General features: G+C 49.5%; 52 protein-coding genes and 2 tRNA genes (2 of these 54 only partly in view). 31 read left to right on the forward strand and 23 right to left on the reverse strand.

The window, feature by feature from the left end; translation table 11 throughout:
- The 5 genes from GU926_RS05850 to GU926_RS05870 form a co-directional block, all read right to left on the reverse strand.
- A protein-coding gene (locus GU926_RS05850) for a response regulator (protein WP_160689924.1) crosses the window boundary here: on the reverse strand, positions 1 to 184 show its 5' end (the start). It extends 266 nt beyond the left edge of the window; only the first 184 of its 450 coding nucleotides appear in the window; it begins with the start codon at positions 182 to 184; its stop codon lies off the left edge, out of view.
- Between the two features lie 11 nt (positions 185 to 195).
- Positions 196 to 1,740, reverse strand: coding sequence for a PAS domain-containing sensor histidine kinase (locus tag GU926_RS05855; protein WP_160689926.1), 1,545 nt, complete (start codon positions 1,738 to 1,740; stop codon positions 196 to 198).
- A gap of 207 nt (positions 1,741 to 1,947) precedes the next feature.
- Complete coding sequence (locus tag GU926_RS05860) at positions 1,948 to 2,358, reverse strand: hypothetical protein (RefSeq protein ID WP_160689928.1); 411 nt, start codon at positions 2,356 to 2,358, stop codon at positions 1,948 to 1,950.
- A gap of 248 nt (positions 2,359 to 2,606) precedes the next feature.
- A tRNA-Lys gene (locus tag GU926_RS05865) sits at positions 2,607 to 2,679 on the reverse strand.
- Positions 2,680 to 2,746: 67 nt separating this feature from the next.
- Positions 2,747 to 2,819 (reverse strand) — tRNA-Lys (locus GU926_RS05870).
- Positions 2,820 to 2,956: 137 nt separating this feature from the next.
- On the opposite strand from GU926_RS05870, the gene GU926_RS05875 reads away from it, so the two are divergent.
- Positions 2,957 to 3,652 carry an SH3 domain-containing protein gene (locus tag GU926_RS05875; RefSeq protein WP_232058446.1) on the forward strand — a complete coding sequence of 232 codons (696 nt, stop codon included), beginning with the start codon at positions 2,957 to 2,959 and terminating at the stop codon, positions 3,650 to 3,652.
- A 399-nt stretch (positions 3,653 to 4,051) separates the two neighbouring features.
- Here GU926_RS05875 and GU926_RS05880 read toward each other — a convergent pair whose 3' ends face one another.
- Complete coding sequence (locus GU926_RS05880; RefSeq protein ID WP_160689932.1) at positions 4,052 to 4,858, reverse strand: SDR family oxidoreductase; 807 nt, start codon at positions 4,856 to 4,858, stop codon at positions 4,052 to 4,054.
- Between the two features lie 446 nt (positions 4,859 to 5,304).
- Between GU926_RS05880 and rlmD the strand changes: the two genes are divergently transcribed.
- Together rlmD and GU926_RS05890 are read left to right on the forward strand one after the other, a co-directional pair.
- On the forward strand, positions 5,305 to 6,723 hold the full coding sequence (rlmD, locus tag GU926_RS05885; protein ID WP_160689934.1) for a 23S rRNA (uracil(1939)-C(5))-methyltransferase RlmD: 1,419 nt from the start codon (positions 5,305 to 5,307) through the stop codon (positions 6,721 to 6,723).
- A gap of 111 nt (positions 6,724 to 6,834) precedes the next feature.
- Complete coding sequence (locus GU926_RS05890) at positions 6,835 to 7,203, forward strand: hypothetical protein (RefSeq protein ID WP_160694628.1); 369 nt, start codon at positions 6,835 to 6,837, stop codon at positions 7,201 to 7,203.
- 78 nt (positions 7,204 to 7,281) lie between these two features.
- Here GU926_RS05890 and GU926_RS05895 read toward each other — a convergent pair whose 3' ends face one another.
- The 3 genes from GU926_RS05895 to thiL are packed head-to-tail and all read right to left on the reverse strand — an operon-like array spanning position 7,282 to position 9,074.
- A complete protein-coding gene (locus GU926_RS05895; RefSeq protein ID WP_160689936.1) occupies positions 7,282 to 7,776 on the reverse strand; it encodes a DUF4265 domain-containing protein in 495 nt (164 codons plus the stop codon).
- Between the two features lie 11 nt (positions 7,777 to 7,787).
- Positions 7,788 to 8,042 (reverse strand): hypothetical protein, encoded by a 255-nt coding sequence (locus tag GU926_RS05900; RefSeq protein WP_160689938.1) that lies wholly within the window; start codon positions 8,040 to 8,042, stop codon positions 7,788 to 7,790.
- A 3-nt stretch (positions 8,043 to 8,045) separates the two neighbouring features.
- Positions 8,046 to 9,074 (reverse strand): thiamine-phosphate kinase, encoded by a 1,029-nt coding sequence (gene thiL, locus GU926_RS05905; protein WP_160689940.1) that lies wholly within the window; start codon positions 9,072 to 9,074, stop codon positions 8,046 to 8,048.
- 214 nt (positions 9,075 to 9,288) lie between these two features.
- On the opposite strand from thiL, the gene GU926_RS05910 reads away from it, so the two are divergent.
- From GU926_RS05910 to GU926_RS05935, 6 genes are all read left to right on the forward strand, one after another.
- Entirely contained in the window at positions 9,289 to 9,876 is a 588-nt protein-coding gene (locus tag GU926_RS05910; RefSeq protein ID WP_160689942.1) for a TetR/AcrR family transcriptional regulator, read from the forward strand.
- 24 nt (positions 9,877 to 9,900) lie between these two features.
- Positions 9,901 to 10,884 (forward strand): 1,2-phenylacetyl-CoA epoxidase subunit PaaA, encoded by a 984-nt coding sequence (gene paaA, locus GU926_RS05915; protein ID WP_160689944.1) that lies wholly within the window; start codon positions 9,901 to 9,903, stop codon positions 10,882 to 10,884.
- A 107-nt stretch (positions 10,885 to 10,991) separates the two neighbouring features.
- On the forward strand, positions 10,992 to 11,621 hold the full coding sequence (locus GU926_RS05920; RefSeq protein ID WP_160689946.1) for a phenylacetic acid degradation b: 630 nt from the start codon (positions 10,992 to 10,994) through the stop codon (positions 11,619 to 11,621).
- 3 nt (positions 11,622 to 11,624) lie between these two features.
- Positions 11,625 to 12,380, forward strand: a complete 756-nt coding sequence (gene paaC / locus GU926_RS05925; RefSeq protein WP_160689948.1) for a 1,2-phenylacetyl-CoA epoxidase subunit PaaC — start codon at positions 11,625 to 11,627, stop codon at positions 12,378 to 12,380.
- A gap of 569 nt (positions 12,381 to 12,949) precedes the next feature.
- Positions 12,950 to 13,432, forward strand: a complete 483-nt coding sequence (gene paaD / locus GU926_RS05930; RefSeq protein ID WP_160689950.1) for a 1,2-phenylacetyl-CoA epoxidase subunit PaaD — start codon at positions 12,950 to 12,952, stop codon at positions 13,430 to 13,432.
- 8 nt (positions 13,433 to 13,440) lie between these two features.
- Positions 13,441 to 14,073 (forward strand): hypothetical protein, encoded by a 633-nt coding sequence (locus tag GU926_RS05935; protein WP_160689952.1) that lies wholly within the window; start codon positions 13,441 to 13,443, stop codon positions 14,071 to 14,073.
- 89 nt (positions 14,074 to 14,162) lie between these two features.
- On the opposite strand, the gene GU926_RS05940 is transcribed toward GU926_RS05935, so the two are convergent.
- On the reverse strand, positions 14,163 to 15,896 hold the full coding sequence (locus GU926_RS05940) for a M3 family oligoendopeptidase (protein WP_160689954.1): 1,734 nt from the start codon (positions 15,894 to 15,896) through the stop codon (positions 14,163 to 14,165).
- Positions 15,897 to 15,914: 18 nt separating this feature from the next.
- Positions 15,915 to 16,994, reverse strand: coding sequence for a ferredoxin--NADP reductase (locus GU926_RS05945; RefSeq protein ID WP_160689958.1), 1,080 nt, complete (start codon positions 16,992 to 16,994; stop codon positions 15,915 to 15,917).
- A 223-nt stretch (positions 16,995 to 17,217) separates the two neighbouring features.
- Between GU926_RS05945 and GU926_RS05950 the strand changes: the two genes are divergently transcribed.
- Positions 17,218 to 17,916: a peptidoglycan DD-metalloendopeptidase family protein gene (locus GU926_RS05950; RefSeq protein ID WP_160689960.1), complete on the forward strand. Its 699-nt coding sequence runs from the start codon at positions 17,218 to 17,220 to the stop codon at positions 17,914 to 17,916.
- Positions 17,917 to 17,961: 45 nt separating this feature from the next.
- Entirely contained in the window at positions 17,962 to 18,753 is a 792-nt protein-coding gene (locus GU926_RS05955; RefSeq protein WP_160689962.1) for a mechanosensitive ion channel family protein, read from the forward strand.
- A gap of 234 nt (positions 18,754 to 18,987) precedes the next feature.
- On the opposite strand, the gene GU926_RS05960 is transcribed toward GU926_RS05955, so the two are convergent.
- A complete protein-coding gene (locus GU926_RS05960) occupies positions 18,988 to 20,202 on the reverse strand; it encodes an ABC transporter permease (protein WP_160689964.1) in 1,215 nt (404 codons plus the stop codon).
- Between the two features lie 209 nt (positions 20,203 to 20,411).
- On the opposite strand from GU926_RS05960, the gene GU926_RS05965 reads away from it, so the two are divergent.
- The 3 genes from GU926_RS05965 to GU926_RS05975 are packed head-to-tail and all read left to right on the forward strand — an operon-like array spanning position 20,412 to position 23,111.
- A complete protein-coding gene (locus GU926_RS05965; protein ID WP_232058447.1) occupies positions 20,412 to 21,668 on the forward strand; it encodes an exo-beta-N-acetylmuramidase NamZ family protein in 1,257 nt (418 codons plus the stop codon).
- Position 21,669: 1 nt separating this feature from the next.
- The gene (fmt, locus tag GU926_RS05970) at positions 21,670 to 22,608 is read left to right on the forward strand and encodes a methionyl-tRNA formyltransferase (RefSeq protein ID WP_160689966.1); all 939 of its coding nucleotides are present in this window, start codon (positions 21,670 to 21,672) and stop codon (positions 22,606 to 22,608) included.
- Positions 22,605 to 23,111 (forward strand): dihydrofolate reductase, encoded by a 507-nt coding sequence (locus GU926_RS05975; RefSeq protein WP_160689968.1) that lies wholly within the window; start codon positions 22,605 to 22,607, stop codon positions 23,109 to 23,111. Before fmt ends, GU926_RS05975 begins: the two co-directional genes overlap by 4 nt.
- Before the next feature lie 296 nt (positions 23,112 to 23,407).
- On the opposite strand, the gene porU2 is transcribed toward GU926_RS05975, so the two are convergent.
- Entirely contained in the window at positions 23,408 to 28,402 is a 4,995-nt protein-coding gene (gene porU2 / locus GU926_RS05980; RefSeq protein WP_449406802.1) for a putative type IX secretion system sortase PorU2, read from the reverse strand.
- 19 nt (positions 28,403 to 28,421) lie between these two features.
- A complete protein-coding gene (locus GU926_RS05985; RefSeq protein WP_160689972.1) occupies positions 28,422 to 29,501 on the reverse strand; it encodes a putative type IX sorting system protein PorV2 in 1,080 nt (359 codons plus the stop codon).
- A gap of 289 nt (positions 29,502 to 29,790) precedes the next feature.
- Here GU926_RS05985 and GU926_RS05990 point away from each other — a divergent pair, with 289 nt between their 5' ends.
- The 4 genes from GU926_RS05990 (at position 29,791) to GU926_RS06005 (ending at position 34,300) form a co-directional block, all read left to right on the forward strand.
- On the forward strand, positions 29,791 to 30,129 hold the full coding sequence (locus GU926_RS05990; RefSeq protein ID WP_160689974.1) for a PadR family transcriptional regulator: 339 nt from the start codon (positions 29,791 to 29,793) through the stop codon (positions 30,127 to 30,129).
- A 2-nt stretch (positions 30,130 to 30,131) separates the two neighbouring features.
- On the forward strand, positions 30,132 to 32,624 hold the full coding sequence (locus tag GU926_RS05995; RefSeq protein WP_160689976.1) for a GIN domain-containing protein: 2,493 nt from the start codon (positions 30,132 to 30,134) through the stop codon (positions 32,622 to 32,624).
- Between the two features lie 347 nt (positions 32,625 to 32,971).
- Complete coding sequence (locus GU926_RS06000) at positions 32,972 to 33,796, forward strand: TraB/GumN family protein (protein ID WP_160689978.1); 825 nt, start codon at positions 32,972 to 32,974, stop codon at positions 33,794 to 33,796.
- Positions 33,797 to 33,937: 141 nt separating this feature from the next.
- Positions 33,938 to 34,300, forward strand: a complete 363-nt coding sequence (locus GU926_RS06005; RefSeq protein WP_160689980.1) for a hypothetical protein — start codon at positions 33,938 to 33,940, stop codon at positions 34,298 to 34,300.
- Positions 34,301 to 34,418: 118 nt separating this feature from the next.
- On the opposite strand, the gene GU926_RS06010 is transcribed toward GU926_RS06005, so the two are convergent.
- Both GU926_RS06010 and mce read right to left on the reverse strand, forming a co-directional pair.
- Positions 34,419 to 35,849 carry a CCA tRNA nucleotidyltransferase gene (locus GU926_RS06010; protein WP_160689982.1) on the reverse strand — a complete coding sequence of 477 codons (1,431 nt, stop codon included), beginning with the start codon at positions 35,847 to 35,849 and terminating at the stop codon, positions 34,419 to 34,421.
- A gap of 755 nt (positions 35,850 to 36,604) precedes the next feature.
- Positions 36,605 to 37,003: a methylmalonyl-CoA epimerase gene (mce, locus tag GU926_RS06015; protein WP_160689984.1), complete on the reverse strand. Its 399-nt coding sequence runs from the start codon at positions 37,001 to 37,003 to the stop codon at positions 36,605 to 36,607.
- 122 nt (positions 37,004 to 37,125) lie between these two features.
- On the opposite strand from mce, the gene GU926_RS06020 reads away from it, so the two are divergent.
- The 8 genes from GU926_RS06020 to GU926_RS06055 all read left to right on the forward strand — a co-directional run bounded on the left by GU926_RS06020 (position 37,126) and on the right by GU926_RS06055 (position 44,042).
- Positions 37,126 to 38,340, forward strand: coding sequence for an IscS subfamily cysteine desulfurase (locus tag GU926_RS06020; RefSeq protein ID WP_317165641.1), 1,215 nt, complete (start codon positions 37,126 to 37,128; stop codon positions 38,338 to 38,340).
- 122 nt (positions 38,341 to 38,462) lie between these two features.
- Positions 38,463 to 38,876 carry a Fe-S cluster assembly scaffold IscU gene (gene iscU / locus GU926_RS06025; protein ID WP_066504592.1) on the forward strand — a complete coding sequence of 138 codons (414 nt, stop codon included), beginning with the start codon at positions 38,463 to 38,465 and terminating at the stop codon, positions 38,874 to 38,876.
- A 24-nt stretch (positions 38,877 to 38,900) separates the two neighbouring features.
- Positions 38,901 to 39,308 carry a hypothetical protein gene (locus tag GU926_RS06030; RefSeq protein WP_160689986.1) on the forward strand — a complete coding sequence of 136 codons (408 nt, stop codon included), beginning with the start codon at positions 38,901 to 38,903 and terminating at the stop codon, positions 39,306 to 39,308.
- Between the two features lie 22 nt (positions 39,309 to 39,330).
- The gene (locus tag GU926_RS06035; RefSeq protein WP_066504595.1) at positions 39,331 to 39,657 is read left to right on the forward strand and encodes a HesB/IscA family protein; all 327 of its coding nucleotides are present in this window, start codon (positions 39,331 to 39,333) and stop codon (positions 39,655 to 39,657) included.
- A 489-nt stretch (positions 39,658 to 40,146) separates the two neighbouring features.
- Positions 40,147 to 41,082 (forward strand): pyridoxal-phosphate dependent enzyme, encoded by a 936-nt coding sequence (locus GU926_RS06040; protein ID WP_160689988.1) that lies wholly within the window; start codon positions 40,147 to 40,149, stop codon positions 41,080 to 41,082.
- Between the two features lie 195 nt (positions 41,083 to 41,277).
- Positions 41,278 to 42,336: an NAD(P)-dependent alcohol dehydrogenase gene (locus GU926_RS06045; RefSeq protein ID WP_160689990.1), complete on the forward strand. Its 1,059-nt coding sequence runs from the start codon at positions 41,278 to 41,280 to the stop codon at positions 42,334 to 42,336.
- A 303-nt stretch (positions 42,337 to 42,639) separates the two neighbouring features.
- The gene (locus GU926_RS06050; RefSeq protein WP_160689992.1) at positions 42,640 to 43,485 is read left to right on the forward strand and encodes a transporter; all 846 of its coding nucleotides are present in this window, start codon (positions 42,640 to 42,642) and stop codon (positions 43,483 to 43,485) included.
- Positions 43,486 to 43,511: 26 nt separating this feature from the next.
- Positions 43,512 to 44,042 carry a GNAT family N-acetyltransferase gene (locus tag GU926_RS06055; protein WP_160689994.1) on the forward strand — a complete coding sequence of 177 codons (531 nt, stop codon included), beginning with the start codon at positions 43,512 to 43,514 and terminating at the stop codon, positions 44,040 to 44,042.
- A 57-nt stretch (positions 44,043 to 44,099) separates the two neighbouring features.
- On the opposite strand, the gene GU926_RS06060 is transcribed toward GU926_RS06055, so the two are convergent.
- Both GU926_RS06060 and GU926_RS06065 read right to left on the reverse strand, forming a co-directional pair.
- Positions 44,100 to 44,567: a YybH family protein gene (locus GU926_RS06060; RefSeq protein ID WP_160689996.1), complete on the reverse strand. Its 468-nt coding sequence runs from the start codon at positions 44,565 to 44,567 to the stop codon at positions 44,100 to 44,102.
- Positions 44,568 to 44,697: 130 nt separating this feature from the next.
- A complete protein-coding gene (locus GU926_RS06065; protein WP_160689998.1) occupies positions 44,698 to 45,225 on the reverse strand; it encodes a glycine zipper domain-containing protein in 528 nt (175 codons plus the stop codon).
- 445 nt (positions 45,226 to 45,670) lie between these two features.
- Here GU926_RS06065 and GU926_RS06070 point away from each other — a divergent pair, with 445 nt between their 5' ends.
- From GU926_RS06070 to GU926_RS06090, 5 genes are all read left to right on the forward strand, one after another.
- Positions 45,671 to 45,982, forward strand: a complete 312-nt coding sequence (locus GU926_RS06070; RefSeq protein ID WP_160690000.1) for a putative quinol monooxygenase — start codon at positions 45,671 to 45,673, stop codon at positions 45,980 to 45,982.
- A 33-nt stretch (positions 45,983 to 46,015) separates the two neighbouring features.
- A complete protein-coding gene (locus GU926_RS06075) occupies positions 46,016 to 47,341 on the forward strand; it encodes a hypothetical protein (RefSeq protein WP_232058448.1) in 1,326 nt (441 codons plus the stop codon).
- Positions 47,342 to 47,794: 453 nt separating this feature from the next.
- Positions 47,795 to 48,748: a hypothetical protein gene (locus GU926_RS06080; RefSeq protein ID WP_160690002.1), complete on the forward strand. Its 954-nt coding sequence runs from the start codon at positions 47,795 to 47,797 to the stop codon at positions 48,746 to 48,748.
- 238 nt (positions 48,749 to 48,986) lie between these two features.
- On the forward strand, positions 48,987 to 52,658 hold the full coding sequence (locus tag GU926_RS06085) for an AAA family ATPase (protein WP_160690004.1): 3,672 nt from the start codon (positions 48,987 to 48,989) through the stop codon (positions 52,656 to 52,658).
- Between the two features lie 268 nt (positions 52,659 to 52,926).
- Positions 52,927 to 53,673 carry a thermonuclease family protein gene (locus tag GU926_RS06090; RefSeq protein WP_160690006.1) on the forward strand — a complete coding sequence of 249 codons (747 nt, stop codon included), beginning with the start codon at positions 52,927 to 52,929 and terminating at the stop codon, positions 53,671 to 53,673.
- Between the two features lie 140 nt (positions 53,674 to 53,813).
- On the opposite strand, the gene GU926_RS06095 is transcribed toward GU926_RS06090, so the two are convergent.
- From GU926_RS06095 to GU926_RS06115, 5 genes are all read right to left on the reverse strand, one after another.
- Positions 53,814 to 54,731 (reverse strand): EamA family transporter, encoded by a 918-nt coding sequence (locus GU926_RS06095; RefSeq protein ID WP_160690008.1) that lies wholly within the window; start codon positions 54,729 to 54,731, stop codon positions 53,814 to 53,816.
- An 8-nt stretch (positions 54,732 to 54,739) separates the two neighbouring features.
- Positions 54,740 to 55,582: a universal stress protein gene (locus GU926_RS06100; RefSeq protein ID WP_160690010.1), complete on the reverse strand. Its 843-nt coding sequence runs from the start codon at positions 55,580 to 55,582 to the stop codon at positions 54,740 to 54,742.
- A gap of 106 nt (positions 55,583 to 55,688) precedes the next feature.
- Positions 55,689 to 56,075, reverse strand: a complete 387-nt coding sequence (locus tag GU926_RS06105; protein ID WP_160690012.1) for a hypothetical protein — start codon at positions 56,073 to 56,075, stop codon at positions 55,689 to 55,691.
- Between the two features lie 118 nt (positions 56,076 to 56,193).
- Positions 56,194 to 57,261 carry a DUF6687 family protein gene (locus GU926_RS06110; protein ID WP_160690014.1) on the reverse strand — a complete coding sequence of 356 codons (1,068 nt, stop codon included), beginning with the start codon at positions 57,259 to 57,261 and terminating at the stop codon, positions 56,194 to 56,196.
- Positions 57,262 to 57,393: 132 nt separating this feature from the next.
- Positions 57,394 to 57,671, reverse strand: partial view of an HNH endonuclease gene (locus GU926_RS06115; RefSeq protein WP_160690016.1) — the 3' portion only. Its footprint extends 40 nt past the window's final position; the window shows 278 of its 318 coding nt (coding positions 41-318); its start codon lies off the right edge, out of view; the stop codon is at positions 57,394 to 57,396.

Here is a 57,671-nt window from a genome sequence, read left to right on the forward strand (position 1 = left end):
GATATTCAGATTTATCTGAGAACCTACCGCGGTTGTGCAGATACTCCATCAGTTCTTCGCCGTTCTCCACAAACTGGATGTTGTTCATGAGGCGGCTCTCCTCCAGGGCCTCTTTGACCAGCATGCGGTCTTCGGCGTCATCTTCGGCAATTAGAATAACTATGGGTCTTTTACTATGCGACATACTATGCGGGTTTATTCCTGTAAGTTCTTTTTGGCCAGCGTGATAATAAACTGGGTTCCTTTGCCGGGCTGGCTGCGGGCCGTAATGTCACCACCGTGCTTGATGGCAATCTTGCGGCAAATGGCAAGTCCCACGCCGGAGCCTTCGTATTTCTGGCCCTCCAAACGCTGAAAGATATTAAAAATCCGGTCAAGGTACTTCTCTTCAAAGCCAATGCCGTTGTCTTCCACTACAATCTTCACCACTTCGTCACCCGGGGTGGCCGTTAAATGCGCCCAGCGCTGAAAGTCAGTTGATGAGATTCTGATGTGAGGTCTCTCATTGTCCTTCCTAAACTTGATGGCATTGCTGATGAGGTTCTGGAAGAGCTGGCGCATTTGCGTAGGTTCTGCCTCAATGATGGGCAAAGGATAGCGCTCAATCTCGGCACCCGTGCGTTCAATGGTGATTTCCAGGTCAGAGAGCACTTCGGTGAGGATGGCATCCAGGCTTACTTTCTCAAATCCTTTGGACTTGGTGGTCACCCTGGAGAAGGTGAGCAGGTCATTGATGAGGTTCTGCATGCGTACCGCCGCATTGAGCATACGGTCTACATAGTCCTGGCCTTGCTCACTCAGGTTGCCTTTCTCCTTAGACTTGAGCCTGTCACCGAAGGCCTGAATCTTGCGCAACGGCTCCTGCAGGTCATGCGACGATACATACGCAAAGTCCTGTAGCTCCCGATTGCTGCGCTCCAGTTCTGCGGCATAGCGGCGCAGGCGCTCTTCGCTTATCTTCTGCTGCGTAATGTCATGGATAAAACCGGTGTACACCTTGCGGTCTGCCAGTTGCACCTCACTGATGCTCAAAAACAGCGGAAACACGGTGCCGTCCTTCTTCAAACCAGACACTTCACGGCCAATGCCAATAATCTTGCGCTTACCGGTTCTTTGGTAATTGTCCATGTAGCCGTCATGGGCGCTATGGTCTGGCTCTGGCATGAGCAGGCTTATGTTATGCCCCAGAATTTCTGATTCATGGTAGCCAAACAGACGGGCCGCCGCAGGGTTTACCATTTCAATGATGCCGCGCGTGTCTATGGTGATGATGCCGTCTACCGCCGTCTGAATGATGGATTGGATCTTATGCTCACTTTCCAGCTGGGCAACTTCGGCTTTCTTCTGCCGGGAGATGTCATGGATGATGCCGGTATAAATGACGCTATCCTGCAACTTGACCTCACTAATGCTGAGCAGAAACGGAAAAACGGTACCGTCCTTCTTCAGGCCCTTCACCTCTCTGCCAATGCCTATGATCTTGCGTTGACCCGTGCGCTGGTAGTTCTCTATGTACTGATCATGGGCGCTGTGGTCTGGCTCAGGCATGAGCATGCTGATGTTGTTGCCAATCATCTCCTCTGGCTGGTACCCGAAGATGGCAGACACCGCGGGGTTCACAGATTCAATGCGACCACGGGTGTCTATGGTGATGATGCCGTCAATGGCGGCGTCTATGATGGCCTGCAACCGGGCCTGGTCATCAGGGTTATGAGAGGGAGTCAAATGCGTTTCTTCCAAAGCGATCAATTTCTATAAATGTAGAAACTATGCGGCAAGGTATCAAGAAGCATTGACCTTTGCCACCAGTCTTGGGTATACGAGTAGTTTACCTCAAAGCGTTTTTGGCCTGAATTCTTGAAAAGAGGCCAAAAACGGAACATGCGCGCCTCTAAGAGATCATCACCAAATTGGAATTATGAATTGGCACAAGACACCGGGAATGCCTTAGGCTACCTTGCCTTCAAACAGAAAATGACGGGAGTTGAGGAATTTCCACCTATAAGGCTCAAACCCAAAACTATGATAACCGGCTGCCTGTAGCGCAGGCGCAATCTTCTTGAAGTTTAAGAAATTAAACTGCCTTAGCTCTAATTTCTTGCCGTTCTCCAGGTACAGAATGACTACCAAAAACCGCCAGCCACCCGATGGAAAGTGTGATATGCTGAATCCTCTTACCTGGCGGCTATAATACGTTTTCTCTGTAAAGGTCAGGTAATTATACACCGTAATGCCCTGCTCACCAATGGTGTATGTTTTAAACTCGCTTACTGCCTTAGAAAGCAATATGCCCGCCATGGTGCCACCCATCAACAAATAGGCCACTGAGAGGAATACGCTAGCGGGGGAAGGCGCCATCTCTCCCGCGTGCAAGTCTCTGGCAATCCTGTACCCTATGTAAAATGCTCCAACAAATGCGGCAAGGCCTAGAGCTGCTCTAATAAGCGAGTACAATGGATTAAGAAAGGTCCTGAAAGTGCCCATTGCCTTAAATTAACCGAAAGGAACTGGGAGAAGCAAATGCGTGAGGTGAGACCAGCCGGGCATGGGAATAAAACAAAAAAGCCTCTCCACGTTTCCGAAGAGAGGCTTTTTCCAACTAACCGTGATCCCGCTGGGATTCGAACCCAGGACCCATACATTAAAAGTGTATTGCTCTACCAGCTGAGCTACAGAATCAGAAAAAATAAAAGGTGGTAAAAAAACCTTTCCGGGTTTAAAACCGGAAAGGCTTTGTGTAATCATGTGATCCCGCTGGGATTCGAACCCAGGACCCATACATTAAAAGTGTATTGCTCTACCAGCTGAGCTACAGAATCTTTTACTACCTTTGCTTACCAGGGCGTTCCCCCGTATTGCGATGCAAAAGTAAAAGCCCTTTCTCAAAATGCCAAACTTTTCCCGTAAATTCTATAGTGTTTTTTGTGTGGCGTGGCTGTGCCTTTCTCAATTGGTTATGGCTCAATCTACTACAGAAAAACTAACCCGGGCAGATTCTTTATACAACCAGCACCAATATACCCAGGCGTTCACCATTTACGAGCAATTGCTCACCAAGCAGCGGGTGTACACGCCGCAGATGCTCTTGAAAATGGCCTACGTCCAGGAGGGCCTGCAACGCTACACGCAGTCTATGTACTACCTGCAGCTTTACTACAGCAAGCACCCCAGCCGCTCCATTTTAAAAAAGATGGAAGAAGTGGGCCTGCAACAGCACCTGCAAGGCTACGAGTACACCGACTGGGACTTCTTCAAAACCCAGTTTCACAAATACTATGACAAGATCCTGGAACTGCTGCTCATTGGCGCTGTGGTTTTCCTGACCATTCTGGTGCGGCGCTGGGTGAAGAAGAAACCCATTGCCAAGCAAACCCAAGGCACCTTTCTGGTATATGTGGCCTTTCTCTTCTTTTACGCCAATTTCCTCACCCTTGGACAACAGGGCCTCATCCTGAATGCCAACGTCCCCATCATGACGGCACCTTCGGCGGGGGCTGGTTTGGTGACCACGGCCGGCGTGGGTCACCGCGTGAACATTGTAGGCGAGCAGGACATCTGGTACCGCATTGAGTGGAAAGACCAGACGGCGTACATCAGAAAAAACAACCTGCTCTTATTGCCGCAGCCATTGAGCGTGCAGAAGTTGTTCTAAAGTTTGAATTGCCATTTTTGGTCTGATTTCTGGAAAACATCCCAAAAACGATACTCACTCACTCACTCACTCACTCACTCACTCACTCACTCACTCACTGCCAGGCTTCTCTTCCCCCTTTTTGTCATCCTGAAAGGATCTCGTGGGCAAAATAGACAGGCCTTAGCTATAAAACAAACTCCCATTCATCGGCAATCTTCTGCCTTGGCTGCAATCGCGTTACACTAAGTAGGCGCCATTACAGCTTGCCACCAAGATCCTTTCAGGATGACAAATGGGAAATGGTGCTAAAAAGGAAAGTGACTATCGGATTGGTATTGATATAAATAAAAAATCCGTTTTTGGCCTGCTTCCTGGAAAACAGGCCAAAAACGGATTTAAATCTTTTTGCCGAGCCTACTATTTAAATGGCGAGTTGGGCTCTTTCTTCATTTGGTTGTACACCAACTTGTCTGTCAAACCCGGTAAGAATTTACTTAACAGTACGGCCAGCCTGCCTTGCGTAGTCATGACAATGTCGCGCAGGCGTTTACGGGTGGCGTACAGAATACGGTCGGCTACTTCCTCAGAGGTCATCATCTTTCCCTCATCCCGCGGTGATTCTCCCTGCTGACTACCATCGGCGGCTAGGGCGGTGTTTCTAATGTTAGACGCCGTGAAGCCGGGGCAGGCCACCATCACGTGAATGCCTTGGTGCAAGGTTTCGGTGCGCAGGGCACCCAGGAAGCCCTGCATGGCAAACTTAGACGCAGAATAACCCGTGCGGCCCGGCAAACCTTGGTAGCCCGCAATGGACGAAACACCTATGATAGAGCCTTTGCTTTCCAGAATGTACGGCAGCGCGAACTTGGTACAGTAAACGGTCCCCCAGAAGTTGATGTCCATGAGTTGCCGAATCACGTCCAGCTCCACATCCTGGAGCAAGGCCCGCATGCTAATACCAGCGTTGTTGAGCATCACGTCAATCCTCCCAAACTTAGCCACCGTCTGCTCAATCAAAAGGCAGCAGTCTTCTTCCTGGCTTACATCGCCGGGAACGGCCAAGTACTCAATATTGGCTGCGGCCAGTTCCTGCCCTACCTCGTTTAGTTTCTGGGCGTTTCTGCCGTTGATGACTATTTTTCCGCCGGCTCTTCCAAAGGCCAGCGCGCAAGCCCGTCCAATGCCCGAAGATCCGCCGGTGATGATGATGACTTTGTTTTTCATGCTTTTGCTAAGTTGGCGATAAGCGCCTCTACAAAACTACAAGAACTTTTGGCAATGGCCGAAGTCAGTAAATTGTAAAAAGAGCCGCTTTTTGCCTGTTTTCCAGAAAATAACCTAAGAACGAATATTGCCTTTTTACAAGGCCTTGAGCTAAAGGCGTCTCTAATTGCAAATACTCCCCTTGAGGGGAGCGAAGAGGGGTGTTTACATCAGTGTTAGAACCCCTCCTAAAGAAAGCAATGCGCAGGAGACAAGGCAGTGACATTGTCTCTACATTCCTGTTATGCCATTTTCAATATAGTCAACTCCCTCATCTTAACCTTCTCCCTCTAGGGGGAAAGGTCTGCGCTTGTTTGTTTTTGGCCTGATCTCCAGAAAACAGCCTAAAAACGGACTTTTGAAATTGAGAAGGCCATCCCCACATTTCTTCGTATTTTTGCGGCATCGTGAGAAAATTCAAGAAGAAAAAACATAAGTATAACATCATTCCAGAGTTGCGCGTGGAAGAGATGGCCGCCGAAGGCAAGTGTCTGGCCCGGCATGACAACATGGTGGTGTTCATTTCGGGCGTTGCACCTGGAGATGTGGTGGACGTGCGCGTGACCAAGGAACGCAAGAATTACCTGGAGGCCACCCCTATTCATTTCCATGCTTACTCAGAACAGCGTATTGAGCCGTTCTGTGAGCATTTTGGGGTGTGCGGCGGCTGTAAATGGCAACACATTGCCTATGACACCCAGCTGTTCTACAAGCAGAAGCAGGTGAATGACAACATTGAGCGCATCGGCAAGATTACCGGCTATGAGATGTTGCCTATTCTGCCTTCGGACCGCGTGAGCTTCTACCGTAATAAGTTGGAGTTTACCTTCTCAGGCAATTCCTGGCTGACCCAAGAGCAGATTAACAGCGGCCAGGAGTTTGAGCGGAGAGCGCTGGGTTTCCACGTGCCGTTGCGCTTTGACAAGATTGTAGACATTCAGCACTGCTATCTGCAACCGGCGCCGTCTAATGAGATTAGACTGGCCGTGAAGCAGTATGCGCTAGAGAACGACCTGCCGTTTTTTGATTTGGTCAAGCAGGAAGGCTTCCTGCGGAACCTCATCATCAGGACGGCCAACACCGGTGACTTGATGGTGATTGTGCAGGTCTTCCAGGACAAGATGGAATGGTTGCAACCGCTGTTGGACTTCTTGTTGCAGGCTTTTCCGCAGATTACGTCTTTGCAGTACGTGGTCAACAACAAGGGCAATGAGACGTTTCATGACCTGGACGTGATTTGCTACCACGGCGACCCGTACATTCATGAGCAGATGGAAGGCTTGCGCTTCAGAGTCGGGCCGAAGTCTTTTTACCAGACCAACTCTGAGCAGGCTTATAACTTGTATAAACTGACCCGAGAGTTTGCCCTTTTAAGTGGCACTGAGACGGTGTATGACTTGTACACGGGCGCAGGTACCATCGCGAACTTCGTGGCCCGTTCTGCGGCGCAGGTGATAGGCATTGAGTATGTGGCCAGCGCTATTGAAGACGCCAAAATCAACTCGCAGATAAACGACATCACCAACACGCATTTCTATGCCGGTGACATGAAGGACGTCTTGAACCACGACCTGTTTGCCAAGCACGGCCGTCCTGACGTCATCATCACTGACCCGCCGCGTGCCGGTATGCACCCAGACGTGGTAGCCAAGTTGATAGAGGTGAAAGCCAACCGCATTGTCTACGTGAGCTGTAACCCGTCTACCCAGGCTCGCGACTTGGAGATGCTGTCAGAGGCCTATGACGTGGTAAAGGTGCAACCCGTAGATATGTTCCCGCAGACCTACCACGTTGAGAGCGTGGCCTTGCTGTCTTTGAAGAGCTAAAAATCAATTATTCGTTTTCGGCTTAGTTTGACCAAAACAGGCCGAAAACGGAAATACTTTGTAAACCATTTGGCACAAGCATCGTGCTACTTGATATACGTTATTACTATCATGCAGAACGACCCAGAATTAAACGGCAAATACTTAGGCACCATCACACAAGACTTTGTGCAGGTGTCTGATACCTTGAAGGAAGCTTCTTACCAGATTAGAAAGCGCGACATCTCCAAGTACCCCATCTTTGTGTTCTCCAGAGAGGTGACAAAGATTGGCGGCTTGCTGATTGAAGCTTCTGAACGCAATTTGCAGTGGAACGTGAATGCCTCCTATTTGGAGGACTTTATCAACCGTAAACTGGTAGCCGAAGACATGATTGAGGACTTCCAGCAAGCCTACCGCGATGCAGACGAATATTGTTGTCTGTTTGTGGTAGACCGCGAGTTCATGAACTTCGTGTTTGTGCCGTATCCAGAGGATTAAGGATTACTTCAATTCATAAAACAAGAAGGGCGAATCTTAAAAGATTCGCCCTTCTTGTTTTTAGTTACTTTGGTTTTATTAGGCCTCCATTATATCTTCGTCATCTTCTGGCACGTCATCAAAGCTTCCCTCTACTCTTGCTTCGCAAGTTTCAAATCCTATAAAATACTGTTCTTGGTAGGACTCCAACTTATCAAAAACAGCTTGATAATCACCTTCGGGTTTCATGTCCAGTGCCACATATATATCATCTGCCCGTTCATAAGAAACATGATGTTCAAAGAAAGATTCAAGTATTACTTCTTGTTGTTCCCTGCTTACTTGGCTCTTGAAACATATCCTAAATGTTCTACGTCCGCTTGGCTTTATCAACTCCCTGATTTCTGGTTTAAGCTCCTCAGAGTCAGAAGTAGCCCTAACAATATCTTTAAAGTTTAAACCATATGCATAAAAAGGGACATTCTCAATTTGAAACAAGTCATTCCCAAGCGGTTCAGCCCACATTGATTCTCCACCAACAACCCAATGATTAGGCAGGTCAATATGTATTTTCTCTAAACCTTCCTCGTTCATAATAACTGAACCTATCTAATGTACAGGTAGCTAATCACTCCCATAAACAACAGAAACGAAGCTACCCCGCCCCATCTTATTCCCCAGCCCAGCGCCTTCATATATTCACTGGTGGCTCGCTTTTGCAACAGTTTGCCTATCACATACGCACTTACCAACAGAAGGATGAGTATCCAGGAATGGTTAATCAATTGAAACAGCAACGTAGCCAAGCCCAGCAAAACAACGGTGCCTACCAGGCCTAAGAGTTGAAAAAGTAGCTTCACTTTTTAGGCAAAATGATTCCAGCCTTGAGCTTTAATGGCATGGGCGTTGCCGCTTGGCGTCACCAGGTTCACCCCTTCAGCGGCGTCTGTGATTTTACCGATGATGGTGATGTCTGGGTGATTTTTGAGCTTATCGTAGTCAGAGAGTTTGGCCGTGAAGAGTAGTTCATAGTCTTCGCCTCCGTTCATGATACAGGTCACCGGGTCAATCTTGAATTCCTCGGCGGTGTCTAGGGTTTGTTGGTCTACCGGAAGTTTGTCCTGGAAAACGGCAGCTCCTACCCTACTCTGCGAACAGATGTGTAATAACTCAGAACCCAATCCGTCAGAAATGTCAATCATAGAAGTTGGGTGCACGCCCAGTTCCTTCAGCTCATGAATCACGTCCATACGAGCCTCGGGGCGCAATTGACGACCTACCACATAGTCTTTGCCTTCCAGTTCTGGTTGAGTTTCTGGGTCGGCTAAAAACGCTTGTTTCTCGCGCTCCAGTAGTTGCAGGCCTAAGTAAGCGCCGCCTAAGTCGCCGGTTACGCAGATAAGGTCATTTACTTGGGCAGTACTGCGCAGAACGGCTTTGCCTTTTTCTACTTCGCCTAGGGCCGTTACGCTTATCACCAGACCAGAACGGGACGAGGTAGTGTCTCCGCCTACCAGGTCTACTTTGTAGTTTTCGCAGGCCAAGCGCATGCCTTCATACAGTTCTTCCATAGCCTCTACCGTATAGCGCGCGCTAATGGCCAGACTCACCACAATTTGGGTAGGAATGGCGTTCATGGCGGCTATATCAGAGACGTTTACGGCTACGGCTTTGTACCCCAAGTGCTTGAGCGGGCAGAAGGTCAGGTCAAAGTGCACGTTCTCAATGAGCATATCAGTGGTCACTACCATTTGCTTTTGGCCGGGCTCAATGATGGCGGCATCATCGCCAATGCCTAAAACGGTAGATGGGTTTTGCAACTCAACGTGCTCTTGCAGTCTTCTAATCAGGCCGAACTCGCCGAGGCTATCTAAGGAGGTATATTCAGACATAGTGTGTATTTTCTAGGTATTTATACGATTCGCGCCCGCTCGCCAAATCTGGCTTTGAGGCGTTTTTAGGCTATTTTAATAGAAACAGCCCGAAAACGCAAAGATAGCTTTTTTGTTGGGGCTTGCCATTTCACAGGTAAAGGCTGTATATTAAACTTTTATTTGCTAACGAGCGTTAGCTTTTATAGATTTGATGCTCATCACCACCAGTACTATGTCGCGTAAAGAACAAATAGACCAAGTTGCCACATCGCTTTTCAGAAGCAGAGGTTTTGCCGCCACCACCATGCGTGACCTGGCGCTGGAACTGGGCATTGAAGCCGGTAGTTTGTATTCGCACATCAAGTCTAAAGAAGATATCCTGCAACGCGTGTGCTTTAAAATGGCAGATGCGTTTGTAGCCGCGTTTGAACAGGTACAGAACAAGGCAGTGCCGGCTTCTGAGAAATTACAGCTGGCCGTAGCCGCCCACGTGCGGGTCCTGACCCAAAACCCAGAGGCGGCGGGCGTGTTCTTAAATGAGTGGAAGCACCTGAGCGAGCCTACTTTGAGCAAATTCAGCCAGATGCGCCACCGCTATGAAGAAGGCTTCAGGGAGATTGTGAGAGAGGGCATCGCCAATGGCGAGTTCAGAGTCACCGATGAGAAATTTGTGGTACTGACTTTGCTCTCTAGTTTGAACTGGCTCCACACCTGGTACAAGCCAGAAGGAAAAATGAACCCCGACCAGATAGCCGATTACTTGTCTAATCTGCTCTTAAACGGATTACTGAACACAGAATTACACGCGCAAAACGCATAAGGCAATACTCTAAATAAGAATATTATGTACGGAGGAGGAAACGTTTTTGAGGCCACCAAGTTTGATGACCTTCAGCAGGAAGACCCGGTGTTGTTGGCAGAGTTTGAAGCCCGCATAGCCCGTGGAGAGAAAATTGAGCCCAACGACTGGATGCCCCAATTATACCGCAAGCAATTAGTGCGTATGATTGAACAGCACGCCCACTCTGAGATTATCGGCGCTTTGCCAGAAGGTACCTGGATTACCCGTGCCCCGGGCTTCAGACGCAAGCTGGCCCAGATGGCCAAGGTGCAGGACGAAGTAGGCCACGCTCAATTACTTTACAGCGCCGCTGAAACCCTTGGCAAGACCCGTGAGCAGATGCTAACCGACCTTATCAACGGCAAAAGCAAATACTCCAACGTGTTCAACTACCCTGCCTTTACTTGGGCAGACTCCAATATCATTTCCTGGCTGATTGACGCGGGTGCCATTGTCAACCAGATGGCCAACGCCAAAGGAAGCTACGGACCGTATTGCCGTGCCCTGGACAGAATCTGCGCCGAGGAAGCCTTCCACTTGAAATACGGTCATGATGCCGTAGTGCATATGGCCACAGGCTCACCGGTACAGCGCCAGATGATTCAGGAAGCTTTGAACCGCTGGTGGCCGCCAATCATGACGTTCTTCGGGCCGAGTGACAAGATGAGTACCCACACCGAGACTTTGATGCGCTGGAAAGTAAAAATGGCTTCTAATGATGCCTGCCGTCAGCAGTTCCTGGACATGTATGTGCCTAAGATTTGGGAATTGGGCTTAACGGTTCCAGATGCCAAATTGCGTAAAAACGAAGAAGGTGTTTGGGAATACACTGAGCCAGACTGGGACGAATTCAAACGCGTGATTAACGGAGACGGCCCTTGCAACGCAGAGCGACTTGCCGTACGCCGTTCCGCCGAAGAACGCGGTGCCTGGGTAAGACGCGCGCTTTTGTCGCCGAAGGCTTCTTACGTTAGACCATTAGCATAAACCACAAGGTGCTAGCCCAAAAGGCTAGCACCTTTCTCATAACCAAGTCCTCCTAATAGAGGACATCCTAACTTAGCCTCCAGACCTGAGGCTTAGCACCAAAGAATATGTCTCAAGACACAGAACACATCCACTCGCTTGACCCACGCGTCACTCGCCTGCACATTGAGGCCGAGGCTGAACAAGAGCAGAAACCGCAACTAGACCAACTGGAAACCTATGAGGTCTTCCATCAGCAGAAAGAAGGCAAAGCTTTTTCCTATGTCGGTCCGGTACACGGTGCCAATGAAGAGATTGCCTTCTTGTTCGGGAAAGAGCAATACAGCCGTCGCGCGGCCTGCACCGGCATGTGGATTGTGAAAACCCAACGCGTGTTTGTGACACCTTACGTAGATGACAACACGTCTTTCTATGACACCTTGCAGGAACTGGCCGTTACGCCAGAAGAAACTGAGCAGACCTATGAAATTTTCCATTTGAAGAAGCGTGGCAAAGCGCACGTGCATGCTGGCACCGTGACTGCCCGTTCTTATGAGCAGGCCTTGCAAGTGGCTAAGCAGACCTTGAATACGCCACCGGTGGTGAACGTGTGGGTGGTGGCCAGCCAGGATGTTCTGCGCGAAGAGCAAGAGAAAGACATCTGGCTCACTACGCCAGAGAAGAAGTACCGCGAAGCCACTGCGTACCGCGTGCAAGATAAGATTGACCGTTTCAAAGCCGAAAGACAAGCCCAATAAGCCATGCAGGACCTAGCCATCAAAGACCTTTTATACAAGCTAGCCGATGACCAGTTGATTCTGGGACACCGCAATTCTGAGTGGACCGGCATGGGGCCCATGCTGGAAGAAGACATCGCCTTTTCCTCCATGGCCCAGGACAAACTTGGCCACAGCCTGGCCTTCTATTCTCTATTACATGAACTAGGCGAAGGCGAACCAGACACCGTCGCCTTCATGCGCAACGCAGACCAGTTCCACAACTGCCAACTCACAGAACTGCCCATTGGTGAGTATGATTTCAGCTTGATTAGACACTTCTTGTTTGACAACGCTGAGTCCTTGCGCTTTGAGTCCTTGAGCCAATCCAGCCATGAGGGCATCGCCAGAATTGCCACCAAGCTCAAAGGCGAAGTAAAGTACCACGTGTTGCACGGCAATACCATGGTCAAGCAACTAGGCTCCGCCACCGAGGAAAGCATCTCACGCTTACAACAGGCTTTAGACTACGCTTTGCCTTATGCACTAGGCATCTTTGAGCCGTCCAAGTATGAGCAGGAACTGATTGACGCCGGCGTGTATGTAGGCGAAACTTCTATCCAAGCAGAATGGGAAAACCGAATTTCGGCTGTTTTGGCCAAAACAAGCCTAAAACTACCTGACTTGGCTAGCCTCACGCCCGTGTACGGTGGCCGTTACGGACAGCACACAGAACATCTTCAACCTCTCTTAGATGAAATGGCCGAAGTCTTCAAACTAGACCCAACCGCTGAGTGGTAGATTTTATTGTTAGTTGCTGATTGTTGAATGTTCACACAGCACACATCATGAAATATTGAGAAGTCGTTTTTGGCCTACTTTTGTGAAAACAAGCCAAAAACGACTTTTTGCTTATTATTAAAACAGTCAATCACCTTGCACTGTATTTATTTGATTAATTGCTTGGGATAATAGACCTAGGTGTTGTTTGGAAAAATTAAAATGGAAAACCTGATTGTAGAATGTTGTATATGTGGCAATGCGATGCCATATGAGGTTTCCATTCTGGTATCATTAAGTTTACCTACCAACGTGAGAGAAGCTCAAGGTTTGTTTGCGCACAAAGACTGTTTAAATAAAACTTTGCATAACAGTATCCCCAGACTCTTCGACGAACTTAAAGGATTATAAAAAAATCAACAGGGCGCTAATTCTGTAAAAATTGGAATCACTTTTAAAGATTTCTATTCTGACATTCAGAATTTAGGTTCAAAAACTCCATTTCTTCAGCATCATTTCAGCCTCATTATTGTTATTCAAGTATCCTGAGAATCAAGAACAACAATCAAGAATTAACAATCCACAATCATATGCAGACCGTTGAGCAAATCCGTGAGTTTTTAGAGGAGGTGAAAGACCCTGAGATTCCTGTGTTGTCTTTGAACGACTTGGGCGTGATTACCGGGATTGAGCTCAACCCAGACGGTTTTGTAACGGTTCGCATGACTCCTACGTTTGCAGGGTGTCCGGCCATGGACTACATGCGGGCAGAAGTAGAGCAGTCGTTGCGCAAGCATGGCATTAAGGCCTTTGAAGTGGTGATGAGTTTTGACGAGCCCTGGAACTCCAACAAGCTCTCAGAGAAAGGAAGACAGGCATTGAAGGATTTCGGGTTGGCGCCGCCGCAACCGTACCAGGGCATTCTGGATTTGGAGATTCTGGAGTACGCCACGTGTCCCAACTGTCAAAGCCAAAACACTGAGATGCGCACGCCGTTCGGCCCTACCCTTTGCCGGTCCATGCATTACTGTAATGATTGCCGACAGATGTTTGAGCAGTTTAAGCCATTGTAACCCCAACTATGAAAAAATACTTACACCTGTGTGCCTTCGGAGTTTTGTTAGGTGCCGCGAGTTGTTCTAAAGACTCGGGAAAGAGTGGTCCTTTGGCCCGTCCTATCTCAGTTGAGCAGCTGAGAACCCAATTGATTACCTTGTCAGACACGCTGTCGGGTAAATGGACCGTGATGGCGGCCAGTGACAGCACCAAGATTGAAGATATGGAAGAAATGCTAGCCGCTCTTCCGCCAGCCGTCCTTCCGCCTGACCAACGCGCCGATTTGCAGAAGTCCATCAAGCGACTTTCTACTTTGCGCTACGACCGCAAGACCATGAGCAACTCAGACATGATTGATGCGTATGACATGGCCCATGACTCTGTGTACAAAGCCTTATTTGCCTTTCTGCCAGACAGCGGCTCTACCGGCATTCCCAGAGTTGATTCTTTGAAGAACGAGATACAGGCCCACCACAACGAAGTAGTCATGTACCGTAGCCGCTATGATGTGACCGCCAAGGAAATGAATACGCTTATTAGAAGATACAGAAAGCGTCTTCCGCGTTTGGGCAAGCCCTATGATACCTTACAACCGGCGCCTTTGTTCCAATGGGTAGATAACAGCAAGCCCAATACAGAAACCCCCGAAGAAGAATAAACTTATTATCTATAAAACGAAGAGGCCTCCTGATATAAGGAGGCCTCTTCCGTTTTTGGGCTATTTTCAGGAAATCAGGCTAAAAACGCCTATCCCAATTTTTTCATTTCGTCCTTTACGAAGTCAACCAGCGTTTGGATGTACTCACTGGAGAAGTCAAACCGAATACCCGCTGCAGCATAAATCTCCCCGATGGTGGCGGTATAACCCAAACTCAAGGCTTTTTTGTAGCCTTCCAGGGCAGCAGTTGGTTCTTCTTTATAGCGTTTCCAGACGGCGACGGCGCCTAGTTGGGCCATGGCGTACTCTATGTAGTAGAATGGTACTTCATAGAGGTGCAACTGCTTCTGCCAGATGTAAGGCTTCACGTGCTCCAGGCCAGTCCAGTCTACTTCATGCAGGTTGAACTGCTCAAAAATACGCACCCAATTATCGTGGCGTTCTTCTACGGTATGGTTAGGGTTCTCGTAAATCCAATGCTGGAATTTGTCAATGGTAGCTACCCACGGGAAGGTCTCCAACACGCCTTCTAAGTGCTGGCGCTTGGCGCGCACCAAATCCTCCCGGTTAGGGAAGAAGATGTCCCAGTGGTCCAGCGTAATCAGCTCCATGGACATAGAAGCCAGCTCCGCCACCTCAGAAGGTGGGTGTTTGGCGCTGTTCAAAGGCAAGTCACGGGTCAGGAAAGAATGTACGGCGTGGCCGCCTTCATGGAGCAAAGTCACCACATCACGTAAAGACGAGGTAGCGTTCATGAAGATGAAGGGTACGCCAATTTCATCCAGTGGGTAGTTGTACCCGCCTGGGGCTTTTCCTTTGCGTGATTCTAAATCCAAGTGTCCCATCTCGCGCATAGTCACCAGGCAATCGCCTAAGAAGGTGTCTAAGCGATAGAAACAGTCAATGGTTTTCTCCAGCAGTTCCTCGCCGGTTTTGAACGGCTCCAGCGGTGGCAACAGGCTCGGGTCCACGTCCATGTCCCAAGGGCGCAAAGTATCTAGCTTCAGCTTGTCTTTGTGCTCCTTGTCAATCTGACGCGTTACTGGTACCACCTGCTCTTGAATGGCTTTATGGAAGGCGTACGTGTCTTCTGGACGGTAGTCAAACCGGCCGAGGGCCGCGAACATATAATCCCTGAAATTGTCAAACCCAGCATTCTTAGCAACTTGATTGCGCAGGCCCACCAGTTCGGTGAACAGGTCATCCAGTTTGTCTTTGTCTTGCAGACGGCGTTCCTGAATGGCTCTATAGGCTTCCTCACGCACGGCGCGGTCGGTTTGCTTAAGGCGGTCAGAGGCGCGTTGCAGGGTCATTTCTTCGCCGTCCAAAGTCACCATCATGGCGCCGGCAATGGCGCCGTACTGCTGTGATTTGGTGCTTATTTCTGTCTGTAATGGAATGTTCTCCTCCCTAAACAGCTCAATGGCTCTACGAACACCGCGCAGGTAGATGAAGTATTGCTTCTGGTCCAGCTGGTCAGCGTACGGAGATTCCACCAACTTACGGTTGAAGGCATCGTCATACGGCGAGGCCTTCGGCTCAATCTCCGTTACAAAGAACTGAAACGCTTCGGTGAGGGCCTCATCCTGAGTGTTGCAGGTCATCTTGATGTAGCGCCATGCCAGATTCTCTGACAGCACACTTTCCAGCTCACTGCGGTCAGAAATCCACTTCTCCAGCTCGGCCAGAGAATTGACGGGACGGTTCTTCAGTTCCTCAAAGATAGGCTCCAAAGAAGCCCAATCAGAAACCTCAAACTCTTCGGGCATGTAAACGCGGGGTTTACGCTGGGGCAGAGCGAGCGTTTTGGGGGTATTTTCCATAAAACAGGTCAAAAACGATTATCCAATCTCAATCACCACGTCTGAGGTGAGCGGATGGCCTACACAGTTTAGTACATACCCTTGGGCAATCTCAGAGTCAGAGAGGCCTTCGCGCTCATCTAAATGCACGCGCCCGGTTAGGCATTTGCCACGGCAGGCGGTACACAGACCGGCCTGGCAAGAATACGGCAAATCAATATCATCCCGCAGACCGGCTTCCAGGATGGTCTCGTTGGGTTCTACTTCTACTTTGTACTCTTTGCCTTCATAGATGATGGTCACCGTTTGGGTCACAATCTCATCTGTCTCGTTGGCGCCGGTCACGTTCTTGTCTTCGGGCGTGGTTGGTGCCACAAAGCTTTCCTTGAACACGCGGTCCGAAGGCACACGCAGGAACTGCAGGGCGTCGCGCACCTCGTTCATCATGCCTTCTGGTCCGCACATGTAGAAGCTTTCCTCTGTAAAGCCCGGCGCCTTGCACTTGTCCATCAATTTGATGACCATCATGCGGTCCAACAGGCCAATATTCTCCTCTTGTTGCTCCGTGGCGTCTTTCAGGGACTCATTGTACACGTAGACCACTTTCAGACGCTCAGGATTTTCCTGCTCCAGACGGTCAAACTCGCTTTTGAAGATGACAGAGTTCTCATTGCGGTTCCCGTAAATCAAGGTCACCCGGCTCTGAGGCTCATCCTTTAAGATAGTTCTGGTCATGGACATCAATGGCGTGATACCGCTACCACCACCAAACAGGTAGATGTGGCGCTTTTTAGAGGCATCGGCTTGCAGGTTGAAATTCCCGAGCGGGGCCATCACTTCAATTTCCTGTCCTACTTTGACGTTATCCAGGATGTAATTAGACATCAAACCGCCATCTACGCGTTTCACGGTCACAGAGAACCTTGGATCATCTGGGGTGCTGCACAACGAGTAAGAGCGGCGCACCTTGGTACCATTCACCGGAATGATCAGGGTTAAAAACTGACCCGGAATAAAGGTGATGCTATTTTTCTGGGGATGCTCTAAATGAAGGGTTACAGCGTCGGAGGTTTCTTGGGTGATGTCCGCCACCTTCATGTGGTAGTGAGTATTGCTCATAGTTCTAGGAATGGAAAACAAACGCTTACGTTTGCTAAACTGGTTTACAGCCCGAAAGTTACGATATTTCAGCATCCTGCCCGAACGCCTGTCCAAAATTCTACTGCAATCTTCTTTCTACACGGTTTGGGCAATTTATTGGGTTGGGTAGTAGCAGGAATGCGCCGGCAACAGTAAGTTTACGTTTTTTACCAGCCTACAGATTTACCTACCCAGCCGTGCCATGAACCATCCTGCCCACTTGATAGAGAGCCTGCAGTCGCGCGCCGGCACGTTTGCACCGGTGTTAGACCATGATTTAAACGGGCCAGACGTGGCGCTCCTAGATTTTTCTGCGTCCAACCCGGCCCTGCTGCACTCTAATTTACGAGACACGGCAGAATTTGAACAGGTTGTGGCTCACATGCTTCGCGAGAAGAACGCTACCGTGGGCGTGGGCGGATATTTTGAGAACCGGGTCATTTACCGCCGAAGCAACCATTTCAGTGGCCCTGAAGAATCCAGGAACATTCACCTGGGCGTAGACATCTGGGCACCGGCGCACATTCCCATTTACACACCCGTGGCCGGCAGAATGCACAGCTTTCAGGACAACAACAACTTCGGGGATTATGGCCCCACCCTTATTCTGGAGCATGAACTAAACGGACTGGTCTTTTACACCTTGTATGGACATCTCAGCCGAGCCAGTCTGGCGGGCAAGTTCATAGGCCAGGAGTTTGCCGCCGGAGAGCAAATTGCCACCATGGGCCCGTACCCAGAAAACGGCGACTGGCCGCCGCATGTGCATTTCCAGGTGATGACAGACATGCTGGGCAAGACGGGTGATTTCCCTGGGGTGTGCGCGCCGTCAGAAGTGGCCTATTACCAAAACATCTGCCTCAACCCCAACCTGCTCCTCAACTCTGTACATTTGCAATAACCTTTAACTTAACAGGAAGACGCCTTCCTTCTTTGCCTTTACCTTATGTTTGACCTAGACCGATTAGTACTTAGCATTCAAGACTTTGCCGTGCTGTATGGCATAAAGTTATTGATTGCCATCTTCATCTTAATTGTAGGCCTGTGGATCATTGGGCGCGTCACCAATTTTGCCTACCGCGTCATGAAGCAACGCAACGTGGATCCTTCCTTGCGGCCTTTCTTACGGAACGTGTTGCGCATTGCCCTTTTGGTCTTGCTGTTCATGGTGGTAGTGGCGCAGGTTGGGCTGGAGATTACGTCTTTTGTGGCGGTACTGGGTTCGGCGGGTCTGGCCGTGGGTCTTGCTTTGCAGGGGAGTCTGTCTAACTTTGCCGGCGGCGTGCTGTTGCTCACCGTTAAACCGTTTAAGGTAGGAGATTTCATTGAAGCCCAAGGTCAGAAAGGCAGAGTCTGCATCATCAACATCTTCAATACGGTCATCATCACCGAGGACAACAAAACCGTTTTTCTACCCAACGGCCCCTTGGCCTCGGCCGTGATTGTGAACTATGACGTGGAGAAAAACCGCCGCTTGGAGATTCAATTGGTGGTGGATGCCTCGGTACCCTTGTCAAAAGTTAAGGCCGTGTTACACCAGGTGATTGACGCTGAGCCGCTGGTTTTACAGGAGCCTGCCCCAACTATCGGCGTAGAGAAGCTTTCTGCGCAAACGGTAACGTTGTTTGTGCACGCGTGGGTGCTTGGCGAACGCGGGCGCTCCCGTTCCAACGTGTTTGACTCCCTCACCGAACAAATAAAAGACGCTTTTGAGAAAGAAGAAATCCCCTTGAAGTAGCCTTCGTTTTTGGGCTATTTTCTGAAAAAGAGGCCAAAAACGATAGAACAGAAGCCAAAGCCAGGTAGAAGTAAAAACGGCTAATGTAATTTACCATGGCACAAGCATCCGCTTTCGCCATGAAAATTGAGTGTGTTTCGTTTTTGGGCTACTTTCTGGGAAAAAGGCTAAAAACGGCACTTGCTGCAAAACAAAGAAGCCCGCTCTGTAAAGCGGGCTTCTTTGTTTTGCAGCTTAATCAAACTTGATGGCTTTTACGGGATGTATTCTGGCAATTAATAAAGTTGGCAGCAAGATGGACAGCATGGTGAGCAGGAAGGTAATGCCATTCACCACTACCCAAATGCGCCAATCCCAGAAAATAGGCACGGTGTCCATGTAGTAGTTTTCAGGATCAAGGGGGATGATTTTGAAATAGTCCTGAACAAAGCAGAAAGCTAGCGCCAGCAGGTTACCGCCAATCAAACCAGAGATGGTGAGCTTGAGGCCTCGGTGCAGGAAAATGCCGCGGATTTGTCCGTTGGTGGCTCCCATGGCTTTTAGCGCGCCAATCATGTTGGTGCGTTCCAGAATCATGATGAACAGCGTAGAGACCATGTTGAACGTGGCCACGAAAATAATGAGCACCAGAAAAATGATAACGTTGCGCTTGAGCAGTTCCAGCCAATCAAACAACTGAGCGTAGGTATCGGTGATCTTCTCCAGTTGCAGGTCATAGTTCATCTTGTCAAAGACCTGGCTGGCCACCGTGTCAATCTGCGTGAAGTCCTTCAAGAGAATCTCATAACCGCCCACCAAAGAATCTGGCCATTGGTTAAGATCGCGTATCTGTTGCAAATCTCCCAGCACGTACACGTTGTCAAATTCCTCTAGCCCGGTTTTAAATATGCCTTTCACCTCAAACTTGCGGACCCGAGGCGGATTCTGGATGAAGTAAAACAGCACGCGGTCGCCTACTTTGAGTCTCAGCTTGTCGGCCATGATCTGGCTCATCATGATCTGTTCAGAGGCGGCCGTATCTGTGAACTCCATCACGGAGCCAGACACCATGTTTTGCCGCATGCTCCTGAAATCATAGGTAGAATCTACGCCTTTCAAGACCACGCCCAGCACCTCGTCCTCCGTTTTAATGATGGCCGTCTTGCGCGCGAAGGGCTGCAATTTCTCCACGCCTGGTATGTTCTTGTAGTCCTCCAATCCTGTTTTCGTGCTCATGGGGTAGCCTTCAAAGGAATTGTTGGTGTCAAATTTGCTTACTTGCAGGTGTCCGCCAAAGCTGAAAATCTTGGCTTGGATCTCGTGCCGAAAGCCCTGCAGGATGGCGTATGAAACAATCATGATGGCAATGCCCAGCCCTACGCTGAACTTTGCTATTTTTGTGACAGACGCGGTAAAAGAGTCAGAACGGGCTCCGGACAAACGACCGGCTATGTAGCGGGAGAGGTTCACTGTTTCTAAATTGAGATTAAGAGCTTGTTTACATTTTGTTTTGCAAGCGAAAAATGGGAGCAAAAGGTTCTGGCGAATCGATTTTTGAGCAGCCTAGCAGCGCTACGGTGAGAGAAAATGGCGAAGTCAGGTTCTTTTGATACCGTTTTGTAGCGCAAAATAAAAATGTAAACACGCTCTAAAGATAGCTATCTGTTTTTGTTAAACTAATGCTGATGATATACTCCACCATACGCTGTGCCGCTTTAGGCCTCCTGTTGGCAAGCTGCCAGCCCACTGCCTCCACCACCAGTAGCAGCAATACTGCCGTGAACACCTCTGCCGGTCAAACCACCGGCGCTGCGCCCACGGTGATAGAGCAGTTGCAGGCTCCCCTCCTAACGGGCGCTGAGCAGACAGAGTTATACCTGCCCTACCTGCAAGGCAAGCGCGTAGCCATGGTGGTCAACCAAACGTCCATCATTGGCAAGGCACACTTGGTAGACAGCCTTTTAAGCCGAGGCGTGAACATCTCTGTGATTTTCGCACCTGAGCATGGTTTTAGAGGAGACGCAGACGCCGGCGCGCACATCAGCAATACCAAAGACGCCAAGACCGGCCTGCCCATTCTGTCTTTGTATGGCAACAACAAAAAGCCCACGGCAGAACAGCTGAAAGACGTAGACGTGGTGTTGTTTGACATCCAAGACGTGGGCGTGCGGTTCTACACCTACAGCAGCACCATGCATTACGTGATGGAAGCTTGCGCCGAACTGAACAAACCCATGCTTTTGCTGGACCGCCCCAACCCCATTGGCTACCTGATTGACGGTCCGGTGCTGGTACCTGAGCGCAAGTCGTTCGTGGGCATGAACACCATTCCCATCGCGCATGGTTTGACTTTGGGCGAATATGCCCAGATGATCAACGGCCAGAAATGGCTGAAGAACGGCTTACAGGCGCAGGTGAAGATTATTCCCGTCAAGAACTATGACCGCAAGCAGTTTTATTCTTTGCCTGTCAAGCCATCGCCTAACCTGCCCAATGACCAGTCCATTAAACTGTACCCGTTCCTGTGTCTGTTTGAAGGAACCACGGTGAGCATGGGACGCGGCACGCAAATGCCGTTTCAGGTGATTGGCGCGCCATATTATCCTGACAAATCTTTCTCGTTCAAGCCGGTGCCTATCCAAGGCATGTCCATGGACCCGCCATACAAAAACCAGGTCTGCTATGGAAAGGATTTGAGAAACGTACAGCTCAGAGAAAACTTCACACTGAGCTACCTGTTGGACTTTTACCAGGCTTCTGGACAGAAGGAGAAGTTCTTCAACAACTTCTTCAAGAACCTGGCCGGTACAGAAGAGTTGCAGAAACAGATAATGGCCGGACTTTCTGAAAAAGATATTAGAGCCAGTTGGAAGCCTGGTTTAGATCAATACAAGAAAATGCGCCAGCAGTATTTACTTTACCCAGATGCCCAGTAACATGCAGAAAGAAGACTTGCGCATCATTTTCATGGGTACCCCAGATTTTGCCGTACCCGGACTACAGGCTCTCATAGAAAATAACTGGAACGTGGTGGCAGTCATCACAGCGCCAGACAAACCCGCCGGCCGAGGCCTTAAACTCACCTATTCGCCGGTGAAAGAAGTGGCCTTGCAGCACGGTATTCCGGTGCTGCAGCCTACTAATTTAAAGGACCCAGCTTTTCAAGAAGAACTCAGGAGCTTTAAGGCCAGCCTGCAGGTGATTGTAGCCTTCAGAATGCTGCCCGAGGTTGTCTGGAACATGCCGCCCTTGGGCTCGCTCAACATTCACGCGTCCTTGCTGCCGCATTACCGCGGTGCCGCGCCCATCAACTGGGCCATCATCAACGGCGACCAGGAAACCGGCGTCACTTCATTCTTTCTGCGCCATGAGATTGACACTGGTGACATCATCCTGCAAGAAAAGGTAGCCATTGCCCCAGAAGATGATTTTGGTTCTCTCTATGAGAAACTGAAACACGCCGGTGCCAAATTGCTGTTAGACACCGTCACGGCCATTGTGCAAGAAAACACCCAGCCCTATCCGCAACCGCAGTTAAAGGAGCCGCGCATGGCCCCTAAAATTTTCAAGGAAACCTGCCAGATCAACTGGAACCAGCCTGCTGAGAAAGTGCATAATTTTGTCAGGGGTTTGTCTCCCTACCCGGCTGCTTGGGCAATCTTGGAAGGAAAGCAGTTCAAAATTCTTAAGGGCGAGGCCATTTCTGCAGAGACCACTCTACCGGCAGGCACTTTACAAACAGACAACAAGAAATACATTCACCTTCAATGTGCAGACGGTACTGCTTATTCTATTCTTGAATTACAGATGGAAGGGAAAAAGCGCATGTCTGTCCAGGACTTTTTAAGAGGTTTCAACTTTCAAGCCACCGCATGATTCATTTAGTAGTAGCCATTTCTGAGAACCGCGTCATTGGCAAAGACAACCAACTCATCTGGCACCTGCCCGAAGACTTAAAGCACTTCAAACTCCTGACCATGGGCCACCCCATGATCATGGGCCGTAAGACGTTTGAAGCCATTGGAAAACCTTTGCCAGGCCGCACCTCCATCATCGTTACCCGCCAGAAAGACTTGCAGGCACCAGAAGGCTGCATAGTCTCGCACTCCCTGGAAGAAGCGTTGCAAGAAGCCATGACCTTAGACGAGCAAGTGATGGTAGTGGGCGGCGCCGACATTTACAACCAAACCCTGCCTCTGGCGGAGGTGGTCCATCTAACCTTGGTACATGAATCTTTTGACGGAGACGCCTTTTTCCCGGAACTGAGCCCTGAGGAATGGGACATCACCAACCAACAGGAACATGAGGCAGACGAGAAGCACGCCTATCCCTTCTCGTTCTTCACCTTCCGGCGAATAGCAGGCTTCAGTGCCAACTAAAAAGGAACGGCCCTTGAACAATTCAAGGGCCGTTCCTTTTTAGTTAAATATCCGTTTTTGGCCTCTTTTACAGAAAACAAGCCAAAAACGGTTATAGTTAGCTTAAACCATAACTCAGTAAAGCAAATCACTAAAAGGTTTGGCCAAAGATGAAAAAGATTAGAACAACTTCCTTTTGAAGACTTTGCCTTGGTTGGTGAGGATACGCAAAAAAGAAGGAGCCCCTGAACATTTCAGGGGCTCCTTCTTTTTTAAGCGTTTTTGGGCTGTTTTCCAGAAAATAGCCCAAAAACGGATTAGCGCAGAATGTAGATTTTCCCGTAGCCGTTTTTGAAAGCCCGGTCACCGTTAACAGAGCGCTTCTTCATCTCTTCGGGTCCCTGGTCCATGATGACGCGGTAGAGGTACACGCCGTTGGCCAGGCGGTCTCCGTATTCATCGGTGCCGTCCCAGGCGTATTCGGTCATGTTGTTACCAATCTTTAAAGGCCCTAACTCGTCCCGTTGAATCTCTTTCACCACTTTACCCGTCACGGTCATAATTTGAATCTTGAAACGCTCCGGAATGAAGTTTCCCGTCAACGTGAACACAAACCTCGTCTTAGAAGAGAATGGGTTAGGGTACGGGAAGAAGTTGGAGATGGAAGACTCATTCACCACCAGGAAGTTGATGCGGTAGCGCTCGCTTGCCGCCTTCTGCCCCGTAGCGTCTTTGCCTTGAACCTCCAAGGTGTACATACCATCCTCCAAGTCCTTCGGCTGGAATTCAACTCTAAAATCGTTCTTCTCATCTGCCGGGAACCACTTCACCTCTGGATTATTGTTGATGGCAATCTCCTCAAAGTTAGGGCCGGTGGGCCGTTTCAAGAATACCTCCATGGAGCTTGGGTCCGTGATCAGGATCTTGCGGTTGTTGTCCTTCAGCATCATGTTGATCACCGGGTTAGGCGAAACAATGTCCTGGTCCAGAATATGCGTCCCGTCAAACACTACATCCAATACTGGTGGCATGCCCGCCACCTGGCTTACCGTGAATGGAATCTCCAGGATGTTGTTGTTGTAGTTCTGCTCTGGCAATAGTTTAGGGTTCCAGGTAAACCGAAGCCGGTGCGTGCCCTTCATGTTAAGGGTAGGCAGCGTGTAATTGAAGTAGATGGTATCATTCTTCTCCAGCGTTCCTACCTTGGTCAGGTTGGTGGTAGAGGTACCGTCTTCCATCAAAAGAGTGGTCTCAATGGATACGTCCCCGCTGAAGTCTGTTTCAGATACGTTTTGGAAAGCCAGTCGTAAATCTATCTTTCCGTTGGTAGCCTGCTCAGAGATGGTATTGATTTTTTCAAGCCCTGCCAGGTCTGGCCGCATGATTCCTTCCGGCACGGCATTGTACAGCACCGTCCACTCTTTTAGAAGAGGTGCCGTTCTTTGCTCCGTGTCCTTCATGTTCACGCGCAGCTTCAGGTACGGGAAGACCTTTGCATCAATGCCTGAGATGTCATAGCTCTTCGCAGAGATATCGTAGTACAGTTCCTCTTCTTCCCCGTCCAGCGTCACGCCAATAATATCTACGCCGTAAATGTCTGCGCCGCTGGTTTGTACTTGATGCATCAAGGTTTTCCATTGGTTTGACGGCCCAATCAGGTTGGAAGTCAATGATCCTTCTCTGCCATGTACTTGCAGCTGCTTCTCTAAACGCACCATCTGCAAATCACGTGGCGTGGTCAGGTCGTCTGGGTTAGCACCTTGTTCCAATGCCGTTCCTGAAGCAGACCCTTTTCTACCCAGAATGGCAAAAGGATCTCCCGTCTTCAAATCGTCTATCAGCTTAGACCCGATGCCCTTGAAGGCCTCTTTCAAAGAACTGCTGAAGGTGCTGTACGGCACGTTGTTAATGCCTACAATGGCTACATAATATCCTTCAGGAATGGTTTTCAAGAACGCTTGCAGCCTGTCTCTGTACGTAGCCGCCCCCAGGTTGGTGAACTGGTAAATCACGTTGGTGTCAAAACCACATAGAGCACCAGTACCTGCCGGCATCTTAGTGTAAGGATCCAGGGTGACGTCATTGAAGACGATGGCATAAATGTTAGGATTGTTGAATCCGCAGTTGTCCCAGATAAAGCTGCTACCGTCAATGAAGATACCGTAGGGTGCGGTAAAGGACATCTTGTGTTGCCCGCCGCCGCTTCGCATCTCTATGCGTTTGAACAAAGGCGCAAAATCAAATTTCTTTTCGCCTGGCGCAACCAACAGTTTGGTGAGTTCACCTTTTGATGTCTGAGCAAAACGAGCCTGTGACCATCCCTCGCTCCCGTTAGGAATGTAGCGGAAGGAACTGTTGGCCCAGATTTCCTCTTCGTCTGGCCCCAAAGTATTGTATTTGAACCGCCAGAAATAGACTACGCTGTCCCCGCCGTTCACTTCAGGCAGAGCCACCTCCCAGGTTGGCACCGAGGCAGAGCTTACCACCTGCGATTTTTTCCAAGGACTGTCAAAGGTGCTGGCCGTATCTATTTCAAAGTAATAGTCTCTTGGAGCCATCAAAAGATTAGTAGACTGCCCAATCAGCTTGACATTGCCTTTGGTTACAATGGAGAATTCCTGTGGCCCTACCGCAATCACCCCGCTCTGTGACATGAAGTATTCATATGTAGCGGTGTTATTCGCCTCGTCCAACTCAGGAATCTTCTGGTCATGGTCTATGATCACCTCAAACTTGTTGATGCCCGCCGAATTGGCCAGGTTGCCCGCCAGTTCAAAGGCCACCGTATCACGGTAATAGATGGGAGCCACTTTCATGGAGTCCTTCAAAACCGTTCCGTTGGTCAAGGTTCTGTTCACCAAAACATAGAACGAGTCTGTGTTCACCTTGCCCAGGTTCTTAATGTCTACCAGCAGCGAGAATTTCTCTGAGTTGGCGGTCACCTTCTCTTCTCCAATGGGCTGGACAGAGATGCCCCCTTCTGCCACGGCATAATCTGCCTTCTCTGGGCCAACAATCACCACAGCAGGGTCTGCCTGAAGCACCATTTGCATGTACATGGCCTTAGCTGCTCCAATATTTAGTACCGAAGAAGTATTCTTAATAGTTAAAGCATGCTGCTCGCCAACGGTCTTACCAAAACTAGCCTCATTGGCAAAGACTGCATTGTAAAAGTTAGTACTGAAAACATTCAAAAGAGGCGGAAGCCCAGCATGTACGTGCGCCAAAAAGCCAATGGCACCTTTGTCTGGAGTCAACAACCAATCTTCCCCAAAGGATTTGGCCTGCACAAAGCTGTTTCCGGCCTCGCACCCATTCATTAGTATGAAAGGATACTTGTCTTTATTTTTATACCCGTTGAGCACATTAGACACCAAGCCAATTTCCAAATCTGAGAAACTGGTGGAACTGTGCCCAAAGAAAGTCACCATAGACAAGCCTTTGTTCAGTTCATCGGCAATGTTAATGTTTTCAATATCACCGGCTATGGAGCTTTTCAATTTGGTCGTTACGCGGGCTCCCAGCCATTTCCCTTCGGCAATTCTTTCAAAGCCCTTCAGGTAGTTTGCCAGCATGGTTCTTTCCGGGCCGTCTATACCACCTCCCAGATGCAGGATATTCTTGCGCCATTCCAGGTTCTGTGGCAGGGATTCATGTGCCTTGACCTTAGTTAGGTAGTCTAATATTTGCTGCGGTTGCGTAGCGGCTATTCTTCCGGTGGCCACCACCGGGAAATACTCTCCCAGCTCCCAATTGGCCGTATAAAAAATATCAGAACCCGGGTTACCACCAGTTGGCACTAAATCAGCTTGCGGAGCATTTCTTACCGCCTTGGTCCTGTATTCAATTCCTTTACCAATTAGAAAAAGGAATTTTGGGTTGCCCGTAGCCACCATCATTTTAATGAACCTTCTAATAGCCGCCGGTGATTTTTCACCATAGAAGAACTGGTTATAGATCTGGTCCACATCCATTACCAGCGTATCATGGCCGCCACCGGGAATAGAGGCCCTGTAAGCAGCATAGTCTTTTACTGCGTTGGTAGATTCGCCAAAAGGCACCATAAGGTTCTTATGAGACACAATCAGATAATCAGCCTTGTTTCCAGCCACCGACTTAAACATAACCGCCTTGGCGGGAAGCGGGACCAGACTAGTTGCAGACCATAGATACCCCGATTTGAAACTGGCCGGCAGCACAAAACCTTTCTGAGCACCTGCCACTACTCCCTCCACGCGCTTAATATTGCCCATAGAGGTAATGTCATAAGCAATAGCGTTGGCTGCAGCCGTACCGTCAAATACAAAATATAAAGGTGCGGTAGGATTGCCTTCGTATTTAAAAGGGAGACCGCCGGCAGAAGCCATGATATTTTTCTGCGGGAAATAAGTTTTAAAATAGCTGGTCCTGTACCGTGAGGCCGAGTTTCTAGCGGTAATCCTTAAAGCTAAGCTTCCATTGGCTCCAAAGTCTGTCACTGCCAAAGGAAACTTCTTTTTGAAAGACTCATACCCCACCAGGCGTTCAGTCCCAATGCGCCGTTCTGCTCCTCCCGGAGGCCTTACATAAATATCAATGTCATGTATGTTGTCATTGGCGCCTCCTAAGGCAATTTCTACACTAGGGGCACCGGCACCTGGACCATTGTAAAGGTTGGTGGCCATATTGGGAAGGTTGAATGTAAACCCTGCAGTAGATCCTCCTAGCAGGCCTTCACCTGCGTCCATCCAAGACATGAAAGCCCCGCCATATTGCTTACCCCAGACAAATTCAAATTCATCGAAAATTGGGGTTTCTTGCCAGTGCCACGGTTCTGGTGTTAAACCGGCAGCGGACTGAGAAAAGGCCTCCATCCGCTTTCCATCTACCGCTGACCAGGTAAGGAAATAAGCAGCGGTATCTGTGTATTGACTTTTGAGCGCATTGATATGATTGGCTACCGGATCTTGGTACAATTCCCTATCCAATGCTCCATCATTCTGCTCTCCATAGAATTCTATGTAATCACCGTTGTCCAGGGAGCCGTCGCTTTCACCTGCTACATGAATGGCCACCTCCTGCCCTCTTCTGAAGAGCTGAAACTTGCGGGGGTCCACCCCAGAGATTCCAGCGGCTTGCAGGTAGCTTTGGTCCAGGCGGTAAATGCCGGTGGCTGGCACCTGTATCTTATAGTATTTCTGGCTGTAATTGATCCATTCGTTTCCGTAGGTCACCTGTTGGGCTAAAGCCGAATTGGAAGCCCCTAAGCAGAAGCCCCCAACGAGAAAGAAAGCCAGTAAGAAGGCTTTAAATGAGTAAATCTTTTTGAACATATAAAGTAGTACTCTAGAACTAATCAAAACTATAACCAAGCGACACAATCACAGAGGAGGTCTTGCTGTCGGCGGCTACCTTAGAAAGGGCTAGGTCCAGCATGAGGCCGTAAGAGGCGAAACCAATTCCAAAGTTGGGCTGCACTTTCCAACTGCTGCTACCATCCAGGTCTTCTATCTGTTGCACGTTGTTTAAGCCACCGCGCAAGAAGACTGTATTGGCATAGCCAAGTTCTACCCCCACCCTCGGGTCAATGGAAACAGCATTAGAAGAAAGCAAGGTGTTGCGTTTTCCGTCAAAGGTGACATCCAGGTCTGTGGCCACCAAGGCAGAGAACTTTTCTGACACCTGGAAAGAACGTCCCACTCCCAGAATTAACCTGGGCAATGTAATTTCTATGCTGTTGGCGTTGAAAGACTCCTGATCTTTGAGATAAGTAGACTCCAGTTCGTCTGGGTTCAGTTTCCAGGCGGTGAAGGTGGTGGTGATGTCCTTGGCCATGATGCCAAACTGCCAGCTGCCGCGCTGCAATTGAGCACCCAGGTCAAATCCAAACCCCCAGGCATTGGCAAAATCACCTACGTTGCGGTAGATGACTTTGGCGTTGGCCCCCAGCGTTAAGCCGGGCAACCAATTGCTTTTGCGGGCATACGAAGCAATGAACGCATAATCAGCTACCGAGAAGTACTCAATACTGTCATACTGGATAGCCCCATATTCATTTTGTAAACGGCGGGTATCGGCAATGTCATCCACGCCTAGTCTAATCACAGACACAGCCAAAGCGCTGGAAGAATCAAGGGTGGTGGCATAGGCACCGAAGTCGTTCTTGATAATACCGGCAAACAGCTCTGAGTGCATGTAACCTACGTTGTGTCTGTTTTTCAGGCCCATTAAACCGGCAGGGTTCCAGACGCCAGAGGTGACGTCCCGCACAATAGCGGACTGCACGCCTCCCATGCCCAAAGCCCGGGCACCCACGCCAATGTTCAGAAACTCATTGCTGTACTTTGGTGCCGACACCTCCTGTGCCTGGACGCTGGTAGCAATAAGAAGAGAGAGAGAAAGGAAAAAGACGGGTAATAGTCGTTTTGGCATATGGAAAACCTAATCACGTGACCACTATGGAATAATAATGTAAATATACTGTATCTACACGGCATACCACCTATTCCATTCTTGCCCTAATACAAGGATTGTCCCGGCTATGTTCCACTTTAAGCCGCTTTTCTTTCAAACACTTCTATATAGCTGACCACCTATTTCGTTTTTGGCCTATTTCCCAGAAAATAACCCAAAAACGAAACAAAAAATATTTTTTCACAGTACCTTGTTTTACATAGTACCTTATATTATCTTTGTTTCAACAATTTCAGACTCACAGACCATGAAAGTAGAAAACACACAAGTGCAGATGCGGAAAGGGATTCTGGAGTACTGCATTCTGGAAATCATCGCCCGCGGCGAAGTCTACGCCTCCGACATGCTGGAGGAACTTACTTCAGCGAAGATGATAGTAGTGGAGGGGACGCTCTACCCACTGTTGACCAGATTGAAGAACGCCGGACTCCTTGACTACTCCTGGGTGGAGTCCACCTCAGGACCGCCCCGCAAGTATTACACCCTCACCCCTACCGGCCTCCAGTTTTTAGACCAACTGAGACTTACCTGGCAGGAACTGGTAGACTCCACCACCTACATCATCAACCACAAGAAATCCAAGTAACCATGAAAAAGAACATAAGTGTCAACCTGCAAGGCATGATCTTCCACGTGGAGGAAGACGGCTATGAGATGTTGAGCCAGTACCTGGCCGCCATCAAGCGCTACTTCTCCACCTATGAAGGGCACGAGGAGATTGTGGCCGACATTGAATCCCGGATAGCGGAAATCTTTTTCTCCCGCCTGAACCCTGGCAAACAAGTCATTACCCAGGAAGATGTGAAAGACCTGATTCTGCAAATGGGAACGGTGACCGACTTCCAGATGGAAGAAAGAGAAGAGACAGAATCTGCCTACACTGCGTACTCTTCTACTACCGGCAACACCTACGAGCAAGCCCCTGGTGAACAGAAACGCCTGTACCGCGATGTGAACCGCAAGGTGTTGGCTGGTGTAGCCGCGGGTATTGCCAACTACCTGCAAACAGACCCGCTTTGGGTGCGCCTGGCCTTCGTATTCTTAGTGATAGGCATTCCGTTCTCTGGTGGTATCACCTTGTTTGGCGTAATCCTGTACGTTATCTGCTGGATAGCCTTGCCAGAAAACACGGCTTTGCCAGAAACCCAGGTACGCAAGCTCTTCAGAGACCCGGTAGACAAGAAACTGGGCGGCGTGGCCAGCGGTATTGCCATCTACTTTGGCGCAGACGTAGCCATCATAAGATTGTTGTTCCTCATCTTCGCGTTTTTTGGTATTGGATTTTTGATATACATAGTCCTCTGGATAGCGGTTCCAGAGGCAAAATCCATCACCGAACGCGTACAAATGCAGGGCAATCCGGTGACCTTGTCCAGCATTGAAGAGTCTGTGAAGAACAACCTGAACATGCGCGACGCCAACGGCGAAGAAAGTGCTTTGGCTAAAATCCTATTGTTTCCCGTGCGTCTAGTTTCTCAGATCATCTCTGTGCTTTCCAGATTGTTACACCCCATTTTAGGCTTCTTGATTACCATGATACGCGTGGTAGCCGGCCTGTTCATGATTTTCCTGGGCGGTACGCTAGCCTTTGCCTTATTCGTGAGCTTAGGAACAGCCCTTGGCGGAATGTCCAACTCTGAGTTCTTCAACATGAATGAGATTCCGGTGACGGCCTTCTTCAACGGCATACCGGGCTGGATTACCATTTCTGGCTTCTTTGCCGGCATCATCCCTGCCATTGCCCTTATCCTGATTGGTATTGGTCTGTTAGCGAAACGCCAGATTTTACGCCCTACCGTGGGTTGGTCTATGCTAGGCATCTGGTTATTGTCTGTGGTGACGCTTGTTTTTGGCATTGCCATGACCGCCCGCCAGTTCCAGGAATACGGCGAGTTTACCAAAGACACTACCTTCCCGGCCGCCAACGTGAAGACCATCAACTTCAACCTGCGTGAGTCTAACTATGACTACGGCGATTTAGACATTGAGATTGAAGGCTACAACGGCACCGATGTAAAAGTGGTGCAGACGTACCAAGCCCAAGGTGTGAACGAAGAGAACGCCATTGCCAACGCCCGTATGATTTCTTACAAGCTGGTGCAGCAGAACGATTCTACCATCCGGTTTGACGACGCCTTTACTTTTAACAATAATGCCATCTTCCGGGGACAAGACCTGGACATCAAAATATTAGTGCCAGAAGGCAAGCAGATCAGGTTCTCTGAAGGCTTCGCCGATCACTTCGGGTATGAGATCACCAACGGCGACTATGACGAAAATGATGTGGCCGAAAACCTGTGGCAAATGAAAAACGGCCGTCTGGTGTGCGTGTCTTGCAGCGTCATTGACAACAGCACCAGCAGCCCCTCAGACACCACCGGCGTTAGAAGAAACGGCATGGCCCTTGGCGATGACCTGGAGATTTTGAACGGCGACTATGACGGCACCCGCAAAGTGTACAAGATTAGCGAGTTCAATGAAATAGTGGCCGGCGGCGCCTATCACATCCGGATCAAGCAATCATACCGTCATTCTGTGCGTGTGCAGGGCAACGACGAGGAGCTGGACAAACTGCGGATACGTGAGCAGAACGGCGTCCTTAAAATCAGCCGCGAGGGTGGTTCCTTCTTTAAACTATGGGACAGCAATAAACGCCCTATCTTGATTGAGATCGAAACCCCAGATCTGCAGTCAGTAGACTTGAGCGGTGCTATAAGAGCAGAAATCTTTGGGTTTGCGCCTGAAGACTTTAAACTCAACATGTCTGGTGCCACTGAGGTAGCCATGAACATAAATACCAGAAACCTGGAGTTGGATTTGAGTGGTGCCTCTCAGTTGCGCATCAAAGGCAGTGCCGACTATATGAACCTGGACGCCAGCGGCGCCTGTGGCATTGAAGCCCCCAACCTCATCACAGAACGTGCAGACGTGGACTTAAGTGGTGCCAGCCAGGCCGTAGTGAACGTGCAGCGCGTGCTTAACGCAGACGCCAGCGGTGCCAGCAACATTGAGTATGTGGGGGACGCTGAACTAGTGAACAGAGACCAGTCGGGCGGGTCACAAGTAAGACGCCGCCGCTAATGAATAAGCCGTTTTTGGTCTGTTTTGCAGAAAACAGGCCAAAAACGAACCTCATGACAGCCTTCCTCTTCTTTTGGATTTCAGGAGGACAGGTTGTTTAAAGGAGGGCGCGCTTCTGGCAAAGCCTTCCTTTTCCTTGAATTTGGTTGTTTGTGTTCTATACCCAAGGCGAGCCACTGGCTTTTTGAGTGGCTCGCCTTACACAACCTCCCCCCGCTTTTTCCCTCTTTTGTACTTCCGCCTCCGCCGGAAGTCCTCCTCCAGACCTTATTCCTTCTCAGCTTTTTTGTCTGCACATTTTATGGATGCTGGCTGAGGGTACCTCCTACTTTTCCAACCTGACCACTATGAAACCCATTTCCATCCTTTTATCTTTTCTCTTAAGCTCTCTGCTGTTGGCCTCCTGTCATTCATCAGACTATTATCCACTGGCCTCTACTTATAATCCCAAAGACGCATACATTCCTTTTCAAGAATACTCCAAATATGCCCAGCACCCCAGACCATACGTGGTGGCTTCTGACCATTATGTTATCTTTGGCGCCTCACATACCAAAAACCCTCAGGACCCGCAAATAGCCCAAATTGAAGCTAAATGGAATGCTCTACAGCCTACAGTTGCTTTAATAGAAGGCAAACCCGGCTTTACCCCGCCCAGCTTTATTGATCCCGTGAAAGAGTTAGGCGAAAATGGCAAAGTACTGGACCTGGCCAGAACGCACAATGTGCCAGTCTACAGCTGGGATTTGCCTAAAGAGGAATTGGCCAAACAACTGGTTTCTAAGTTTTCTGCCGAACAAGTAGCCCTAGCCCAAATCCTGAACCCCTACTTCGGGAACCTACGCTTCGGGAAGCCAGAATCACCGGAGAAATACATTGAAGAGTTTTTGGAGCGCGCCGAATACGTGAACCAACAGGAAAACTTCAAGACCGTAGCCGACGTGGACCGCGTCTGGAAAAAACACTTCCCAACGGACAAAGACTGGCGCGAAACCTCAGATGAATATGGACTGCCGGGTTATCTGGCAGACCTGATGGCCGTGAGCAATGACCTGCGCAACCAGAAGATGATTGCCGTCATGAAAGAATTACTGGCCAAAAACGAAAAGGTCTTTGCCATTAGCGGCTCTAGCCACGCGGTGTGCGTGGAACCGGCCTTCGCTAAAAAATAAGATTGTTAGTCCCCCAGGGCTTCAAATTGGTAAGATAGTTTATTAACTGACTTACCGCCTCCGGCAGAAGCTGTTCTTATTTCACTTAGGTAGAAGTAAGCTTTCCTGTGATAGATTCCATAAAGATTTTAGTACCTACCCATGAAAACTATCTGCCTTATTACTTATATCCTGTCTGGTGTGCTATTGTTGACGCCTGGCAAATCTGCTCCCAACACACTTCCGGTATTAAACCTCAACTTACTGGAGAGCGAACCATTTTCCCCTGTTCAGCAAAATACTTCTGAAAGTATAACCGGACCTCTTGCCAAGGAAAATCAGAGACAGCTTCTTGCCTTAGAAAGCTGCCAGAAGAGTGTTTTACAAAATGCTGTTGCCTTGGTAAAAAGTACCACTGATTGCCCCCGAAAGCCTGCGATGAAAGAAACCAAAACATCCAATCCACCTATTGAAGGCAAATATAAAGGAGTGATCCCACTATACACCAGTGAACTACCCAGTTAGCAAGCGCTGTCTCAGCCTTACTACCTTGAAACAACCACAGACTTAAAATTCGGATGCCGTTTTTGGCCTGATTTCTATAAATCAGGCCAAAAACGGCATCCGTGACAAAGGCTCTAAATTAATCAGCTTGGGCAACTGTTGTTAAGCCCATCTTCTTTCCGCGCATCAGCAAGTACGGGAACGCATCCTCATATTCATTCCTGATTTCGCCTTCCAGAATGGCCTCAGTGATGGCGTTTTTCAAGATGCCCACTTCCTTAGACGGCGCAATCCCGAAGGTCTGCATAATTACCTCACCCGTGATGACCGGTTGGAAGTTACGCAGGCTGTCTTTCTCCTCCACCTCTTTCAGTTTCTGCTCTACCTTCTCAAAGTTCTGCAGGTAGCGCTTGACCTTGTCGTTGTTCTTGGAAGTGATGTCTGCCTTGCAGAGTTGCATGAGCAGGTCAATGTCCTCGCCGGCTTCAAACAAGAGTCTTCTAATAGCAGAATCGGTGACGGTGTCTTTGACTAACGCGATGGGGCGCAAATGAAGGAGTACTAGTTTCTGGACCTGCTTCATGTGCTCGTTGAGCGGCAACTTTAAATCAGCGAAGATTTTAGGCACCTGGCGCGCGCCGCGGTCTTCGTGGCCATGGAAGGTCCAGCCTACTTTCTCGTTGTAGCGCTTGGTTTCAGGCTTGGCGATGTCATGCAAAATGGCGGCCCAGCGAAGCCAAAGGTCATCAGAGACTTCGGCCACGTTGTCCAGCACCTGCAGGGTATGGTAAAAATTGTCTTTGTGGCTGTTCTTGTTGATGGTCTCCACGCCGTGCAGTTTCACCATCTTCGGGAAGATGAGGTGCAGCAGCCCCGTCTGGAACAAGAGCTTGAACCCGTACGACGGTTTCTTAGAGAGGATGATTTTATTCAGCTCATCGGTGATGCGCTCCTGCGAGACAATCTTGATACGCTCCTTGTTCTCAGAAATGGCGTCAAAGGTGTCTGGGTCAATGTCAAAGTTCAGCTGGCTGGCAAATCGGATGGCGCGCATCATGCGCAAAGGGTCATCTGAAAATGTGATGCTGGGCTCCAGGGGCGTTTTGATGTTTTTGCGGCGCATGTCTTTGAGGCCGTCAAACCGGTCAATCACCTGCCCGTAGGTGCCTTCATTGAGGCTGATGCCCAAGGCATTGATGGTAAAATCACGGCGATTCAAGTCATCTTCCAGCGTTCCCTGCTCTACCTCAGGCTTGCGCGAATGCGATTGGTATGACTCTTTTCTAGCACCCACAAACTCAACTTCCCAACCGTCATCTGTCTTGAGCATGGCCGTCCCGAAGTTTTTGAACACCACCACCTTGGGGGTATGAGCCAACTGTTGGGATACTGCGTGCGCCAGCTCAATGCCACTGCCTATGCAGACCACGTCTATGTCTTTAGAAGGACGTTTCAAGACTAAATCCCGCACAAAGCCCCCAATCACGTACGCTTCCACCTTTAATTCATGGGCGGCATGGGCAATGGTGGCAAAGATGGGATGATCTGGAAGCGTAATATCAGTGGTCATAGGCAACAGGGTAATCAATGGCATTTATACGCAAGCACCTCGGCAAGAGAAGTCTTGTAAAAACCTGGGTGCAAAGGTAGCCTAACCGCCGCCCTTTGCCAAACCTGCTGCCTTTTCCGTTTTTGGCCTGTTTTCTGGGAATTAGGTGAAAAATGGCAGAAGACATTCGCAGGAGCTGCACACACTATGAGGTCTTCAAGTGCCAACCTATATTCAACCTATCTTTTTTGTCATCCTGAAAGGACCTTGTGAGCGAACTAAACAGACGCTTAATCAATGGGGATTCTCCCCTTGAGGGGAGCGTAGAGGGGTGTTTACACCAGCAGATGCATTCCGGCAGTTGAAGGCAATGCGTGATAGACAAGGCAGTGCCGTTGTCTCTACAATACTACCAACTCCTGCTGTTCAGGATTTGGAATCCTGAACGTTTGGAAAACGGATTTGCAATCCGCCTGCGCGCAAGTGTACCTGACTCTGCACATGGGGATTGCAAATCCCCATCTCCCTACTTCCGGATTACAAATCCGGAAGAGCCTTGATGACTAACTTCATTATTTTATAACACCTACTTCACCTGGTATCCTTTGGTATAGCACAAATCTCAAGGCCTGGCAGAAATTTCAATCAGACGAAATACAAGTTCCCAGACCTCATGGTGCGCGAAGCTCCTACGAATGTCTTCCGCCATTCCCTTTCCCAACAATGCAATTTCGTTTTTGGCCTGTTTCACTAGAAAACAAGCCAAAAACGGTTGGTTACTTTATCTCCTGGCACAGTTCTACCAGCACGCCGTTGGCAGACTTTGGATGGATGAAACAGACCAATTTATTGTCTGCACCGCGTTTTGGAGCTTCGTTCAGCAATTGGAAACCTTCGGCTCTCAACCGTTCCATTTCAGCGTGAATGTCTGCTACCTCAAAAGCGATGTGGTGGATGCCTTCTCCTTTTCGTTCTATAAATTTAGCGATGGCGGAGTGCTCGGCGGTGGCTTCTAAGAGTTCAATCTTGGTGTTGCCCACGTGAAAGAAGGAGGTGTTAACGGCTTCGCTCTCTACGGTTTCGGCTTTGTAGGGCTCGGCTCCTAACAGCTTTGTAAACAGTTTATTGGCGTCTTCACAGCTTTTCACGGCTATGCCTATGTGTTCTACATGCATACAATAAGTTTATAATCAGTCTAAGTAAGGAATTTTGTTGTAATTTTGTCCCGGAAATCAAACTAACAGGGCCATAATTCTGTTTTTCTGATAACCGCTACAAAGGAAAACTATTGACGAAGATGCTGAAATTTCCGATTTATTTAGATAACAATGCCACCACGCCCATGGACCCGCGCGTGTTGGAGGCCATGTTGCCGTATTTCACCAACCACTTCGGGAACGCCGCTTCCCGTAACCACCCTTTCGGTTGGGCCGCCGAAGAAGCCGTTGATTATGCCCGCGAGCAGATTGCCGCGTTGATCAACTGCGACCCTAAAGAACTAATCTTCACCTCTGGCGCGACAGAATCTGACAACCTTGCCATTAAAGGGGTGTTTGAGATGTACGCCTCAAAAGGTAACCATATCATCACGGCCACCACTGAGCACAAAGCGGTGTTGGATACGTGTAAGCACATTGAGAAAATTGGCGGACAGGTAACCTATCTGCAAGTGAACTCTGAAGGCCTTATTGACCTGCAAGAGCTGGAAGCCGCCATCACGGACAAGACCATCCTGATTTCTATCATGTATGGTAACAACGAGGTTGGCGTGGTTCAACCCATCAGAGAGATTGGCGCCATTGCCAAAAAGCACGGTGTGTTATTCTTCTCTGATGCTACCCAGGCGGTAGGTAAAATTCCGGTGGACGTGAAAGCCGACGGTATTGACCTAATGGCCTTCTCTGGTCACAAAATGTACGGTCCTAAAGGCGTTGGCGCTCTTTATGTTCGTCGTAAAAACCCAAGAGTGAAAGTGACCGCCCAGATGGACGGTGGTGGACATGAGCGCGGCATGCGTTCTGGTACCTTGAACGTACCAGGCATTGTAGGCTTAGGAAAAGCCGCTGAGATCTGCCGCACCGACATGGCCTCTGACACTGCCCGCATCATCAAAATGCGTGACCGTCTAGAGTCTGAGTTGTTGCAAATGGAAGAGTCTTACCTGAACGGCAACAAAGAAAGCCGTCTGCCGCACGTGAGCAACATCTCTTTCAAATATGTAGAGGGTGAAGGCCTGATGATGGGCGTGAAAGACATTGCCGTTTCTTCTGGCTCAGCCTGTACGTCTGCCTCCCTGGAGCCTTCTTATGTATTGAAGGCCATGGGAATGAGCGATGACTTGGCGCACTCTTCCCTGCGTTTCGGCTTAAGCCGTTTCACGACAGAAGAAGAAGTAGATTTCGCCATCAACCACGTGAAAGAAGCCGTGACTAAACTTCGTGAACTAAGCCCGCTGTGGGAAATGTTCCAGGAGGGAATTGACCTTGACTCTATTGAGTGGGCAGAACACTAAGAGACCAATTAGAAATTAGGAATTAAAAATTAGAAATTTATCCCAGCTTTTTAACTGCTTATTTTCTAATAGATTAGCCTAATTTCTAATTCATAATTTCTAATTTTTAATTAATTAAAGCTATGGCTTATTCAGATAAAGTAATTGACCATTACAGCAACCCGCGCAACGTGGGTACGCTGGACAAAGCAAAAAACAACGTTGGTACCGGTTTGGTAGGTGCCCCTGAGTGTGGTGACGTTATGCGTCTTCAGATTGAGGTAGATGAGAACCAAGTGATTACAGACGCCAAGTTCAAGACGTTTGGTTGTGGTTCTGCCATCGCTTCTTCTTCTTTGGCTACTGAGTGGTTGAAGGGCAAGAGCGTAGATGAGGCCTTGGCCATTGACAATATGGAGATTGTGGAAGAGTTGGCCTTGCCGCCGGTTAAAATTCACTGCTCTGTGCTAGCCGAAGATGCTATCAAAGCGGCTATCAATGACTACCGCGTTAAAAACGGTATGGAGCCACTAGAAGTAGCTAAGTCTCATCATTAATCAACCCAAGACGCACCGCTAAGCATGGATGTTTCCACTAACGCGCACGTAGAAAGTGCCCGTATACAGAAGCAGATAGAAGAACACCTAGGTCTGGACAGCAGTCAGCTGTTGTTTGACTTCAGGCCCATGGAAGACCGGATGCGTTTGGATTTGATTACCGTAAACCCGCGCCACCATCAGTCGTTTCTGTTACATACAGTGACCGGCTATGACCGCGTGGACGCTTTGCGGAAGATGTTGGACTATGTGCGTCAGTCACGTGACCAGGAGAGCTCTTTTACCATCCAGTGGATGGCCCGGGGTGAGCGCGAGCTCAACACCTCGTACTTTAGAGCCTCTAACATGTATGACGCCTTAGATAAACTGTACTTTGGCCGGGACATGAACACCATCACTGTGTTTAGTGTGGTCTTAAACCCGGTCTCTTAGAAAAAGAAAGGAGGATACGCGTATGATTACCGTTTCTGATAAAGCAAAAGAGAAAGTAGAAAAGCTGAAGAAGGATTCTAATATAGATGACAGCTTCAGACTAAGAGCCTCTGTGGCCGGTGGCGGATGCTCCGGTCTGTCCTATAAGCTTGACTTTGACGACGAAGTGAAGCCTATGGACCAGGAGTTTGAAGACAAAGGCGTGAAGGTAGTGGTAGACATGAAAAGCTTCCTCTATCTGGCAGGCACCGAGTTAGATTTCTCTGACGGATTAAATGGCAAAGGCTTCTACTTCAACAACCCCAACGCCAGCCGTACCTGCGGTTGCGGGGACAGTTTCTCTGTATGAGCAACGTATTTGAATAAACAAGAAAAGCCACCCAATGAGGTGGCTTTTCTTGTTTATAGGCTTTAGGTTTTCAGTTCTCGTTTTTGTCCTGATTTCCGGAAAACAAGCCAAAACGATTTGTAAAGCAGCTATATCTCCTGCTTCCCTTTCATTTGCTTTCTGCTTTCTCTCTGCTCTTCCGGATTTGTAATCCGGAAGCACCGAATTGGGGATTTGCAATCCCCGCGCTGTTCACGGCGCAATGTGTGTGCTAGATTCTATCAAGCGATTCGTTTTTGGCATGATTCCCAGAAAACAAGCTAAAAACGATACAGACCAGCATGCGCTCTTGCGCCTTTTCAGGCGCGGGGATTGCAAATCCCCAACTCACAACTTCCAGATTAGAAATCCGGAAGAGCGGGTTACTGTTAATATTCCCCGATTCATCTGTTCATACTTTTTACTTCCTTTGCGAAGCAAAACCCACCTTCACTTCTATCCTTCTGCGCCATGACCAGAGAAGAACTGCTTGCCACCCAAACCAGAATTGCCTCTTACATTCATCGCACCCCAGTGCTTACCTCCAGGTTGTTAGATGAAATGGCGGGCGCTAGGTTGTTCTTTAAGTGTGAGAATTTTCAGCGAATGGGTGCCTTTAAGATGCGCGGGGCGGTGAATGCTATTTTACAGTTGTCTGAAGAACAGAGAGCCAAAGGCGTAGTGACACACTCCTCGGGGAATTTCGCGCAAGCCTTGGCCCTGGCGGCGCAGAGCATTGGTGTGAAGGCCTACATTGTCATGCCAGAGAATGCGCCACAGGTAAAGAAAGATGCGGTGGTGGGTTATGGCGGTCAGATTATTGAATGTGCCTCTACTCCTATTGCCCGCGAAGAAATGGCGGCTCAGGTAGAAAAAGAAACGGGTGCGTATTTTATCCATCCGTCCAATGATCTGGAGGTAATTTTAGGGCAAGGCACGGCGGTGCTAGAGTTGCTGCAAGACTACCCAGACCTGGACTACGTCTTCTCTCCCGTGGGCGGCGGCGGATTAATTGGCGGTACGGCTTTGGCGGCACATTACTTTGGCCAGAATTGCAAAGTGGTAGGCGGCGAACCATTCGGGGCAGATGATGCCTATCGTTCCCTGCAAAGCGGCCTGATTGAATCCAATGAGACTACCAACACCATAGCCGACGGACTTAGAACCCAACTAGGCGACATCAACTTCCCTATCATCAAAGAGCACGTGGAGAAGATTATCCGGGTGGAGGAAAAAGAAATTGTGGCGGCCATGCGTCTAATTTGGGAACGACTCAAAATCGTCATTGAGCCATCCAGTGCGGTGGCCTTCGCGGCTTTGTTAAAGGAAAAGCAGAGTTACGCTGGTAAGAAGGTGGGAATCATATTATCCGGTGGAAATGTGGATGTAACCAAGCTTCCGTTTTAGGGCTGTTTTCCAGAAAACTGGCTAAAAACGGAAAAGCACATCAAATAGCAGCACAAAGGCCGAGGTGGTTTCCTGGAGGACAGCATTTGAGATACAACTAATTACCGAAACGCAAGCAAAAGAAGCACATCTAAGAAGCTGTCTTCCCGTATCTTTAGGATTACCCTTTTCATCTGCACACTAAATCATATAAAAATGCTTGCAACCAAAGGATATGCCGCTTTTGACCCCAACTCTCCGTTGGCCCCGTTTAACTTCCAGCGCCGGGACGTAGGTCCGCATGACGTATTAATAGAAATCCAGTTTTGTGGCGTGTGCCACTCAGATTTACATACTGCCAAAGGCGAATGGGGCGGCGCCAACTACCCCGTGGTGCCCGGCCATGAGATTGTGGGCCGCGTGGTGCGCGTAGGTGAGCACGTACAAAACTTCAAGGAAGGCGATTTGGCCGGCGTAGGCTGTATGGTAGATTCTTGCCAGTCGTGCCCGAGCTGTTCTGATGGCTATGAGCAATATTGTGAGAACGGCTTCACGGGCACCTACAACAGCCCAGAAAAAGGCTTGGACACACCAACGTACGGTGGTTACTCTAACCAAATTGTGGTGTCAGAGAAATTCGTGCTTAAGATTAGAGAAGACCAGGATTTGGCCCGCGTGGCACCCTTGCTATGCGCTGGCATTACCACCTATTCTCCTTTAAGACACTGGAAAGTAGGCCAAGGACACAAAGTAGGCGTGGTGGGCTTAGGTGGTTTGGGCCACATGGCCGTGAAACTAGCCGCCTCCATGGGTGCCGAGGTTACCGTACTGAGTACTTCGCCCAACAAAGAAGCCGATGCGCAGTCCCTGGGAGCCCACAAGTTTGTGGTGACCAAAGACGAGAATGCCCTAAAGCAGGTGCGCGGCTATTTTGACTTCATCATCAACACGGTTTCCGCCAAAGTAAGCCTGGACATGTACGCCGGTTTGCTGAGACGCGACGGTACCATGATTCTGTTGGGCGTTCCGCCCGAAGCGCCAGAACTGCACGCAGGCACCTTGATCTTTGGCCGTAGAAGCATTGCCGGTTCTTTGATTGGCGGCATCGCCGAAACGCAAGAGATGCTGGATTACTGCGCTGAGCACAACATCTTGTCAGACATTGAGGTGATTAACATGTCGCAGATTAACACGGCCTATGACCGGATGCTGGCTGGGGATGTGAAGTACCGCTTCGTGATTGACATGGCTACCCTGGAGCCTGAAAATGCGTAAGTGAAATAAATTTTAGGTGCCAAGAGCCAGCCCTTACCAAAGGCTGGCTCTTGGCGTTTTTGGCGTATTTTCCAGAAAAGAGGCTAAAAACGATGGCATGGGAGTAATCCGTTTTCAGATAGAAAGGGAGAAAATTTCTTGCTGTGAGTTTGACGTAATGAGGCATCCATTGTAGTTTACAAGCGATTAGGTTGCACTGGCGTTGCGGAAGAAGTTGATGTGATTTTTTCACTTGGCAGCAACTGGTAGGTTTTTTTTAACATCATCTGAATAAATACTGAATTTAGCAGTAAGCTGGCGGCAATGAGCAAAATGGGCGCTGAGTTCTTTACCTTCGGGGTCAAAAGCAATTCCATCTTCTATTCCATGAAAAAAGCATCCCTCCTACTCTTCTTCCTCTTGGTGCAATTAACCGTTTTTGCCCAGGAAGCCGCCGAACAAGAATTTGAAACGGACCGGCCCAGCAAAACCGAGGCCTCCAGCCTGGTACCCAACGGCTATTTCCAGCTAGAAACGGGAGCACAGTTTGAAAGAAACGAATACGGAGATTTGGTAGGCAAAGAATGGCTATACCCCCAGGCACTGGTGCGGGTGGGCATCTCCTCCATAGTAGAGTTTCGCGCCGAAGGGACCTTCAGACGCCAGCAGACCTGGTCTGGCGACCAGCTGGCCTACCAGCGCAAGGGACTGAGCACCGTGCGAGTGGGGTCAAAAGTGAACGTACTGCAAGAGAAGGGCTTGGTACCTGAACTGTCTCTTTTGCTCATGTTGGAGCTGCCCTTGGGCAAAGAAGGGTACAAACCTGAAAACGTAGCACCAGAGTTCAAACTACTGCTTTCCAACCACCTCACAGACAGGATTCAGCTGCAGTACAACGTTGGCTACAGAAAAGAGCCTGAGTACGGTGAAATGGAAGAAAAAATCCAGTACTCGGCTACTTTGAGCGGCAAACTAACGGATAGGATTTCTCTGTTTGGGGAGTATTTTGGCGAAAAGACCAACACCAATTCTGAAAACAACATTGACGGCGGCCTGCAGTTCTTGATTTTACCCAACCTGCAAATAGACGCGATCATAGGGACCAATCTTTCTCTGGACGTTCCCAATTTCTTTACCGGCGTCGGCCTTAGCCTGCGTCTGCCTCAGTAAGCAGCAAGAAACTGACCTCTACCCTTATGCCGCTAGAAACCGATTTTGTTGTAGAAACCGATCGCCTAACCTTAAGTAGGGTCACGCCCGCAGACGCTCCGTTTATCTTAGAGATCGTCAACAGTCCGGGCTGGCTAATGTACATAGGAGACAGGAACGTGCACACGCTGGAACAGGCCCATTTTTACATGGAGAACGCCTACTTCGGCAAATACCGGCTGCAGGGCTTCGGCATGTATCTGGTGCGCCGGAAGGAAGACCAGGCGGCCATGGGACTGTGTGGGTTGGTGCAACGCGAGTATCTACCGGGCCCAGACCTGGGCTATGCGTTTTTGCCTGGTTTTGGCGGAAAGGGATACGCCACCGAAGCGGCCCAAGGGGTGCTCACCTACGCCCGGGAAGAACTCAAAATCCCCCGCCTACTGGCCATGACCCTGCCAGACAATCACGCTTCCATCCGGTTGCTAGAGAAGCTTGGGTTTAGGTTCAACAACACGCTGCAGGACCCCAACACCCAGGAAGACCTGAACTTGTACAAGAAAGAGCTCTTGTCATGAAACGCAAAAGGCCACCAGAAAACTGGTGGCCTTTTGTTAGTATGGACTCTAGGAAATTTAGCGCTTTACCTCTACCGGATGGTCTTCCAGCTGGGCGTAGTGCAGTTTCCAAGCGCCTTTGTCGTTCTTTTTCCAAATCAGCATGTAGTTGCCTTCGCCCTGGCCTCTTGGCAATTCGCGGCTTTCTGGGATTACATCAACGGTGAAAGTACCACCTTCAAAGGCAATTTTTTCATCGGCGCCTGTGCTGATGGCAGACGTTCTCAGGTTCTCAATCGTCCCCATGGTCTCGCGTACCCATTTCTGGGACACTTCGCTTTTTCCGTTGAAATGTACCTCGCCTTGCACAAAGTGGGCGTCTTCGGCCAGTAGGGTATCTAGCTGGGTAGAGTTTTTGCTGTTCCAGGCGCCAATAAACTGTTGGCTGAGTGTAGAAACGTTGAAGGGTTCTTTTTCTTCCATCTTGGTACAGGAAGAGAAACCTACTAACAGCACTACCAAGAACATTAACATATTTGATTTCATAGAATCGGGTTTTAGTGATGGATATGCCTCATACTCCTTTTAAATATTAGGAGTTTCAAATATTTTACGATTTGGGTAAGAAAAAAGCCCAAGCACAGGGCCTGGGCTTTCTAATTTTAAGCGGTATCGCTTACCAGCTCTTTCTTCTGTACTCTGTGTTAGAGTAAGGCTTAGAATAGTCACCGTAGTCTTCGTTCGGCAAAAAGGCCATGTTGTCCATGCTCATGATCTGTGGCTGGCCGGCAGTATAGCCCGTGTAGGCCATGGTAGCGGCGGGGGCAGCAACGGCAGCAGCTTTAGTAGTTGATGCTTTTCTGCTTGATCCGGCAGATCTGTTAGAAGAACTATAGGCATAGGCTCTGTTAGCGGCAACGTTTCTGTTGAACTCGGCTACACGCTCAGCCTCTCTTTTCTTTTGTTTGTTGTCAATGATCTTACCAACCCCATACCCAACGGCGGCTCCACCAACACCACCCACTACACCACCTACGGCGCGGTTTCTTTTGTGAATGATGGCCCCGGCAGCAGCTCCGGTAACACCGCCAATCACGGCACCTTTCGCTTGTGGGCTCCACTTTTTATCTTGTGCTTGAACAGATCCGCTTACTAGTAAAGCAATCATCAACACCAGGCTTAACATTACATTTACCTTTTTCATAACAGTTTCTTTTATTGTGGGAGATGTTTTTTCATTCACTCTGTTGTGGTTGACCTTATTTCAAGTTCCGTGCCAATTTCTTGCAGAGCGTTTAAATCTTTTTGTTTCGTTCTGACAGTCATTATTCAAGTACCGTGCCAAAAAGCTAATGCGCGTTACCTACCATCAGAAGGCTTATACTCCCTACACTGCATTTTAGATGCGTGCACAAGCCCCTACACTGGTCCATTCTCTCTGTTTGGGAGTTTTTATTTCGATTAAAACATACGCTTACCTTCCTGACTATTAACCTTCTACCCGAATCCATTCCTTAACAGACCAGGTACTTTATAATATAGAATTTAATATATTCTAGTACCTTAGGCTACACAATTTCTGGCAAAGCAAGGAATTACTTTATTATAAGAAGTAAAACAAATAATTGCTTGCCCGCTCAGTCTCACGTATGGAAAACACTGAAGAATACGCCCTGTTTGGGAAAATGACGGCCCAGCCCGGCCAACGCGAAGCACTCCTTTCTATCTTGCTGCAGGCGGCTCAACTGGTCTCCACCGCAAAAGGGTGCCACCAATACCTGGTTTACAAAGACACCCAGCACCAGGACTGTATCTGGATAAGCGAGATTTGGGACAGTAAAGCCGATCATGACGCCTCTTTGACTATTGCGGGCTGTAAGGAATTGATCATGCAGGCCATGCCCCTGCTGGCGGGCAAACCTGAAAGAACTGAATTGACGTTGTCGGGAGGCAAGCGCTAACTGACAGGTAACCTTAACAATCCTCCTTTTCACATGAGCGTAAGAAATCTCTGGCTGCTGCTGGCCATGCCTTTGTTTTTGGCTTGTTCTGGCCAAAAGAGCCCAAAAACGGATGACGTAGCAAAACTGAACCAACTGGCGGCAGAATACGTGCAACTCGGTTTAGGCATTGGCCAATATGATCCGGACTTTGTTGATGCTTATTACGGGCCAGACTCCTTAAAACCAACCGGACCCAAGCAGCCCACGTTCCCCAAAGACACCCTGCTGGTACAGGTTCATCATTTGCTTGGCCAGTTGAAGCCCTACACCACCGCAGAAACACCAGACAGCCTAAGAACGCGCGCCCACTGGATCTCTCAGCAATTGGTAGCCTTCGGGCGCCGCATCAAGATTATTTCTGGCGAGTACGCTTCCTTTGACGAAGAATCCAAGGACCTGTTTGGTGTGGTGGCTCCGCACTTCCCTGAGGGCACTTTTCCCGGCATTGTGAAGCAGTTGGACAGCCTGTTGCTAGGTTCCGGCACGGTGCAGGAGCGGTATCAGAAACTGGCCAGCAGTTTCTACCTTCCCAAAACCAAACTGGATACCGTCTTCAAAACCGCCGTGGCTGAAGCCCGCCGCCGTACGCTGCAGCATTTTCAGCTTCCGGCGCAAGAGTCCTTTGTGATTGAATATGTCACCAACAAGCCCTGGTCTGGCTACAACTGGTACAAAGGCTATCAGCAGAGCGTGATTCAAGTGAACACAGACCTTCCCAAGAGCATCAATGACGCCATTCTACTGGCCTGCCATGAAGGCTACCCGGGCCACCACGTGTACAATGCCCTGCTGGAGAAAAACCTGTACCAAGACCAAGGCGGCATTGAAATATCACTGTATCCGTTGTTCAGTCCGCAGTCGTTTATTGCCGAGGGCAGCGCCAACTACGGCGTAAGCGTGGCCTTTCCGCCCGCCGAACACCAGCGCTACGCCCGGGAAGTCTTGTTACCTTTGGCTGGCCTGGATACGACTCACCTAAGCCTCTACTACAAGGCCAGCGCCTTAATGGGCAAACTCAACTACGTGCGAAATGAGGTAGGCAGAAAACTTCTGGCCGGTACCATCACCCAGGCCCAGGCTGCGCAGCAACTGGTAGCGGAAGGCCTTTATGAAAAAGCATCGGCTGAGAAATCAGTAGACTTCATCCAAAAATACCGCAGCTACGTGATTAACTACAACTATGGCCAGGACCTGGTGAAGCAGTACATTGAGACCCAGGGCGGCACCGCCTCAGCCACAGACAAGCGCTGGCAATTGTTTGGTGAACTCCTCAGCAACCAGGTCACGCCCACCGACTTGCTCCAGAAAACAAAATAGTCTGGTACTTCTATCTACCTAATTGCTTTCCTTAAGGGAAAAGAAAGCTGCTTTGCATATCCACAACTGACTGGTGGCGGCTTTGGCTGCACATTATACTTTCATATGATCATCAATGATAGGTAAATACCAATAGCCTCTACTATAATGTTGTCATTTAGGAGATTGGAAGCAGGAAGCTTGCGTACATCGTTTTTGGTCTGTTCTCTTGAAAACAAGTCAAAAACGATGCATTAACGAATTCTCTCGTGCCTCACCTTGCTAACTCTGTATTGCAAGGGGGTATGCTATTTTCCGTTTTATTGCTTTTCAGCCAGAGAATAAACCAAAGTGAGGCCTGGTGAGACATAAATGAGCTTAACAGAAAACCCAAATTCTTTTGGATTAATAATGCTAGTTTCGGCCGACGGCTGCCGACGCCGTTTAATATAACCGTTGGTCTTTCTTAGAAGAATGAATTACATACAATATACAGGAGTTATATTTGGCGCTGTTTATGGCTTTATCTACAGGCTAATTTGCGAAAGAGAAGTAGTTGATACTATTTATAATATCTATAATATTTATACTGTCTCCTTTGTTTGGGTCTTACCAATTGTCATTGCAATTATCCCAATTGTTTTTGCTAGGAAAGAACTTCTGAATTCAAAATGGAAACAGTTCGCATTTCCCTTCCTTAGCGTTCTAATTTTTTTCATCCTTACGCTATCAAGCGGAGTTGAAGATTGGCTTTGCATTCTCATTATTTCATTTCCATTCTTAATAACAGCGGGAATAGTTGGCTTAGTTTTGGCACCTTTCATTAAGAACAGAAGCTCTAAAAAGCTTTACTCAATTATGCTTCTTCCATTTATTCTTAATCCGGTTGAGTCTCTTTTACCAAACAAGTCTGAGAAATTTCGTGTAGAAACTCAAATTGTCATCAATACCAATCAAGAAGTTGTTTGGGAAAACATTTTAGAAGTTCCAGAAATAAAGGAAGCAGAATATAATTATGGCTTACTGAACTGGATTGGCGTCCCAAGGCCTATTAAATCAAAAGTGTATACCACAGATGGCCAGAAAGTGAGGATCGGATATTTTTCAGAAGGTCTTAGGTTATATGAAAGCATCTCACAGATTGACACTCTTCATTATGTAGAGTTCAAAATCCTATTAGATAAGTCTAGATTAAGAGATTTACCTACAGATAAACATTTGCTACAAAGTGGCAATTTCTATTTTGATAAAATATATTACCGACTTCACAAAATAAATAAAGATCAGACAAAACTTACCCTTACCTGTGACTATACTCTAAACTCGAAAATGAATGGGTATGCTAACTTTTGGGCAAATACAATTATAAAAGACTTTGAAGTAAGGCTTCTAAATTCATTGAAGCATAAAATTGAAAAACAAATGTGAACAATGTGTAAAAACCATACGTTCGCCAACGGTCGGTACTCCGTTTACACCAGTTCCATAATAACTACCTTTAATAATTCCCCATCCTCCCAAAAACGACAAAGCCAGCCTTCCACCCAGAAGCTGGCTTTGTCGTTTTTGGGGTATTTTCCCGGAAAGAGACCAAAAACGGAAATGCCGCCCTCCTATCCTTCCTCAAAACCTGTTATCTTTAGGGACTCGCTTAGTTTCCAATCCCGTGAAGATAACGTCCGTCCGCTTCTATAACCTGAACTCGCTGCAGGGCGAGCACTTTATTGCCTTTCATTTGCCGCCTTTGAGTGAGAGCGGGTTGTTTGCCATAACGGGTCCCACGGGTGCGGGCAAGACCACCATTCTAGACGCCATCACGGTGGCCCTGTACGGACAAGTGCCGCGCCATGGCCGTGAGGTAGCCGAAATCATGACCCGCCACACCGGTGAGTGCTGGTCTGAAGTGGAATTTGAGGCTGAGGGTAAAAGCTATAGGGCGCGCTGGAGCCTTCGTAGAAGCCGAAGCAAGGCAGAGGGCAAGCTGCAAAGCCCCGTGATGGAACTCATTGACGCCACCACCCAGGAAGTGCTGGAGAGCCGCCTCTCTGAGACCCGCCAGCGCATCATAGACTTGTGCGGCTTGGATTTTCAGCAGTTTCTACGGTCCGTCATGCTCAGTCAGGGAGATTTTACGCGTTTCCTGAAAGCCAGCGAAAGCGAGCGCAGCGAACTCCTGGAAAAGCTAACGGATACCCGCATCTACTCTCAGATTTCGGTGGCCGCCTTTGACAAGGCAAAAGCCGAGAAGCAGAAACTACAAGACATTGAACAGCGCCTTCAGCTAGACCAGCTCTTGTCTGAAGAAGACCGCACGGCCCTGCAAAAGGAAGTGCAGCGCCTGAAGGAAGAAGCCCAACTGGCCCAGAAGCGCAGCCAACAACACCATCAGGAGCAAATCTGGTTAGAGCATCTGCTGAAACTTCAAGCCAGGGAACAAACATACACCAGCCAGGTACAAGACGCCCAGGCCAGACAAGAAGCGTGGCTGCCGCAGCAACAAAAGCTGCAGCAGCATGAACAGGTACAGCCTTTCCAAAGCGATTTGGTCCGATTCACAGAGCTCAACCGTCAGTACCAGGCGCTGGAAGAAACGGTGCAACAGTTGCAGCACCAGGTACCGGCGCAGGAACAGAAAGTAGCAGGTCAGCAGGCATTGGCCGAGGCTGCTAAGACAGCACACACCCACGCCCAGCAGGCACTCACTACCGCTGAGCCCACCTTAGACCAGGTCCTGCAGCAAGATACCCAGATAGCGGCGCAGGAGCAGCAGCTTGAGAAAGACCAGCACACCACCGCCAGCCTGCAAACCCAGGTTCAATCCCTGGCATCTACCCTGGCCAGCCAACAGCTACATGAACAAAAGCTTCTGGAAGAAGGCAAGCAGCTAAAGGCCTGGCTGGCCGCGCACGCCCTAGACAAAGAACTGGCCCAGAGCCTTCCGGAAGGTAAATCTGAGTTGAAGAACCTGGAGGAGGTTCACAGGCACAAAGCCAAGTACCAAAAAGAACAAGCTGGTTTTGCCCTGGAACTGGAAAAAGAGGCCAAAAACGGCGCCTCGGCCCAGACCCAGCTGGCCAGCACAGAACAAAAACTGACGGAGCAACAAACAGTACTCCTGCAATTACGGCAACAGGCAGAAACCGTCCTGTCGGGTCAACAGCCCGATGCCCTGGAACAACTCTGCCAAGACCTGCCTGCCCTCTGTAGCCAACTAGAAAAACAACTGGACCTTAGCAAAACGTACGTGCAGGCAGAGGAATCTAAAAAGAGCCTTCAGACTCAGGTAGACCAGCTGATACAACAAGTAAAGGAGCAACGCGCGCAGCTGGCAGGCACGTTGGCCCAGCAAGAACAAGCCCAGGACAAGCTCCAGAACCTGCAACAGATTGTAGACCTGCAGCGCAAGATCCAGGAGTATGAAGAGGCTAGAACCCAGCTGCAGCCAGAACAGCCTTGCCCTTTGTGCGGCTCACAGCATCACCCGTTTGTCACAGAACATCAACCCCAGACCCTTTCTGAGGCAGAGCAAAAAGTACAGCTACAGCTGGCGCAGGTGAAACAGTTGCAGACCCAGGAGAGAGACCAAGCGGCGGCCGTCCATAAATTAGAACTAGCCCAGGAACATACCCAGCAGCAACTAACTGGCCTAGAGCAGCAGGCACAGCGCTTGCAAGAACAGTTCTCACAGTTGAACTCTGCCTTATCCATGGCACATGATATTGCCGCAGGCGAGGCAATTGAAAAAACCTGGACGGCGCGCAAAGAAGAATTGACCAAGGCCACCGCCGCCTTACAGCAGCTTAGGGGCGTGCGCACTCAGATAGAACAGGCCAAACAGCTAGAGCTCACCCTCCTGCAGGACAAACAACGTTTTGAGCATGTTTTGGAAAATTCCGCCCAAAAACGAGGACACCTTCAAAGTCAGTTAGATAAAACGATGGAAGAGTTGCAAGACCTTTCAGAACAGGAGCAGGTGGTTTCCCAGACCTTGAAAGGATTCTTCCAGACGTACGGTGTACCGTTCACAGGCAGCAACGGCTTAGACTTGCTGGCACAATTAGAAGCCCGCAAGAACGCCTATGCCCAGAAAGATGCCGCTTTGCCAGAGCTGAGGGAAAGATACACCCAGGCCCAGGCCGAGCTGAAAGCCAGCACCGCCTCCCTGGCAGAAAAACAAGAAGACCTTCAAAAGCGCCTCGAGCAGGTTCAAATGGCTCAGAACAGCCTGCAGGAAATCAAGATGAAACGTTTTGGGTTGTTACCTGAGGGGCAGAATCCGCAGACTGAAAAGCAGCGCCTTCAACAAAACGTGCAGCACACCGCCCACGCCTGGCAGGCCGCAGAAGCCGTTTTGCACCAGGAGCAAAAGCAACTGGCCTTGCTCATCCATGAGCTGACGTCAAAGCAAAAAGACCAGGAGCGCACCCAGCAATTGTTAGCAAGCTTGGAGACAGAAATCCTCACCCAGGCCCAACCGCTAGGTTTTCAATCCCTGGCCCAGCTACAGGCCATGCTGCTCCCCGACCAAGAGGCCCGAGCCCTGCGCCAGGAGCAGGAATCTTTGCGCAAAACCCTAAACGAGCTAGCGCACGGCCTGCAACAGGTAAAAGAAGAATATAGCACAGAGAAAGAACGCCACCTCACCGAGCTGACTCTGGAAGAAATAAAACCGCTTCTGCTGGCCCTGGAGGAAGAGAAAAACCAATTGCAGGCCCAAAGAGGACAGCAGGAACTCAAGCTGCAACAAGACACACATCTTAGAGAAAAGCACCAGTTGCTCACGCAGCAGCTAGACGTGCAGAAAGGCGAAGCTGACCGTTGGGACAAACTGGCCCGCCTTATTGGGTCCGCTGATGGGAAGAAGTTCAGCAAATACGCGCAGAGCCTCACGTTGGCGCGCCTGGTAGAACTGGGTAACCGCCACCTGCACCGGCTCAACGACCGGTACCGCATTCTAAAAAGCCAGGACTTTGAACTGGAACTGCAGATCCTGGACACCTACCAGGGAGACGCCGTACGCTCCGTCAACTCCCTTTCCGGGGGCGAAAGCTTTTTGGTAAGTCTGGCCCTGGCATTGGGTTTGTCAGATTTAGCCAGTCACAAAGCTCAGATTCACTCATTGTTTATTGATGAGGGCTTCGGGACGCTGGATGCGGAGACGCTGGACATTGCCATGGACGCTTTGGAGAGCCTGCAGGCCAGCGGTAAAATGATTGGCATCATCTCGCACGTAGAGGCTTTGAAAGAACGCATCAGCACGCAGATTATAGTCCAGAAGCAGGCAGGCGGCCGAAGTGAAATCAAGGTGGTCAGCAGCGCCGGGGTTTTGATGGACTAATGCACATGCCTCAACCCTTTATTCCTTTTGCTGCTGAGGTCGTTTTTGCCGTATTTTCCAGAAAATAGGTCAAAAACGACTTCGTAAGAAAAAAGGCTAGTTGAAGAATACTTTTTAACAGAATGGCCAAGGCTACCAGATGGTTGAGCTGCCTTGGTTTTGAACCTAGCCCGTAAAAGACTAACGCCCAGAAAGAATAGAGGGAAGAGATACTCTTGCCTGCTAAAATCGTAACAGAAAAAGATTGCTACGTCATATCCCTACCCACATGAAAACCCAGCCTCGTTTTTTGTCTTCTTTCGCCTACTTTTTTTGGGTACTGCTGTTGCTGGGTTGCCAGCAGACGTCAGAAAAACAGGCCGAAGTAGCCACGGCTACAGAAGAAGGGTATGACCGGGTCATTGCCATCAAAGACGGTGACACCATTGAACTGCTCAAAGACGGCAAACCACTTCGGGTAAGGCTGTATGGCATAGACGCGCCAGAAAAGAACCAGGACTTCGGGACCCGGTCGCGGCAGTTCATCTCAGAGCTGTGCTTCGGGAAGGACGTGCGCCTGGAAGTGAAGAACCTGGACCGCTACGGCCGTACCGTGGGCATCGTTTATCTGCCAGACGGCCGCAACGTGAATTATGAGATGGTGAAAAACGGATTTGCCTGGCACTATGTCGCTTACTCCAAAGACCCGCAGTTGGGCATTCTGGAAGCCGAGGCCCGCGCCAACAAAAGAGGCCTCTGGGACTGGCCCAACCCCGTGGCCCCCTGGGAATTCAGGAACGGCAGAAAGGCGAAGAACGCCAAAACAAAAACACAAAAGAAGATACACTCCAATGACGCAGAACGGTCGGCCAGCGCTGGCGCGCCCGTTTACCTTTGTGACAGCCCCGGGGCCACCACCTATCACCTGGACAAAGACTGCCGCGCCCTTTCTACCTGCAAAAGCAAAATCATCAAAGCCACCTACACCCTCGCCGAAGAACGCAACCGCAAAGCCTGCCGCATTTGTGCCATTTAATTGATGATTGTTGATTGTCGATTGTTGTTGGGCTAAAGGCTTCCATCTCCTCTTTCCTTTCATCGTTCTATTCTCTTTTCTTCCACTAGAATTATCCTTTGGAGGATACAACAATTAACAATTAACAACCAGCAATTAAGTTAATGCTTTGATTTGAGGGTGATGATCACCACTGCGGTTACCAACAGGGCTGTGGCTACCAGGGTTTGCGCCGTAATTTCTTCGTTGGCCAGGGCCCAGCCTAAAAAGACGGCAATCACGGGGTTCACGTAGGCATAAGTAGATACCTGGGCTGGTGGGGCCACACGGGTGAGCCAGCTATAGGCGGTAAAGGCAATCAAGGACCCAAATACCACCAGGTACCCAAACGCCAACCAGGACTGTTGGCTTACCGCAGACCACTGGGTAGTTTGCCACTCGCCCGCCACCGTTCCTGCCAACAATAACAAGGCACCGCCGCACAGCATCTGCATGCCCGTGGTAAGGACTTGTGAGCTGGGCAAAGGAGCTTTGTTGGAATATAGAGAACCTAGGGCCCAGGCTCCCGCTGAAAAAAAGATGAGCACACAAGGGCCTAGGGCTATGTCTCCGGTGGATTTCCAGGGGCTTACCAGCACCAACATGCCCACAATGCCAAGGAGCATTCCCAGGAGAACCGCCTTTTTGGGTTTGTTTTTCTCCTTACCCGCCCATTGCAGGGCTACTATCCATAACGGTTCTGTGGTGACCAGCAGGGCGGCAATGCCAGAGGCTACGTGCTGCTCAGCCCAAACCACGGCTCCGTTGCCCACCAACAACAGCAGGCCGCCAATGATGAAAGTGCTTCGCCAGTGAATAGGCGCCGGCGCCGTGTCTCCCCGCAGCCTGGCAAAGGTAAACAGCAAGGCCCCGGCCAGCAGAAAGCGCAAGCCCGCCATTAAGAAGGGTGGCAGGGTATCAATGGCGAAGACAATGGCCAGGTAGGTAGAACCCCATATAATGTAAATCGCGGCAAAAGCCGCGATCTTTAGCCAGCCGGCAGGCGCTGCCGGCCCACCAGAGGTGTTTTGCTTAGACATAGAACTACTTACTCTTCGGCGTGTAAGACCAGCAGCGGAAGCGTGGTTTGGTACGTCATTTTCTCAGCCAGGCTCATGCTGAAGATGTTTTTGAAAAAGCTTCGGCGCTTCTTTAAGATGGCCAGCATGTTGCTTTGCGTGGTGCTAAGGTACTCTTTCAGGCCGGTGTCTTCTTCTTTGTGAATGATTTCTCTGAACTGCACCGGGTACCCTGCTGTCTCTTCTTGCAGGCGCGCCATATGAGCCCTTCCCTTCTCTGCGGTCGCTTCATCGGCTTCCTCGGTTACATGTACTACTTCAACTTCGGCCTGAAATAGCGAGGCAAGGGCTACTACCTGCCGCATGGCCCTGGCATCTTCGGGCTGGAAATCTGAGGCGTACACAATACGGTGAATCTCGGGGAACCTGGCGTTGGCCGGAATAGCCAGCACCGGACATTTTACCTGGCTCATGACGCTTTCAGTGTTGCTGCCAATCAGGATTTCCTCCAGGGTATTGCCGCCGCCGGTGGTGCCCATCACCACAAAATCAAAATCTTCTTCCTTGGTAAGGCGCTCAATGGCGTCTGCCAGAAACGCTTCCTGCACGCGGTAGTCAATGGCCATGGCCCCGGCGTTAGGCAGGGTTTGCAAATGCAGTGCCATGGCATGGAGCTTATCTGCACTGTAGCGGCGCTGCTCATCCAGCATCTGGCTGGCGACCATGGCAGACTCTGTGGTGTCTAACATGGGAAGGTGCAACACATGCAGCAAGGTGAGCGAAGCGTTGGTGCGCTGGGCTATCTGCAACGCGTACTCGGCGGCTTTGGTAGAAGGCTTGGAGAAGTCTACCGGACAAAGGATTTTTTTCATAGCGTTAGGAACGTTCAACTAGCTAGCTTTACGCATAGTTCTTCTCTCCGAAACGTGAAAACCGCACTTATGTTAATGACAGGAGCTAAATCTTAAGTTTATGCCCTCACAGTTCGTCCAACCAACGCTCAGCGTCTTGCACGTTGTCAAAGAAATTAAGCGGAAAATCTGTTCGTTGGGCAATCTTGGACAGGTGCACCTCTACATCTTCTTTTTGGTACACCTCTGCCGCCTGGTGTATGCCCGCCTCCACCATGACGCGGTGTACATGCATGGTCAAGGCTTCTAAACTCTGGGAAATGTAGCTTACCTGACTTAGGTCTGCCAGCAGCGTGAAACCGGGCTGCACCAATTCTAGCGCGTCTTCCCAGTCCCGGATGAAGTCTGGCACCTGATCTGGGTTTGACAGAGTCTCCTTGGCATTGAAATACACTCTGTTCTTACATGAGTCAACAGAGAGTTCGTACAAGGGCGTATTGGTGACGGGAACCATACCGGTAGACAATAAAGTTTGGTGCTACTTTCTGACCAAGGCTATAAGAAAGGAATAATTCAATTCGCTAGCCACCTAAAGATAGGAGATTCAGGCCATATACGATACCTCACCTTCCTTAAAACGATATTTTTTTATAGTGCGCTTTCATTTCGTCCCAGGTCCAGTATTGCTTAGCCGAAACCCCTGCAAAGCTCTCCCTTAAAAAGGCAAGGACGCTGTTCTGGAACGCTTCCAATGGAATGGAAGAAGCATACATCCTTCTTTCTGTGGGGTTGGCGTACTGTTCTGCCTTCCGGAGCTGCTGATTCTCCAAGCGAAGAAGAGGGCCCGTATCCGTGGGGCTGGGAGCGTGCCAGGTAAAACCAGAAGTTTCCAGAGTATTTAAGCGGGCTGCCAATTTTCTCAAATCAGGTCGGGGCAAGGTGGGCCGGGTAGCCAGATCCACCCAAGTGGTGTACTTGCATTCCAGTTCGTAGCGCTGGCCAGCGTAGCAGCTGAGCACCAGGTCAAACCCCGTCGTTAAGCTGAACAAGGCGTAGTAATGCACCGGAACCGGCGTATCTATGACCACCAAGCCCAGTTCTGGATAGGGATGCACGCTGGTTGCTGGTTCTCTTACCTGCTGGTAGTGCTGCACTACCTGGGCGTATTCTGGCAGCCAGATCGCCTTGAACCGCTCTGGATGCACCAACACTTCGGTAAACGCCTCAAGAAAATAATGGAACTTGGGAATAGATGCGATGACCTCGTTTTCCTCTAACGCATCTGCCCCGAACGGCGGGTAGAAAAGGGCTTTTTCCTGGGCGTTCACCCAGCAGACCACCTTCAGGGCGGTGTCTGCCTCTGCAATGCTCAAGTCCAGTTCCCTGAAATCCCCGATTACGGCAATCTGCCGCAAGGTTTCTTCCTGTTCCAGCGTCAAATCAGGGTGCAGCAGGGCCCAAACACCCACCAGTGCATCAATATCGAAATGATTAGCCGTGACATAGTGGTAATTTTGCAGGGCTGGCCATGCTTGTTTGAGCGCCTGTAGCACCATGCCGGCACTGGTGTCTTCGCGCAGAAGGACCGGCGTGGCGGCTCCCCGCCAATGGGACAACACCAGTCCGTTGGGGTGAAAACTGTCTACTACCACGGCGGGCGTATGCTTTAATTCTGGAAAGGGAAGGTAACGGAACTCCATGTGAGCAGGATAAATTTCTTTGGATCTTGCCCAGACCCATGCTGCAATACTACAGAATCCGGAAGAAACCAGACGGTCGTTCTTTTCCGTTTTTGGCCAGTTTCCCAGAAAATAGCCAAAAAACGATGCCCACTAGCGCCTCCTGCGTCCTCTGCCCCGCCGGTTGGTGATTTTGTCTAGCCGCTTGTTCTTCACCCAAGACAGGTATTTTTGCAGCCCTTCAGACGCCCGCAAGGCACGCACACTGTTGTAAAGGACGGCCAGTTCTTTGTTGGTGTAGGTAAGGTGCACGGTACTGTGGCAGGGCTGGCACAGCGGTACGGTGGGCCCGTGAGCGCCGCCTTCCTCCCGGGGCACCAAATGATGTAGCGTAGTGAAGCCCACCTCCCGTTCACACAAGCCGCAGACGG

The organism is Nibribacter ruber, from assembly GCF_009913235.1.
GTDB classification, from domain to species: Bacteria; Bacteroidota; Bacteroidia; order Cytophagales; family Hymenobacteraceae; genus Nibribacter; species Nibribacter ruber.

Bases quoted from the DNA above. Each gene is read 5' to 3' on its own strand.
- GU926_RS05860 (WP_160689928.1), bottom strand. From the start codon at position 2,358: ATGGCGCCTTCCCCCGCTAGCGTATTCCTCTCAGTGGCCTATTTGTTG.
- GU926_RS05875 (WP_232058446.1), top strand. From the start codon at position 2,957: ATGGCTCAATCTACTACAGAAAAACTAACCCGGGCAGATTCTTTATAC.
- GU926_RS05880 (WP_160689932.1), bottom strand. From the start codon at position 4,858: ATGAAAAACAAAGTCATCATCATCACCGGCGGATCTTCGGGCATTGGA.
- GU926_RS05890 (WP_160694628.1), top strand. From the start codon at position 6,835: ATGCAGAACGACCCAGAATTAAACGGCAAATACTTAGGCACCATCACA.
- GU926_RS05895 (WP_160689936.1), bottom strand. From the start codon at position 7,776: ATGAACGAGGAAGGTTTAGAGAAAATACATATTGACCTGCCTAATCAT.
- thiL (WP_160689940.1), bottom strand. From the start codon at position 9,074: ATGTCTGAATATACCTCCTTAGATAGCCTCGGCGAGTTCGGCCTGATT.
- GU926_RS05910 (WP_160689942.1), top strand. From the start codon at position 9,289: ATGTCGCGTAAAGAACAAATAGACCAAGTTGCCACATCGCTTTTCAGA.
- paaA (WP_160689944.1), top strand. From the start codon at position 9,901: ATGTACGGAGGAGGAAACGTTTTTGAGGCCACCAAGTTTGATGACCTT.
- GU926_RS05920 (WP_160689946.1), top strand. From the start codon at position 10,992: ATGTCTCAAGACACAGAACACATCCACTCGCTTGACCCACGCGTCACT.
- paaC (WP_160689948.1), top strand. From the start codon at position 11,625: ATGCAGGACCTAGCCATCAAAGACCTTTTATACAAGCTAGCCGATGAC.
- paaD (WP_160689950.1), top strand. From the start codon at position 12,950: ATGCAGACCGTTGAGCAAATCCGTGAGTTTTTAGAGGAGGTGAAAGAC.
- GU926_RS05935 (WP_160689952.1), top strand. From the start codon at position 13,441: ATGAAAAAATACTTACACCTGTGTGCCTTCGGAGTTTTGTTAGGTGCC.
- GU926_RS05940 (WP_160689954.1), bottom strand. From the start codon at position 15,896: ATGGAAAATACCCCCAAAACGCTCGCTCTGCCCCAGCGTAAACCCCGC.
- GU926_RS05945 (WP_160689958.1), bottom strand. From the start codon at position 16,994: ATGAGCAATACTCACTACCACATGAAGGTGGCGGACATCACCCAAGAA.
- GU926_RS05950 (WP_160689960.1), top strand. From the start codon at position 17,218: ATGAACCATCCTGCCCACTTGATAGAGAGCCTGCAGTCGCGCGCCGGC.
- GU926_RS05955 (WP_160689962.1), top strand. From the start codon at position 17,962: ATGTTTGACCTAGACCGATTAGTACTTAGCATTCAAGACTTTGCCGTG.
- GU926_RS05965 (WP_232058447.1), top strand. From the start codon at position 20,412: ATGCTGATGATATACTCCACCATACGCTGTGCCGCTTTAGGCCTCCTG.
- fmt (WP_160689966.1), top strand. From the start codon at position 21,670: ATGCAGAAAGAAGACTTGCGCATCATTTTCATGGGTACCCCAGATTTT.
- GU926_RS05975 (WP_160689968.1), top strand. From the start codon at position 22,605: ATGATTCATTTAGTAGTAGCCATTTCTGAGAACCGCGTCATTGGCAAA.
- porU2 (WP_449406802.1), bottom strand. From the start codon at position 28,402: ATGTTCAAAAAGATTTACTCATTTAAAGCCTTCTTACTGGCTTTCTTT.
- GU926_RS05985 (WP_160689972.1), bottom strand. From the start codon at position 29,501: ATGCCAAAACGACTATTACCCGTCTTTTTCCTTTCTCTCTCTCTTCTT.
- GU926_RS05990 (WP_160689974.1), top strand. From the start codon at position 29,791: ATGAAAGTAGAAAACACACAAGTGCAGATGCGGAAAGGGATTCTGGAG.
- GU926_RS05995 (WP_160689976.1), top strand. From the start codon at position 30,132: ATGAAAAAGAACATAAGTGTCAACCTGCAAGGCATGATCTTCCACGTG.
- GU926_RS06000 (WP_160689978.1), top strand. From the start codon at position 32,972: ATGAAACCCATTTCCATCCTTTTATCTTTTCTCTTAAGCTCTCTGCTG.
- GU926_RS06005 (WP_160689980.1), top strand. From the start codon at position 33,938: ATGAAAACTATCTGCCTTATTACTTATATCCTGTCTGGTGTGCTATTG.
- GU926_RS06010 (WP_160689982.1), bottom strand. From the start codon at position 35,849: ATGACCACTGATATTACGCTTCCAGATCATCCCATCTTTGCCACCATT.
- mce (WP_160689984.1), bottom strand. From the start codon at position 37,003: ATGCATGTAGAACACATAGGCATAGCCGTGAAAAGCTGTGAAGACGCC.
- GU926_RS06020 (WP_317165641.1), top strand. From the start codon at position 37,126: ATGCTGAAATTTCCGATTTATTTAGATAACAATGCCACCACGCCCATG.
- iscU (WP_066504592.1), top strand. From the start codon at position 38,463: ATGGCTTATTCAGATAAAGTAATTGACCATTACAGCAACCCGCGCAAC.
- GU926_RS06030 (WP_160689986.1), top strand. From the start codon at position 38,901: ATGGATGTTTCCACTAACGCGCACGTAGAAAGTGCCCGTATACAGAAG.
- GU926_RS06035 (WP_066504595.1), top strand. From the start codon at position 39,331: ATGATTACCGTTTCTGATAAAGCAAAAGAGAAAGTAGAAAAGCTGAAG.
- GU926_RS06040 (WP_160689988.1), top strand. From the start codon at position 40,147: ATGACCAGAGAAGAACTGCTTGCCACCCAAACCAGAATTGCCTCTTAC.
- GU926_RS06045 (WP_160689990.1), top strand. From the start codon at position 41,278: ATGCTTGCAACCAAAGGATATGCCGCTTTTGACCCCAACTCTCCGTTG.
- GU926_RS06050 (WP_160689992.1), top strand. From the start codon at position 42,640: ATGAGCAAAATGGGCGCTGAGTTCTTTACCTTCGGGGTCAAAAGCAAT.
- GU926_RS06055 (WP_160689994.1), top strand. From the start codon at position 43,512: ATGCCGCTAGAAACCGATTTTGTTGTAGAAACCGATCGCCTAACCTTA.
- GU926_RS06060 (WP_160689996.1), bottom strand. From the start codon at position 44,567: ATGAAATCAAATATGTTAATGTTCTTGGTAGTGCTGTTAGTAGGTTTC.
- GU926_RS06065 (WP_160689998.1), bottom strand. From the start codon at position 45,225: ATGAAAAAGGTAAATGTAATGTTAAGCCTGGTGTTGATGATTGCTTTA.
- GU926_RS06070 (WP_160690000.1), top strand. From the start codon at position 45,671: ATGGAAAACACTGAAGAATACGCCCTGTTTGGGAAAATGACGGCCCAG.
- GU926_RS06075 (WP_232058448.1), top strand. From the start codon at position 46,016: ATGAGCGTAAGAAATCTCTGGCTGCTGCTGGCCATGCCTTTGTTTTTG.
- GU926_RS06080 (WP_160690002.1), top strand. From the start codon at position 47,795: ATGAATTACATACAATATACAGGAGTTATATTTGGCGCTGTTTATGGC.
- GU926_RS06090 (WP_160690006.1), top strand. From the start codon at position 52,927: ATGAAAACCCAGCCTCGTTTTTTGTCTTCTTTCGCCTACTTTTTTTGG.
- GU926_RS06095 (WP_160690008.1), bottom strand. From the start codon at position 54,731: ATGTCTAAGCAAAACACCTCTGGTGGGCCGGCAGCGCCTGCCGGCTGG.
- GU926_RS06100 (WP_160690010.1), bottom strand. From the start codon at position 55,582: ATGAAAAAAATCCTTTGTCCGGTAGACTTCTCCAAGCCTTCTACCAAA.
- GU926_RS06105 (WP_160690012.1), bottom strand. From the start codon at position 56,075: ATGGTTCCCGTCACCAATACGCCCTTGTACGAACTCTCTGTTGACTCA.
- GU926_RS06110 (WP_160690014.1), bottom strand. From the start codon at position 57,261: ATGGAGTTCCGTTACCTTCCCTTTCCAGAATTAAAGCATACGCCCGCC.